Genomic DNA, 57,509 nt, shown 5'->3' with positions numbered 1-57,509 from the left:
AAAGCAGGAGGGCCGCGGTCGTGTCGCTCTCGGGTCGGTGCCGGACGACCGTCACGCTGTGGTCGCCGATCGACAGCAGCGATCCGACCCGGGCGCGCGCCGGGGTGTGAGCCTCGAGTTCGGTGACCTCGCCGGTGGTCGCCACGAGGGTCGTGCCGTTTCCCGAGCCGAGATCGGTGACCCAGACGGCCGCGTCGGTACCGATCACGATCGAGACGTGATGGCGAGACAGCGACCGGCCGGCGTCGTCGAGGGGCACGACATCGGCGTCGGGCGGCGGGGGCAGGGGGCGGTCGGTTCGACGCCCGACCACGATCGCGCGCCGTGTGACGGGGACGACGCTCTCGTCCGGCAGCCGCAGGCCGTAGTGCCGAGGGCGAAGCGTCGTCGCCTCGAGATCGGGAACGGGTGGCACCGCGTCACCGCCGGCCGGCTGATCGGGGGCTGACCGCCTCGGGGTGGTGGCGGCAAATCGCGGCGCGTGAGGGATCGGGGCAGCGCGGGGTGCGAAGGTCGCGAGGGGCGCGGAGGGTGCGGCGGCGGACGGTGGCGTGCTCTCCGGGATGACGGGAGCCTGCTGTGCCGGCCCGCTTCGGCGCTCCTCGACGACGAACCCAGAGGAGGCGCGGGTCGGCGGGGGAGGGGACGTCACGATCGGCGCGGGCGGCTGGAGGGGCAGGGTGGTGACGCGCGAGAGCAGCCCTTCGGCACGTTGCTCACGAATCGTCTCCGCGGTGATCACCGGAGGTGGCGTCGGGTGTTGCTCGCGCCTCCTGGGCTTGTCCTTCTTGCGACGCATGTCGACTCCGATCTGTGGAGAACCGTTACGCAAACTATCAGGCATGACATATTGGTCGAGTCCGACCGACCGGTCGGCACCACCAACGAGAGGGACCACCTCATGGCCAATGTCACCGTCACCTACGACGACCTGCGCACGCAGGCCACCCAGCTGCGCAACGGGCAGCGTGCGATCGAAGACCAGCTGGGTCAGATGAAGTCGCAGATCGACAACCTCGTCGGCTCGGGCTACGTGACCGACAAGTCGTCGAAGGCATTCGACGCGACGTACACCGAGTTCACGACCGGGGCGTCGAAGACGATCTCGGCGGTCGAGAGCATGGCGACGTTCCTCGAGAACGCGGCAAGCACCCTCGAGGGCGCCGACCAGCAGCTCGCCAGCAGCCTGGGCTGACCGACCACACACGGGGACGGCCGGGGCGGGTCGCGGTGAGACGCGACGCGCTCCGGCTTCCGGCACGAGGGGAGGACCTCATGGCTCGAACGAGCCTCAACATCGACGGTGCGGGTCTCGAGGCGTTGCTCGCCGACCTGGCCACCGTGAAGACCGAGTTCGAGTCGAACGACTCCTCGGTGTCGGCCACGGCCGAGGCTTGCGGGCACGTCCGGCTGGCGGCGAAGGTCACGTCGTTCGCGACGAACTGGAACGACCGGCGGGCGAAGCTCGCCGAGCAGATCACCGAGCTGGGCACGGCGTTGTCGACGATCGACGAGACCTTCACCGAGGTCGACGGAGAACTCGAGGGCGTCTTGGTCGGGGGCGACAGATGACGGCCGGCACGCTCGCCGGTGTGGCGGCCGATTCGCTGGTGGGGGTGTCGGGCGACCCGGTGCTGTTGAACTCCATGGCGAGCCATTACGAGTCGGTGGCGGCCTCGATCCGAGGTGCGGCAGCGAAGCTGCGATCGCTCGAGACGGGGTCGTCGTCCAGCGACGCCCTGGACGCGTTCGTGGTCAAGGCCGAGGAGGTCTCCGCGAGTCTCGGCAAGGCCGAGGGACGATACGGAGAAACGGGGGCTGCGCTCAAGGCGTACGCGTCCGAATTGTCGCTGGCCCAAGAGGCAGCTGCGCCGGCCCTGGCGAACCACCGAGACGCCGTCGACGACCTCGCCGCAGCCGAGAAGCTGGTCGAGCGGTACGAGCACTTCGCGCTGGTGGCCACCGACGAGGTGACGAAGCAGGAGCACCTCGACCAGGCCGCGGCGCAGCGCACGAAAGCCGAGGAGGCGCGGGGCCGGGTCACCCTCTACGCGCGCCGCCTCACCGATGCGCACACGTCCGTCGAGACCGCCGCGACGGCTGCCATCGCGAGGATCGACGACGCCACCGACGACGGCCTCGCCGACACCCTCTGGGACGACCTCGGAGGCGCGTGGGACGCCGGCTTCGCCGCCTTCCAGAAGTGGATGGAGGAGAACGACTCGTGGATCAGCACGTTGCTTGACGTCTTGTCCGTCGTCGGATTCGCGCTAGGTCTCGTCGCAATGTTCATTCCTGGACTCAATGTCATCGTGGTGATCGCCATGGTTGCCGTCGCAGCGATCTCCCTCGCCCGCGCAGCGGCGGGTACGGCGACGTGGACAGAATTTTGGCTCTCGACCGTTTCGCTCGTCACGTTCGGAGTCGGCGGACAACTGGTGTCTGGGGCGGCAAAGCTCACGCAAGGAGTCAAAGCCGCAAGAGTCGACGGTCTCGTCCGTTCGGGCATGAGTCGAAATTTCGCCTCGAACTACGTGAATCGGGTTTGGGAACGAGCTCGCCCGTCGAGGGGTGATTCTTTCCTGCTCAAGGCTTTCGGAGATGAGTCCATTGCGCAGATGATGCATTTCGTCAGGTCGTCAAGGGTGGGGGCCTTTGCGGATGACGCTGACACCATCGCGGCGATGACTGCTCGCCTGAACGGTGCACGAGCATTGAGCGCCGCCGATCAGACAGCGGCCGGCATCGAGAGCACGAGGATTATCAGCAATCGGATGCGTGGCGAGCCGGATGGTGCGATCCGGGTGACACAGGGCAGTTCATGGTGAGGGGTAGGCGTCGTGCTTCTTTCGAGGGGGGCAAGAGCGTCCGCAATCTTTCTTATGCCTTGTCTCCTGTTCCCGCGCTAGCCGTGCAAGGCACGTACCTCTTGTACTCCCTGAACACGCTCTTCACAATCGAGCCCGGGTCGGTCCCTGATGGCTTCGACTCTCGATTCGATGCTCCAGGCGGAATACCGTTTTACCTGCCCTGGACGGTCCTCATCCCTTCGGTGGCTTTCGCTGCTGTTGCGATCGTCGGCATGGTCCGCGAGGAACGGTCAAGAATTCGTGAACACCGGCCGTTTTTTCTCGGCTTCGTGTGGGGCCTGGGAGCCATCTACACATATGGCTATGGCATCGGGTTCGTCGTCATGACACCGACGGGCAACGGAATGCTTCTCGTCTCTGGCTGTCTCGGCGTCTGCAGCATCGTCTCGTTGGTTGTCGCTTTCGTGAAGCTAGCTATGCACCATCTATCTGGCCGTGCTACCTCCGCATCCGAGCACACGGCACCGACTGTCGCTGAAGGCACCCCCGGTCAGTATGGCCAGCTCGATAGCGGTGCCGCGAGAACTCAAGAGGCCGACATGGCTTGCGCGTCCGGGGACGAGTCGTGAGCGGCGTACATCTCGGAGATCAAACCAATGCTGAATTCTCAACGACGTGGTGGCGCGACCCTGCGGTGTCGGACGGTTCTTGTCCGAAAGCACGTGATCGGAACTCACGGTCCCCGGTGGCGAGCTATAGACGCCAGGTGGAGAGGGCCCGCTGTCTGGCTTCCTGTCGACTTGGCGTCCGGGGTCTGGCGGAGAGTCGCCGGTTCGAAGGGTTCGTCGTGAACGCGAGACGACGCGCGGGGGGCCGACGGAGGACTGAGCGAGGACCGTTTGGCGTCACTTTGAGCGCGCTCCTCCTGCTTTCGGCCATGGTCCCGTTCTGCACCGTTCAGGGAACGCGGATCACGCTGCAAGTACAGGGTGGCGGACGCGGCGACGCGCGTCGTTTGAACCCCGATGGGGGACCACTCTTCTACACGACAGACAATTGGCCACCGTTCGTTGGTTCGTCCCTGCCCTTTTGGGCCGCGGCTGCCTGCCTCGTCGCGGCGGTGATCATCCTGTCTCGATCACCGGGAGTCGATGGCCTGCATCCGCTCGACGTCCCGCTTGTGGCCTACACGGGGTTTGTCGGAGGCGTATGGGGCATCATCTTCGCTCTCCCGTTCCGCGATCTCGACACCTGGCCGCGGGACTCCGCGATCGCCGGTGTCATCCAGATCATCTGTGCCATCCGGGTGGTCGTCGAGGTCATTCGTGGTCGGCGTCGCCGTCGGAATCAGCGACGAGCGCACGACCATGCGACATTCGCGAAGAGCACGGATGGGAAGCGCTGGCACAGGTATCGTCCCGCCGGGGCTGGACTTCCCTCGGAGGGCGAGTCATGAGCGGCCCGGGGTACGTGGGGCGGACGGCCGGGACGGTGGCGGCGTCGTATTCGATCGTCGTGCCTCCGGGGTTCGTCCGGGTGCCGGGTGGAATGGACGCGCCTGACGCAGCGGCGTTCGTCGCCGAGCAGCTGGGAGACCAGCCCGCACCCGGAACCGGAACGGCCCCCGACGACTGGCGGATGCGGTTCGGGTCGGCACTCGGGCGTGCGCTCGCGGCCGACGTCAACGGCCGTGTGCTCGACTCGTACCTCAGTGCGGGCCCGCTGCCCGGCACCGACATCGTGTGCTCGATCGTCGTCGCGTCCGTGCCCGTCACCCGGACTCCGCATGCCGACCTCGACCGGCTGCTGCTGCGACGCGTCGCCACCCACGGGGCGGCTCCGATCGTCCTCGCCGGCGACCCGGCGGTGGTCTGGACCGACCCCGCAGCTGAAGCCCCGGCGCAGGACGACCGTGCCGCACCCGACGAGGTCGCCGACCTGACGCCCCTCCGCCGTCGGACCGTCCTCACGCGAGTCGCCGGTCATGACGACCGACTGCTCACCCTCGTCCTCACCATCGGCTCAGCGACCGATGCGTCGGCCGCGCCGGGCGACGCCGACGCCGACACCGGGTCCGACATCGACGCACGAACCCGCATCGTCGACGCCGTCACCGACGTCTTCGACGCCATGCTCAGCACCTTCCGCTGGCGTGACGCCGAAGGGCGCCTCGTCACCGACCGGCCCCTCGCCTGAACCCCCTCGACTGCCACAGAAAGCGACCTGCACCGTGACCGAAACCGACACCGACGCCACCACTGACTTCGACATCCTCATCGGGCACGACCCCGAGACCTGGGTGGCCCTTCCGACCTCCTGGCCGCATGACGGTCACCGCGCGCCGCGGTCGTGGATCAAGGCGACCGTGCGCGCCGTGGCCGAGCGGTCCGAGGTGTCGACCCGCGCCTCCCGGTCCTGGCTGACGGAGGTGCTCTCGGCCCTCGCGCGCTGGTCGCCCGAGGACGAACGCCGGTACCTCTACCTGCCGGACATCGCGACCCCTCCGTCGCTGCTGCGCGTCCAGTACGGGTTCGTCGAAGGCGATCGTGATGTCGCCCTCCGGGCCATGGTTTTCGACAGCGACGTGGCCGCGGTCGAGCCTCCCGTCGTCGAGCAGGTCGAGGCGAGCGGTCTCGGGCAGGGGCTCCGAGGCGTGCGGTACGCGGCCGTCGACGGCGACGCCGGCCTCCACGCCACGCTCGTCTACGCCTTCCGGGCCGAGCCGTACGACCTCCGCGTCACCTGCCAGGTCGGCGGGCCGGAGGGCGTCCTCGGCATGATCGACGAAGTCGACGCGTTCGTGGACGACATCAGCGTGGTGCCCGCCACGTGAGGCTGAGCGTCACCGTCCTGCACGTCCCGACGGGCCACCGGGCGGACCGCTCGGTCCTGGTCGATCCGGACACCACCGTCGACGCCGTGGCGCGGCACCTCGCGTCGTCACTGGGTCACTCGGGTCACGCCCCGCCCGCTGAGCCCGGGAGCATCACGGTCGACGGGGTGCCGGTCGACCCGACCGCGCGCATGAGTTCGGGAATCCTGCTCGACGGCGCCGTCGTCGGCTTCGGCGGCCCGGCGACGCACCTCCGTTCGCCTGCCGATCTGCCCACCATCCGCATCATCGGAGGCCGCGGGGCAGGGACGATCCACGTCGTCGACGTCGGGCTCGTCCACCTCGGAAGCGGTCCCGACGCAGGCGTGAGGCTGGACGACGTGCGGGTGCCGCCGATCGTCGCGACGATCGAACTCGACGGCGCCGGGCGCTTCACGCTGACCCCCACGGTCGACGCCTTCCCCGAGTCCGACGACGAGGCTCGCGGGCCACTCGTGCTCGTCGACCGCGTTCCCGTCCGAGGTACGGCCGCCGTGGACGAACACTGCGTCATCACCATCGGCGACGTCCTCCTCGCCGTCGCGCCGGCCGGGCACCCGTCCGCCGCGATCACCGTGAGCGAGGGGGGAGGCACCCTCGACCACGCACGCCCACCGCGCCTCCTGCCGGAACCGCCGACCACGACGTTCCGGTTCCCCGCCGAACCCCAACAGGGTGCGAAGCGGCCCCTGCCGATCGTCGCGGCGCTGGCGCCGATGCTGATGGCCGTCGTCATGGTCAGCATGTTCGGGAACGTCGCCTTCCTCGCCTTCGGGCTCATGTCGCCGGTGGTCATGATGGGCAACCACCTCTACGACAAGCGCAACGGGAAGGTCTCGCACCGGCAACGCCTCGCCGACCATCAGGCCACGAAGGAGGCGGTGGCGGCGGATGCCGAGAGCGCCGTGCGGCAGCTGCAGCGCGAGTTGCGACACCTCAGTCCCGACGCCGCCACCGTGCTCGACATCGCCGCCCGGCGTCGCTCACGGTTGTGGGAACGCCGTCGTGACGATCCGGACCACCTGCGCGTCAGGATCGGCACGGCGGATCTGCCCTCGGGTGTCACCATCGAGGACCCGGCCGAACTCGAGCACCGTCGGACCGTCGCTCGCCCCGCGGTCGACGTGCCCGTCACCGTCGATCTGGCCGACCACGGGGTCGTCGGGGTGGCAGGCCGATCCGAACACGCCAGACCTCTCGTCGCGTGGATGCTGGCTCAGCTCGCCGTCGCACAGAGCCCCCGCGACGTGCGGTTGGTCGTCCTGACCGAACACGCTGCGGGCGACGACTGGTCCTGGCTGGCCCATGTCCCCCATGCCCGTCCCGAGAACGGTCGTCCAGCCGCCGCCTGGGTCGGCAACGACGCCGAGACCGTCGCCCGCCGCATCGCCGAGCTCGGGGCCGAGATCGACTCTCGCCGGCGGGCGGTGCGGGAGTCGCAGGGGGCCCTCCGTGCGGCCACCGACATCGTCCTCGTCGTCGACGGTGCGCGGCGGTTGCGGGCACTGCCCGGGCTCGTCCGCGTCCTGCGGGACGGGCCCTCCGTCGGCGTGTACGCCGTGTGCGTCGACGCCGAACGCCGATCCCTTCCCGAGGAGTGCGTCGCCGTCGTCACCTGCGGCCTCGCGCGGCATTCCCTCGACGTGCACCGCACCGCCGACGTGCGCGAGGTCAAGGCCGACCTGCTGCCCGCCGGCTGGTTCGAGGCCGTCGCCCGGGCCGTCGCCCCGGTGGTCGACGTCGACGACGGCGGCGGAACGGGCGGGCTCCCGGCGCGTTCCCGGCTGCTCGACGTGCTGCAGCTCGAACCCCCCACCGCCGAGGCCGTACTCGACCGATGGGCTCGCACGGGCCCCACGACCGAGGTCGTCATCGGAGAGAGCCTCGACGGCCCGTTCGCATTCGACCTCCGTAGGGACGGTCCGCACGGTCTCGTGGCAGGCACGACCGGCTCCGGCAAGTCCGAGTTGCTGCAGAGCATGGTCGCGTCGCTCGCCGCCGCGAACACCCCCGAGTCGATGACGTTCGTCCTCGTCGACTACAAGGGTGGTGCCGCGTTCCGGGACTTCGCGCCGCTGCCCCACACCGTCGGGATGGTCACCGACCTCGACACGCACCTCGTGGAGCGGGCGTTGCACTCGCTCGGGGCCGAGCTGCGACGCCGCGAGCACCTCCTCGCCGACGCCGGAGCGAAGGACCTCGAGGACTACGTGGAGGGCGCGGTCGGTGACGATGCGAGGCCTCCGTTGCCGCGCCTCCTGATCGTGATCGACGAGTTCGCCAGCATGGTCCGCGAGTTGCCGGACTTCGTGACCGGCCTCGTCAACATCGCCCAGCGCGGGCGTTCTCTCGGAATCCACCTCGTGCTCGCGACGCAGCGGCCGACGGGCGTCGTCACCGGCGACATCAGGGCGAACACGAACCTGAGGATCGCCCTTCGCGTGACCGATGCAGGTGAGAGCAGCGACGTCATCGACGCGGGTGACGCGGCCGGCATCTCCAAGTCGACACCGGGTCGCGCCTTCGTCCGATTGGGGGCCAGTGCACTCGTCCCGTTCCAGGCAGGCCGTGTCGGTGGCCGACGCCCCGGGGCGGTGGCCGAGGTCGTGCCCGAGGTATGGTCGAGTCCGCTCGACTGGCGGGACCTCGGGCGGGTCGTGGCCGAGCCGCCGCCACGGACGACGACCGAGTCCGTCGGTCGCACCGACCTGGCCGAGCTCGTCGACGCGCTCGCCGCGGCCTGCACCCGTCTCGGGATTCCTCGCCCGCATCGTCCGTGGCTCGACGCCTTGCCCGACAGGCTCGTGCTCGACGACCTGGCAGGGTCCCGGACGGGCTCGGACGTCGACGCGTGCGTCCCCGGCGACGTGGCCGTGCTGCCCTTCGGTCGGCAGGACTTCCCGGCCGAACAGCACCAGGCCCCGGCCGCGCTCGACCTGCAGACCCTGGGGCATCTCTTCGTCGTCGGCGCCCCGCGGACGGGACGCTCGCAGGTGCTCCGCACGGTCGCGGCCTCCCTCGCCGACCGGACGAGCTGCGCCGACGTGCACCTCTACGGCATCGACTGCGGCAGCGGTGCCCTGCTGCCGCTCGAGAGCCTTCCGCACGTCGGAGCCGTCGTCCAGCGGACCCAGCTCGACCGGGTCCGGCGCCTGCTGACGAAGCTCGTCGACGAGACCTACCGGCGGCAACAGATGTTCGCAGCGGGAGGTCATGCGGGCGTGGTCGAGCAGCGACGAGCCTCTCCCGAGGGGGACCGCCTGCCGCACCTGGTCGTCATGATCGACCGGTGGGAAGGGTTCACGGGCAGCTTCGCCGAGATCGAGCACGGCAAGCTCGTCGACCAGGTGGGGGTGCTCTTGCGTGAGGGTGCCGCGGTCGGGCTCCACGTGCTCGTCACGGGTGACCGGCAGCTCGTCGCGGGCCGGCTCGCCGCCCTGGTCGACGACAAGCTGCTCCTGCGCCTGACCGACCGGGCCGACTACGCCCTCGCCGGTCTGAACGCGCGGGCACTGCCCGACGTCCTGCCCCCAGGGCGGGGCTTCACCGCCGAGACCTCGATCGAGACGCAGGTCGCCTTGATCGATGCCGAGGCCACGGGGCAGGCGCAGGCCGAGGCGCTGAGACGGCGGGCGGCGTCGGCGGCTCACCGTGACCGTGATGTTCCTGCCGCCCGTCGGCCCTTCCGCGTCGACGAACTGGCGGGCCCCATCTCGTTCGACGACGCCTGGTCCCGCCGGGGAGCGGCTGACCCGGCGAGCGTCTTCGCCTTGATCGGCGTCGGTGGCGACGACCTCGTTCCGTGGGGTCCCGACCTCGCCGACGGCCCGGGCAGCTATGTCGTGACGGGCCCCCCGAAGAGCGGGCGCAGCACCGTCCTGGTAGCCGTCGTCCGGTCGCTCACGGCCCAGCGCATCGGAGTGGTCGTCGTCGCCCCACGGCGATCGCCGCTGCGGGCGCTCGAGGGGTTGCCCGGCGTGGTCGCGGTGATCACCACCCGGACCGTCGAGGAGGCCCTCCTCGCGCCCTTCTTCGCAGACGCCGACGGCCCTCGCGTGCTCGTCATCGACGACGGCGAACACCTCAAGGACTGCCCCGCGGGCGAGTGGCTCGCGGAGTTCCTCAGGTCGTGCCCCGACACCGGTCGCGCACTCGTCGTGGCCGGGACGACCGGCGAGGTGTTGTCCGGGTGGGCCGGCTGGCAGGTCGACGTGAGGAACAACCGGTGCGGCGCCGTGCTCAGCCCACAGCTGCCCAACGAAGGTGACCAGGTGGGGCTCCGGCTGACGAAGTCCGACCTCGCCGACCGGCCGACGCCCGGGTTCGCCCTCGTGGACGACGGCAGCGGTCGAGCCGTCCGGGTGCAGGTGCCGTTCGACCGGGCCGGTTGAGCCCGGGCCGCTTCGGGGCACCTGCACCCGGGGGCTCATCGCGCCTCGCCCAGGCCGAACGACGACAGGGCGTCGGTCTCGACCGCACGGCAGGCAGTCTCCGAGCCCCGGTCCGGGCGGCGCCTCCGAAGGTGCAGCGCACCTGCCGCCGTCACGAGCACCAAGCCGGTACCCATGATGCCGAGGGCGACGAGCAACGGTTGCCCTCCACCGGTCGAACCGGTGAAGGCCAGCCTCGCCCGAGGCGCGGGGGCATCGGCCGGCGCCGGTTGTCGGACGGTCGTCATCTCGCTCCGGTAGACGGTGGTGTCGGCGAAGGCCGGCACGATCCTGCTGCCGTCCTCGGCGGCCGCCGACCCCTCCGACGAGAACAGGAAGACGTACGTGCCGGGTCGCTCGAGCGTGACGCAGGGCGTGGCGTAGGTGCCGTCCTCGCTGGTGGCGACGGTCTCGCGGGCCACGATCAGGTCCGGGTCGAGGCGGCCGATCTGTCCGAGGTCGCTTCCCACCTCGGGGGCCTCGGCGAACGGTCCGACGAGCACCGACTCGACGTCGACCCCGCCGGGCACGTCGGGGTGGAGGTCGACGACGGTGAGTTCGTCGCTGACGCAGGCACCGGGGTCGATCTCGGCGTCGGACACCACGGTCGAGATGGTCGGCGTCCAGGGCACGAACGTCGTCTCGGTCGCCGTGCCGAAGGGAGAGCGCCAGGAACCCACCCGGTCACGCCCCGCTTCGACCGGAGTGTCCGCAGGATCGATGGTCTCGACCCACGTGTAGTAACCGCCGGCGGGCAGCTCGCAGCCCGGCGTCGAGTAGGTGCCCGGACCGTCGACTACCTCGAGGGCGACCTCGCAGACCAGCGGGGCGTCGTCCGGCCACGCGGCGGCCTCGACCACCGGAGCGAGGAAGGGCCCCAGCAGGCGGCTCCGCACCGTGACCGGTACGGGACGCCAGCTCCCCGCGTCGTCGTATCGACCCCACTCGGACAGGAGCCCGTCTCCGGGCCGCACGCCGAGCGTCACCTGGTCGGTGACGACCGTCCCGGTCTCGGCCACGGTGTCGCTGGTGACGGTCGACACCGTGGGCTGGAACGGCAGGGGCGACAGCTGCTCGACACTCGCGGCTTCGGAGGCGGAGGCCGCGACCCCGCCCGAGAAGAGGATCATCTGTGAGCCCGCGGGACTGTTCCCCACCGTGGTCACCCGTCCGTACGGCAGGTCGACGAACTCGACCGAGGCGTTCACGGTGACGTGGGCAGCGTCACCGGTGGCGACGACGGACACGCTCTCGCCGTTGCGGACGACGGCCGTGGTCGAGCCGTCCGCGAACACGGCGCCGTCCAGGGTGACCGTGCCTGCATGTGTCGGTTCGAGGCTCGTCGGCCCGCCCGCCACACGGTCGACCGTGAGGTCGGGGCGGATCAGCCCGGTGCCGTCGTCCGAGAGTTCGACGGTGATCGATGCCGCGACGGATTTCGACGCGGCCGACGAGGCCTCGGCGAGCATCTGGTTCGCGCGTTCGAGCACGATCGGCCACCGCTCGTTGGCACGGCCGGCGTAGTACCGCTGCGTGTGGCCGTTCAGGCCGGTGATGGTCCAGACCGCGAGCTGTCCCGCGGCGGCCGTGTCGGCGTCGGTCGTGCCGCCCCAGGTGCGGGCGATGTACGCGAGCCGCGCGTGGTCGTCGGTCGAGACGCCGATCACGTCACCACCCGTGGTCGTGTCGTAGTGGTTGCCGACGGGCGAGCTCTTGCCGGCTTCGAGGCAGAACGCCTGGGTGCCGTCGTCGAGTCGGTAGGTGCCGAGCCACGAGACGTCGTCGCCACGCCAGAGGTGGCCCGGGCCGAGTCCCGTGCCGGTCACGGCGGCGGCCGGAGCGTGGCCGAGCAGCCCGACGGCGACGGAGAACAACAGGGCGAGGGCGAGCGCGAGGCGCCGTCTGGGGGGCCCGAGGGCCTTCGTTGGTGATGTCATGCACCGACGATCGGGCAGCCACCCCGGCTGCCGAGGCCGGCACCGCGCCTCCTGTGCACGGTTCCCGCTGACGCAGGCCGGGGGAGGAGCCGTGACGCGACGACGCCCCCGCCGCGAGGTGCGGCGGGGGCGTCGTCAGACGGTGGTGACCGAGGTCACTCGGTCTCGTCGAGGTCGATCTCGTCGCCCTCGAGGTCGTTCGAGGCGTACTCGGGCGAGCCCTCGCGGGGCGCGCCACCGGTGGGGCCGTCGTTGCCCTCGCCGACGCCGGGGAAGACCGTCTCGCCGGCCACGGCGTCGTTCGTCGCGATCTGCTCGGACTCGGCGAACTCGTCGGCCTGGTCGTAGGGCTGCTCGCCCGATGCTGCGGGGGTGTTGGTGTCGCTCATGGTGTGTCCTCTCGAAGGCGGTGCGGGGTGGTGGGGGAGCGGCTCAGGCCAGACCGAGTTGCTGCTTCATGCCGGCCTCGTCGGTGGCGCCCCAGCGCTCGACGAGCAGGCCGTCCTCGTCGAACCGGCCGACCTGGATGCCGCGCACGGTGAACGACTTGCCCGTGGGCTCCGCGCCCTGGAACGTGCCGGTGTGCGTGCCCGAGATCGTGAAGACGGCGGTGACGTTCTCGTCGTCGGCGACGAGGGTCTCGACCGCGAGGTCGGCGTCGGGGAAGGCCGCGAAGAACTCGGTCCAGAAGGCCTGGATGCCGGCGAGACCGGCGGGTGCGTCGGGGGCCGGGTCGTGGTCGACGACGTCGGCGTGGAAACCTTCGCCGAGGCGGTCGATCTCACGGGCGGTCAGGATCTCGCCGAGGCGCTCCTGCGTGGCGAGGTTCTTCTCTTTCGACATGCGTGTCTCCGTCTTCTGGTTCTGTCGGGGTGTCTCTCGTCTACTCCCCAGGCGGCAGCGGGCCCCCGATGCTCACAGCAGACGCCACGCTCGGCGTACCCCTGGGGTCGCCCGCTAGGCTGACCGCGGCCCATATGTCTTCATGTCGAGATGGCTCGATGTCGAGACGGATCATGGTGAGACGACGCAGCGATGCGGATTGGAAGAACAGCGTGGATCTTTTCGAGTACCAGGCCAGAGACCTGTTCGAGCAGTACGGCGTGCCCGTGCTGCCGGGCATCGTGGCCGACACCCCCGAGGAGGCGCGAGCGGCGTCCGAGAAGCTGGGTGGCGTCACCGTCGTGAAGGCCCAGGTCAAGGTCGGCGGCCGCGGCAAGGCCGGCGGCGTCAAGGTGGCGAAGACCCCGGACGACGCCGAGGCCGCGGCGAAGGACATCCTCGGGCTCGACATCAAGGGCCACGTCGTCAAGCGCGTCATGATCGCCGGCGGCGCCCAGATCGCCCGCGAGTTCTACTTCTCGGTGCTGCTCGACCGTGCCAACCGTTCGTACCTGTCGCTCTGCAGCGTCGAGGGCGGCATGGAGATCGAGCAGCTCGCCGTCGAGAAGCCCGACGCGTTGGCGCGCATCGAGGTCGACCCCCGCGCGGGCATCGACCTCGCGAAGGCCACCGAGATCGCGAAGGCCGGCGGGTTCCCCGACGAGCTCGTCGAGAAGGTCGCCCCCGTCTTGGTCAAGCTCTACGCCGTCTACGAGGGCGAGGACGCGACCCTCGTCGAGGTCAACCCGCTCGTGCTCACCGAGCAGGGCGACATCGTCGCCCTCGACGGCAAGGTCTCCATCGACGAGAACGCCGAGTTCCGTCACCCCGGCCACGCCGAGCTCGAGGACGCCGACGCGGCCGACCCGCTCGAGGCGAAGGCCAAGGCCGCCGGCCTCAACTACGTGAAGCTCGACGGCGAGGTCGGCATCATCGGCAACGGTGCAGGTCTCGTCATGTCGACGCTGGACGTCGTCGCGTACGCCGGCGAGGCGCACGGCGGCGTCAAGCCCGCCAACTTCCTCGACATCGGCGGCGGAGCGAGCGCCGAGGTCATGGCGGCGGGGCTCGACGTGATCCTGGGCGACGCCCAGGTCAAGAGCGTCTTCGTCAACGTCTTCGGTGGCATCACCGCCTGTGACGCGGTCGCCAACGGCATCGTCGCCGCCCTCGGCATCCTCGGCGACGCGGCCACCAAGCCGCTCGTCGTGCGACTCGACGGAAACAACGTCGACGAGGGTCGACGCATCCTGGCGGAGGCGGCCCACCCGCTGGTCACCGTCGTCGCGACCATGGACGAGGCTGCCGACAAGGCCGCCGAGCTGGCTTCGAAGTAAGGACTGCACAGAACAATGTCGATCTTCCTCAACAAGGACAGCAAGGTCATCGTCCAGGGCATCACCGGCGGCGAGGGCACCAAGCACACCGCACTCATGCTCAAGGCGGGCACGAAGGTCGTGGGTGGCGTCAACGCCCGCAAGGCCGGCACGACCGTCACCCACGGTGACGTCGAGCTCCCCGTCTTCGGCACCGTGACCGAGGCCGTCGCCGAGACCGGCGCGGACGTCTCGATCGTCTTCGTGCCGCCGGCGTTCGCCAAGGACGCCGTCGTCGAGGCCATCGAGGCCGAGGTGCCGCTCGTCGTCGTCATCACCGAGGGCATCCCGGTGCAGGACAGCGCCGAGTTCTGGGCGCTCGCCAAGGCCAAGGGCGGAACGACCCGCATCATCGGCCCGAACTGCCCCGGCATCATCACGCCCGGCGAGTCGCTGGTGGGCATCACGCCCGCCTCGATCTCGGGCTCGGGGCCCATCGGCCTGGTCTCGAAGTCGGGCACCCTGACCTACCAGATGATGTTCGAGCTGCGCGACCTCGGCTTCTCGACCGCCATCGGCATCGGTGGCGACCCGGTCATCGGCACGACGCACATCGACGCCCTCGAGGCGTTCGAGGCCGACCCCGACACCAAGGCGATCGTCATGATCGGCGAGATCGGCGGCGACGCCGAAGAGCGTGCCGCCGACTACATCAAGGCACACGTCACCAAACCCGTCGTCGGCTACGTCGCGGGCTTCACCGCCCCCGAGGGCAAGACGATGGGTCACGCCGGTGCGATCGTGTCCGGCTCGGCCGGCACCGCCCAGGCGAAGAAAGAGGCGCTCGAAGCCGCTGGCGTCAAGGTCGGCAAGACGCCGAGCGAGACCGCGGCGCTGCTCCGCGAGGTCTACGCCTCCCTGTAGGGGCCGACCCGCGCCTCCTCGACGGGCGTGTTCGTCACGGCTGGTCGTCCTCGGACGCCGGCCACGACGGACACGCCCGTCGTCGTGCGGGCGGGCCGTCGGGTGCGGAGCGGCGTCGTCGTCGCGGGCGGCGGGGCAGCAGGCCGGCCCCGGTCGGCACCGGTACAGTCGCTCGCGATGAACCGCCCAGTCACCGCTCTCTTCTCCGCGCTCGAAGCCCTGCTCGTCGTGGCCATCGGCGTCGGCATCCCCCTCGTCGTGCTGACCTCGCTCTGGGCGTTCCAGTACGGCCTGCAGATCGACTGGGTCGTCTTCTGGCGCGCAGCCGTCGATTCGTGGCTCGTCGGGCACGGCGCCGACCTGACCGTCCAGCTCAGCGCCGACGCGGCCGCGGCGACCGGCATCCCCGGGGCGGACGCCCCCATCGTCATCTCGCTGGCCGCGCTCGGCTTCGCCCTGCTCACGGTGCTGATGGGCATCCGCGCCGGCCGCGCCGCGGCCGAGACCGCGCACCGCCTGACGGGCGTGCTCGTGACCATCGGCACCTTCGCCCTGCTGTCCCTCGCCCTGGCGGCCTCCGCGCAGCACGAGCTCGCACGCCCGTCGTTGTGGCAGGGCACGCTCCTGCCCGCGCTCGTGTACGCCGTGCCCGTCGTGGCCATGGCGGAGGTCACGCGCCGGCGTCGGGGTGAGGCCGCCGACCCCGTGACCGGTGCCGTGATCGGCCTCCTGTCGCGACTGCCCCGACAGGTGACCGGCATCGCGGCCGCCGGACTGCGGCTCGGGACCGTGGCCGCATCCGCCGTCCTGGCCGTGTCGGCCCTGATCGTCTCGGTGCTGATCGTGACGAACTACGCCCAGATCATCACCCTGTACGAAGGCGCGCACGGTGGGTTCCTCGGAGGGCTCGCGTTGACGCTCGGTCAACTCGCCCTGCTCCCCGACGTCGTCGTGTGGGCGGCGTCGTGGCTGGTCGGCCCCGGCTTCGCCATCGGCACCGGGTCGTCGATCTCGCCCCTGGGCACCGCCGTCGGCCCGATGCCCGCGATCCCCTTCCTCGGCGCGCTGCCCACCGCCGACCTGACGTTCGGTTTCGTCGGGCTGCTGGTCCCGGTCGTCGCCGCGTACGTCTGCGCGACCCTCCTGAGGCCGCGGCTGCAACGGATGCTCGCCGGGTACGGGGTCGACGACCTGGTCCGTCGCATCGTCGTCGCGGTCGTCGGCGGGGTCGTCGGGGGAGCGCTGCTCGGCCTGCTCGCCTGGGCGGCCTCCGGCTCGGCCGGGCCCGGACGCCTGACCGACGTCGGACCCGACCCGCTGCTGGTCGGCGGGTTCGCGGCGCTCGAGTTCGCCGTCGCCGGCGTGCTCGCGATGGTCGTGACGCCACCGAGGTTCGCGGGTGATCGAGCCGAGACGACGCCGGACGGCTCCGGTGCGAAGTGGCACGACGACCCGGTCGTCGACGACACCACGCCGACGGGCCCTGTGCCCGTGACCACCCTGCGGCGCGACGGCGACGACACCGAGCGCATCGAGGGCATCACGCGCTGACGCCGTCGTCCGACGGACCGCCGACCGCCCCCCCCCCGGTGCGCGTGCCCGGGCCGCTAGGCTTGCCGGGTGCTGAAGCTCGTGGTGCTCATCTCCGGTGGCGGCTCGAACCTCCGGGCTCTGCTCGAGGCCGCGAGCGACGCCGAGTACCCCGCCCGGGTGGTCGCCGTCGGCGCCGACCGCGAGGCCGACGGCTTCGAGCACGCCGAGCACTTCGGGGTGCCGACCTTCTCGGTCGCCTTCTCGAACTTCGCCGACCGTGCCGCCTGGGGTGACGAGCTGTTGGCCCAGATCGAGCAGTGGCAGCCCGACCTCGTGGTGCTCAGCGGTTTCATGCGGCTCGTGCCGCCACGGGTCGTCGCCGCCCTCGCGCCGAACCTCATCAACACGCACCCCGCCTACCTGCCCGAGTTCCCCGGCGCGCACGGCGTGCGCGACGCGCTCGCGGCGGGCGTCGAGCAGACGGGCGCGAGCGTCATCGTCGTCGACGAGGGCGTCGACAGCGGCCCGATCCTCGCCCAGCGTCGCATCCCCGTCCTGCCCGGCGACGACGAGTCGTCGCTGCACGACCGCATCAAGGTCGTCGAGCGCGAACTGCTCGTCCAGACCGTGCTCGACATCGCCAACGGAACGACCACACTCGAACAGGAGCCCACCGCATGAGCGGCCACGCCATCGACCCCAGCCTCTACCGCGACCGTGACGCCGTGACCGTGCGTCGTGCCCTGATCAGCGTCAGCGACAAGACCGGCCTGCTCGACCTGGCCGCCGCCCTCTCGGCCTCCGGCGTCGAGATCGTGTCGACCGGCTCGACGGCCCAGACCATCCGCGACGCCGGCCACGCCGTCACCGAGGTCAGCAGCGTCACCGGGTTCCCCGAGTCGCTGGACGGCCGCGTCAAGACGCTGCACCCCGCGGTGCACGCCGGCATCCTCGCCGACCTGCGGCTCGAGTCGCACGAGGCGCAGCTGGCCGAACTCGACATCGCCGCGTTCGAGCTCGTCGTCGTCAACCTCTACCCGTTCGTCGAGACCGTCGCCTCGGGTGCCGACGTGCCGACCGTCATCGAGAACGTCGACATCGGGGGCCCCGCGATGGTCCGGGCCGCCGCGAAGAACCACGCCAACGTCGCGATCGTCGTCTCGCCGACGAACTACCCGCAGATCGAGAAGGCGCTCACGCTGGGGGGCACGACCCTGGCCCAGCGTCAGCGCCTGGCCGGCGAGGCCTTCGCCCACACGGCCGCGTACGACACGGCAGTCGCGGCGTACTTCGCCGCACACGTGGGTGTGCGCGCCGAGGCCGACGCGTCCGCCGCGGCGACCGGCGCCTCCTCGTCCGTCGTCGACGAGCAAGAGGCGCGGGCCGGCTTCGAGCCCACGGTCACCGTCTCGGCCGAGCTGCAGGACACCCTCCGCTACGGCGAGAACTCCCACCAGGCCGCCGCGATCTACGCGACGCCCGGGGCGCACGGCATCGCGCAGGCGACGCAGCTGCACGGCAAGGCGATGTCGTACAACAACTACGTCGACGCGGACGCGGCCCTGCGCGCTGCCTACGACTTCGACGAGCCCGCCGTCGCGATCATCAAGCACGCGAACCCGTGCGGCATCGCCGTGGCCTCGCCCGACGCCGTCGACGCCATCGCCGACGCGCACCAGCGGGCGCACGCGTGCGACCCCGTCTCCGCGTTCGGCGGCGTCATCGCGGCCAACCGCCCGGTGACCCGCGCCATGGCCGAGACCGTCGCGGACATCTTCACCGAGGTCGTCATCGCCCCGGCGTTCGACCCCGAGGCCGTCGAGATCCTCAGCGCGAAGAAGAACATCCGCCTGCTGACCCTGCCCACCGACTTCACCCGCGAGGCGCGCGAGGTCAAGCAGATCTCGGGTGGTCTGCTCGTCCAGGACGCCGACCGGTTCGACGATTTCACGTCCGACGGCTGGACCCTCGTCGCCGGCGACGAGGCCGACGCCTCGACGAGAGCCGACCTCGAATTCGCCTGGAAGGCCTCGCGCGCCGTCAAGTCGAACGCGATCCTGCTCGCCTCGGGCGGCGCGTCCGTCGGGGTGGGCATGGGCCAGGTCAACCGCGTCGACTCGTGCCACCTCGCGGTCGACCGCGCCGGTGCGCGTGCCGCCGGGTCGGTCGCGGCGTCCGACGCGTTCTTCCCCTTCGCCGACGGCCTGCAGGTGCTGCTCGACGCCGGCGTGGCCGCGGTCGTCCAGCCCGGCGGGTCGATCCGCGACGACGAGGTCGTGGCCGCGGCGAAGGCCGCCGGCGTGACCATGTACTTCACGGGCGAGCGCCACTTCTTCCACTAGGTCGCCGTCGGCCGGGGCCCCGGAGGCGCGCGTCGCGTCGTCCACGATTCCGAACCGTTCCGTCTTGCGGCGGAGTCGACGGCACGCATATCCTGTAAGGCTGCTCACAGCCGGTCGGACACGACCGCACGGACGGATGACGACACTCAGGAGGACTTGATGACGACGACGACACTGACCACGGTGGGCACGGCCACCGACGGTGCTCGCGTGGGTCGCGCCTCCTCGGCGTCTCCGAGCCCGGCGCCGATCGTCTAGACGAGACGGTCCGCCGCCCACCGGCACCCCTCCGACACACCGCCCGCCGACGTCTCCGGGCGCGATCGCGGGACCGCGCGTCCTCCCCGGACGGTCGCCGCACCACCTTCTCCACCACGGGTCACCGCTCCGTTCGGTCGCCCGTGCCAGATCACGACACTTGGATCACCCATGTCTCAGAAGTCCTCGTCCGCACGCCCGCCCGACCCGGCGAAGCGCCCCTCGACGGTGCAGTCGCTCGTGCGGCTCCACCCCTACGTCAAGCCGGCCCTGCCCCGCATCGTGCTGGGCATGGTCGCGGCCCTGCTCGCCGCCGTCGTCGCCCTGCTGATCCCCCTCGTCCTGCAACTGCTCGTCGACGGCCCCCTGTCGAGCGGTGACCGATCGCAGGTCTGGCCCGCGTTCGCCGTCGTGCTGGGCCTCGGAGTGGCCGAGGCGATCCTCATCGGTGCCCGCCGTCGCCTGGTGCTCACACCGAGCACACACGTCGAGGCGACCATGCGCAACGCCCTCTACGCCAAGCTGCAAGACCTGCCGGTGGCGTTCCACGACCGTTGGCAGAGCGGTCAGCTGCTCAGCCGGTCGGTCAGCGACCTGAGCCTCATCCGCCGCTGGCTCGCGTTCGGTGTCGTCCTGCTCGTCGTCAACGTGCTCACGATCGTCGTCGGCTTCGTCGTCCTGTTCTCGTACAGCTGGGTGCTCGGCCTCGTCTTCCTCGTGGCGTCGCTGCCCGTCTTCTTCGTCAGCTTCGCGTTCGAGAAGCGCTACTCGGTCGTCGCCCGCCGCAGCCAGGATCAGGTCGGTGACCTGGCGACCAGCGTCGAGGAGAGCGTCCACGGCATCCGCGTGCTCAAGGCCTTCGGTCGCGGCAAGCACTCGCTGCGCGAGTTCGCCAAGCAGGCCGAGGACCTCTGCGGGACCGAGATCGAGAAGGCGAAGGCCATCTCGAAGCTGTGGCTCTGGCTGCTGCTCGTCCCCGACGTCGCCTTCGCGCTCTGTCTGCTCGGCGGCGTCTGGTTGGCCGCCGACGGCCAGCTGACCGTCGGCCAGCTCTTCGCCTTCTTCGCGACGGCGACCGTGCTGCGCTGGCCGGTCGAGTCGATCGGCTTCCTCCTCTCGATGACCTTCGACACCCGCACGGCCGTCGACCGCTACTTCGAGGTGATGGACAGCGAGAACACGGTGACCGACCCCGAGGACCCGGCGACGATCGCCGAACCCCACGGTCGACTCGAGTTCAAGGGCACGCACTTCCGCTACCAGGACTCGCCGGCCCAGTTCTCCGACCTCGTCAACGGGGTCGACCTCGTCGTCGAGCCCGGCGAGACGATGGCCCTCGTCGGTCTCACCGGTTCGGGCAAGACGACGCTCCTGTCGCTCGTGTCCCGGCTCTACGACGTCACCGGCGGGCAGGTCCTGATCGACGGTGTCGACGTCCGCGACCTCAGCCGTGAAGAGCTCCGCCGTCACATCGGCATGGCGTTCGAGGACGCGACGCTGTTCAGTGCGTCCGTCCGTGACAACGTCCTGCTCGGTCGCCCCGACCTCGCCGACGACGCCGACGAGGCCGACCGGGTGATGCGCGAGGCACTCGAGATCGCGCAGGCCGACTTCGTCGAGCGGCTGCCCGAGGGCGTCGACACCCGCGTGGGTGAAGAGGGCCTCAGCCTGTCCGGCGGCCAGCGTCAGCGCCTCGCGCTGGCACGCGCCATCGCTGCGCGCCCGGCCGTGCTGGTGCTCGACGACCCGTTGTCGGCCCTCGACGTCGACACCGAGGCGCGGGTCGAGGCCGGTCTGCGACGCGTGCTCGCGTCCACGACCTCCCTGATCGTCGCGCACCGGCCGTCGACGGTCACCCTGGCCGACCGGGTCGCGCTGCTCCAGAACGGCACGGTCACCGCGGTGGGCCGGCACTCCGACCTCATCGCGAGCAACGAGCACTACCGCTACGTCATCTCGTCGCTCGACGACGACTCCACCACCACCCGAGAGGAGGTGCTCGCATGACCGACACGACACTCGAGGACGACCGTCCCGATCGTCCGGCGGTCGCCGACGGCCCCGTCGAGCGCGAGGCGTTGGACGGCCGCACGCCGGCCGAGAAGCGCGCCGAGCAGGGTTCGACGACGCAGGGCGTCCGCGGCGAGGAGCGCGAGAACTTCACCAAGGACGAAAGCAAGAGGCTCCGCCGTCGGTCGCTGCGCCTCCTCGGCTCGCTCGTGCACCCGCTGCGCTGGCGACTCGCGTTGATGGGCGTCGTCGTCGTGATCAGCACGGCCTCGCAGGTCGCGGGGCCGGCCCTGATCGCGATCGGCATCGACACCGCCCTGCCGGCCCTGATGGACGACCAGGACTGGGCACCGGCGATCCTCGTCGTGGTCGCCTACCTGGTGACCGGCGTGATCGGTGCGGTGCTGATGGCGCAGTACACGGTGCTGTCGGCGCGCATCAGCCAGGCGATCCTGTTCGACCTGCGCAAGCGGCTGTTCCTGCACACGCAGCGGCTCAGCCTCGAGTTCCACGAGACGTACACGTCGGGCCGCATCATCTCGCGCCAGACGAGCGACCTGGACTCGATCCGCGAGCTGCTCGACTCGGGCATCAACCAGCTCGTGTCGGGCCTGCTGTACATGGTCTTCACCGCCGTCGCCCTGGTCGCGCTCGACCCGCAGAGCGGCCTCGTCCTCGCCGTCGCCCTCGTGCCGCTCGTGGCGTTGACCCGGTGGTTCCAGGTGCGCTCGCAGAAGCTGTTCCGGGCGACGCGCGTCACGAGCGCCCGCGTCATCGTGCACTTCGTCGAGACGATGACGGGCATGCGTGCCGTGCAGGCCTTCCGCAAGGAGGCGCGCAACGAGAAGGAGTACGCCGGTCACGTCGAGGACTACCGGCAGGCCAACTCGAAGGTGTTCACGTTGTTCGGCACCTTCGACCCGGGCCTGGTGCTCATCGGCAACGCGACCCTTGCGGCGGTCGTGCTGTTCGGCGGCTTCCGGGTGATCGACGGCTCGCTCGAGATCGGTGCCCTGCTGGCGGTGGCGCTCTACGCGAAGCGGTTCTTCGACCCGGCCGAAGAGATGGCCATGTTCTACAACGGCTACCAGTCGGCGTCCGCCGCGCTCGAGAAGATCTCGGGCGTGCTCGAGGAGCAGCCGAGCGTGCCCGACCCGACGCGCCCGGTCGACCTGTGGGACGCCAAGGGGCAGGTGCACTTCGACGACGTCGAGTTCGCCTACAACGCCGACACGGTCGTGCTGCCCGGCTTCGACCTCCATGTGCCGGCGGGGCAGACCATCGCCCTCGTCGGGTCGACGGGGGCCGGCAAGTCGACGTTGGCGAAGCTCATCTCGCGCTTCTACGACCCGACGCGCGGTGCCGTGACGCTCGACGGCGTCGACCTGCGCGACCTGCACCCGAAGGACCTCCGCCGCGCCATCGTCATGGTGACGCAGGAGGCGTACCTCTTCTCGGGTTCGGTGGCCGACAACATCTCGCTCGGCAAGCCCGACGCGACGCGCGACGAGATCGTGCGGGCGGCGAAGGCGGTCGGGGCGCACGAGTTCATCGAGGCCCTGCCCGACGGGTACGACACCGACGTGAACAAGCGCGGCGGCCGGGTGTCGGCCGGGCAACGCCAGTTGCTGTCGTTCGCCCGGGCGTTCATCGCGAACCCGAGCGTGCTGATCCTCGACGAGGCGACCGCGTCGCTCGACATCCCGTCCGAGCGCATGGTGCAAGAGGCCCTGCAGACGCTGCTCGCCGACCGCACCGCGGTCATCATCGCGCACCGCCTGTCGACGGTCGCGATCGCCGACCGGGTGCTCGTGATGGAGCACGGCAAGATCGTCGAGGACGGCACCCCCGACGACCTGATCGCGGGCACCGGCCGCTTCGCGCAGCTCCACGCCGCGTGGCGCGACTCGCTCGTGTGAGGCGGGGCCCGGACGGCGGGCCCCGCCTGCCGTCCGGGCTCGGCTAGCGTGGCCTCGATGACCGACGCGACGAGCTACCTGCAGGCCTACGACGAGCAACTCCGCACCGACGCCGAGACGCCGAGCGCGATCGCGGTCACCCGCCACGGTCCGTTGCGGCTCGTCACCTTCGCCGGTGGTCGCGGGTTCGTCACCTACCGCGACCTCGGCGACGCGGACGCCGACGCGGTCCGCGCGCTGGTGGTGGCCGCCGTCGAGCACTTCGACGCCGACGACGAGATCACCCGGGTCGAGTGGAAGACCCGCGGGCACGACCGTGCCCCCGGGCTCCACGACGCGCTCGTGGCCTCGGGCTTCGAAGCCGGCGAGCCCGAGTCGATCATGATCGGGCCGCTCGCCGCGCTCGCGGACCTCGGCGAGGTGCCCGAGGGCGTGACGGTGCGTCGGGTAACCACCGAGGCGGACGTGCGGGCGATGAGTGCGATGGTCGACGAGGCGTTCGGCGAGGCGGTCGACGCGCGGATGGCCGACGCGCTGCTGTCCCGGTTGGGCCGTGGCGACGGCATGGAGCTCTGGGTCGCCGAGGTCGACGGCCGGATGGTCAGCGGAGGCCGGCTCGAACCCGTCCCCGGCACGGACTTCGTCGGCATCTGGGGCGGCGCCACGCTCGAGGCGTACCGCCACCGGGGCATCTACCGGGCGTTGACCGCGGCGCGCGCGCGTTCCGCCCTCGCGCAGGGCAAGACCCTCGTGCACAGCGACTCGACCGACGACTCGCGTCCGATCCTCGAGCGGTCGGGTCTGGTCGCCGTGTCGACGACGACCCCCTACGACCGGACGCGCTGAGGCGACCCGGGCGACGGCGGGCGGCGCCGGGGGAGGCGGGCGGCCGTGGACGACCGTCGTCGTCGAACTCGCCCGTTCCGGCCACGAGCCGTCGGCCCGGCCCTGAGTCTCGGCCCGGTCAGGGGCGGTGGGAGGCGCGCTCCAGATCGACGCGGAAGGTGCCCGACCGGCTCCACAGCAGAGGCGTGCCCTCGACCCGGTACTGCTCGAGGGCGCGCTGCTCGTGGTCGCGCGGGGCGTGGCCCGAGGCGCGGATCACCCGCCACCAGGGCAGGTCGGCCCCGGCGTAGGCCATCACCTGGCCGACGGCACGGGAGGCCCGCGACCCGAGGGCGGCGGCGACCGACCCGTAGGTCATCACATGGCCCGGCGGGATCGACTCGACGACGGCGACGACCTGCGAGACGAAGTCGTCGGGGGCGGGCGCGGGGCCGGGGTCGGGGCCGGGGTGCGGCGCGGGCTCGCCGCCGCGGGCGGAGGCGCCCGGGGTCACGACGTCGACCTCACGCGGTGCCGGCTCAGACCTGCGACGACGCCAGGGTCAGGCCCGCGACGTGCTCGCCGTAGGGCGTCTCGCCGATGACCTCGAAGCCGATGTGGTGGAAGAAGTCCTCGGGCCCGTCGTCACCCGGCTCGTAGATGACGGTGACCCGGTCGAAGCCGCGGCTGCGGGCCTCGTCGGCGAGGGCGTGCACGGCGAACCGGCCGATGCCCCGACCCTGGGCGTCGGCCTCGACGTTGATGCGCCAGATGCAGCTGCGCAGCGCCTCGTCGTCGGCCTCGGCGTCGAAGTTGCCCATGATGAAGCCGACCACCGTGTCGTCGTCGTCGACCACGACGCGGGGCCAGGCGGTGGTCGGGTTGACGTACGCCTCGGCGATCGAGTGCGAGACGGGGGCGACGAACTGCTCTTGCCCCGGCTTGAGGGTGAGGTTGTTGGCCGCGACGACGGTGGCGGCGGACAGTTCTTCGAGGCGCAGTCCAGACATGCGTTCAGGGTAACGGGGCGTCCCGACGGGCACCACCGTCGGGCGGATGACCGGCGGTGGTGCGCGCGCGACCCCCCGACGTCGTGGATGATGACGAGAATGAACCGCGGGACGAACCTGCCGGCGATCGGCGGCTACAATCGGTCGGTCGTGCTCGACGCCATCCGGCGGGAGAGCGCGGGCCTCAGCCGGACCGAGATCGCCGGGCGCACCGGACTCAGTCCCCAGGCCGTGACGAACGTCTCGCGCAGATTGATCGAGGCGGGGCTCATCCGCGAGAGCGGCACCGTCATCAGCGGTCCCGGCAAGCCCCGCACCATGCTGCAGCTCGAGTCCCGCGGGCGCTTCGCCGTGGGCGTGCACATCGACCCCGCCGTGCTGACGTTCGTCCTGCTCGACCTCGTCGGCACGGTCGTCGCCCACGCCCGAGAGTTGACGCCCTCCGCCAGCGAACCCGACGAGGTGGTGGCCCTCATGGCACGGGCCATCGACGGACTGGTCGTCACGAGCGGCGTCGACCGCGACCTGCTGCTGGGGGTCGGCATCGCCTCGCCCGGCCCGGTCGACATCGGGCCCGGCCTCGTGCTCGACCCCCCGATGATGCCCCTCTGGCGGCACGTGCCGTTGCGTCGGGCGCTCAGCGAGGCGACCGGTCTGCCGGTGCTGCTCGAGAAGGACGTCACGGCCTGCGCGGTCGCCGAGCTCTGGCTCAGCGACGGAGGCGCGGGTGAGCGCAGCGACTTCGCCTTCGTCTACTACGGCACCGGTTACGGCACCGGGCTCGTGCTCGGCGGCGACGTGCTGCGCGGGGCCAGCGCGAACGCGGGGGACTCGGGGCACGTGATGGTCGACGACCACGGCCACCGATGCACCTGCGGGCGCATCGGCTGCGTCGGGGAGCTCATCACGCCGCACGCCCTCGTGCGGGTAGCCGCGGCCACGGGAGTGCTGCTCGAGGGGGACGTCTCGGACGAGGCGCTCGCCGAGGCGGCTCGCAGCGGGGACGACGTCGACATGCGCCGCATCGACGAGGCGTTCGGCGCCCTGGTCGGCAAGGCCGACCTGGGAGACGCCGGCGCCCTCGGGGTGCTGCACGGCGCGGGCCGACACCTCGCGCGCGCCCTCGTGACCATCGTCAACCTGCTCGACCTCGACGAGGTCGTCTTCGGCGGCCCGTTCTGGGCGCCGCTGTCGCGGCACGTCCTCGCGGTGCTGCCGGCCGCGCTCCGCGACGACCCGGCGCTGATCCCGAAGCACCCGATCCGGCTCGTCGAGTCGTCGATCGGCATCGACGTCGCGGCCGTCGGAGCCGCCTGCCTCGTGCTCGACCAGACGTTCTCGCCGCGACCCTCCGCCCTGCTGATCCGCGCCTGACGGGGCCGACCCGCGCCTCCTCGGGTCCCGACCCGCGCCTCCTGCGGTCGTGACCCGCGCCTCGCGGGGGCCCGACCCGCGCCTCCTCGGCTCGGGCGCCGTTACCGGACCGATGCGGGCCGACGTCTTGACACGAGTTACTCCATACGATGTAGTAATCGCATCGCGGTCGGGCAGAGCAGCCCGGCGCCGACGCGACTGGAGCAAAGGAGCACCATGTCACGCACGTTCACCTCGGTCCGGGGGCGCAAGCGCGCACTGGCCGTCGCCGCCGCAGCGGTCGCCACGGCCCTGCTGGCCTCGGGTTGCTCGGGGGGCGCCGGCAGCGGCGACTCCGACACCATCAAGGTCGCGTACCAGAAGTTCGGGACGTTCACGCAGATGGACGCCCACATGAAGGAGACCGCGAAGACCTTCGAGGCGGCCAACCCCGGCATGAAGGTCGAGTTCGTGCCCATCGCGGCGCAGAACGACGACTACTTCACCAAACTCGCGCTGATGAACCGGTCGGCGGCCACCGCGCCCGACGTCATGTACGAGGACACCTTCAAGGTCAAGAGCGACGCAGCCGCCGGCTACCTGCTGCCGCTCGACGAGTACACCGACGCGTGGGAGGACTGGGACGCGTTCTACGACAACGCCAAGGAGGCCGGCGTCGGCGAGGACGGCAAGACCTACGGCATCCCGATGGGCACCGACACCCGGGCGCTCTGGTACAACAAGGACCTCTTCGCGCAGGCCGGCCTGCCCGTGCCGTGGGAGCCGAAGACCTGGCAGGACGTGCTCGACGCGGCCGAGACGGTCAAGGCGAAGGTGCCCGACGTGGTCCCGCTCAACGTGTACTCGGGCAAGCCGCAGGGCGAGGGCGCGACCATGCAGGGCTTCGAGATGCTGCTGTACGGCACGCCGACCGGCACCCTGTACGACGACGAGACCGGCAAGTGGCTCACCGACTCGCAGGGCTTCGTCGACTCGCTCGGCTTCATCGAGGACGTCTACCAGGGCGGCATCGGACCGAAACCCGAGGAGGCGCTGGACACCAACATCGCCACCATCGTCGGTGGGGAATGGCTCCCGCAGGGCAAGCTCGCCATCGCCCTCGACGGCTCGTGGATGAGCGGCACCTGGCTCGAGACCGGGACCAACCCGTGGCCCGAGTGGAACGACGTGATGGGCCAGGCGCCCATGCCCACCCAGGACGGTGCGAAGCCGGGTGCGACGAGCATGTCGGGCGGCTGGACGCTGGCCGTCGGCTCGAAGACCAAGAACCCCGACAAGGCGTTCGAGTTCATCGCCGACGCCCTCGACAAGGACGGTTCGCAGAGCTACGACATCGCCGCCAGCCAGATCGCGGTGCGCAGCGACGTCGCCGAGGACCCCGAGTACGTCGGTAGCAACCCGACCTTCGAGTTCTTCTCGTCGATCGTGCCGGTGACGCACTTCCGTCCGGCGACCACCGACTACAGCCGCATCTCGAACGAGATCACCGTCGCGATGGAGGCCGTCATGACGGGCCAGCAGAGCCCCGAGGAGGCGGCCGCCGCCTTCGACGACCAGCTGGTCGGCATCGTCGGTGAGGACCAGACGCAGAAGGCGGGGGACTAGCCACATGGCGACCATCGCCCCCACCCCGGTCGGCCGTGAGGGCGGCCGACCGGGGGCCTCCGGGCCCGGCCCCGGGCCCCACGGCGAGAAGCCGGGTCGCCGGGCGGGGGCCTCGAAGGCGCGCGCCCTGCGCACCGGCGCCCGCACCCTGCCGCTCGTCCCGGCCTTCGTCCTGCTGGCCCTGTTCCTGTTGGGGCCCGTCATCTCGAGCTTCTACGGCTCGTTCACCGACGCCTCGCTGACCGGCTACGCCGCCGGCGGCTCGGAGTTCATCGGGTTCCGCAACTACACCGAGCTGTTCGCCGACCCGGACTTCCCGAAGTCGGTGCTGCTGACGCTCGCCTTCGTCTTCTTCTCGGCCGTGGTGGGCCAGAACGTCGTCGGCCTGGGGCTCGCGCTACTGATGCGGAACGGCCACAAGGTCGTGCGCTCGATCGTCGGCACGTTCGTCATCGCCGCGTGGGTGCTGCCCGAGATCGTCGCCGCCTTCGCGGCGTACGCGTTCTTCAACGACGCGGGCACGCTCAACACGGTCCTGTCGTGGTTCGGCATCACGGGCGCCAACTGGCTCTACGCGATGCCGATGCTCTCGGTGATCCTCGCCAACGTCTGGCGCGGTGCCGCGTTCTCGATGCTCGTCTACTCGGCGGCGGTGCAGGAGGTGCCCCCCGAGATCACCGAGTCGGCGGAGGTCGACGGCGCCACCGGTTGGCAACGCCTGGTCTTCATCACGCTGCCGGTCATCCGACGCAGCATCTCGACCAACCTCATGCTGACCACGTTGCAGACGCTCTCGGTCTTCACCCTGATCTACGTGATGACGGGCGGCGGACCCGGCGTGAACAGCACGACCCTGCCGATCCTGGCCTACCAAGAGGCCTTCCAGTTCTCGCAGCTCGGCTTCGGGACCGCCATCGCCACGATCATGCTGCTGGTCGGCGCGGTCTTCTCGATCATCTACATCAGGGCCCTCAAACCGGAGGTCGACTGACCATGGCCATGACCTCACCCAGCGGCCGCAGCATGAAGGCCGTCTCGAACGCCGTGCTGATCGTCATCGCGATCTGCTTCGCCGTCCCGCTCGCCTGGCTGCTGCTGGCATCGTTCGACCCGTCGGCCACGCTGTCGGCGAAGGTGCCGTCACAGTTCACGCTCGACAACTTCACCGCCGTGCTGACGCCCGAGATCTCGTTCGTCCCGCTCGCCAACAGCCTCATCGTGTCGGGCGGCTGCGCCCTGGTGACCGTCGTCGTGGCGATCCTCGCGGCGTACCCGCTCTCGCGGTACCGGATGCGCATCAACAAGCCGTTCCTCTACGGCATCCTCTTCGGCACCGGCCTGCCCATCACCGCGATGATGGTGCCCGTCTACAGCCTGTTCGTCTCGCTCAACCTGATCGACTCGATCGGCGGCACGGTGTTCTTCCTGGCCGCGACCAGCCTGCCGATGGCGATCTGGATGGCGAAGAACTTCATGGACTCGGTGCCGATCTCGCTCGAGGAGGCCGCGTGGACCGACGGGGCCTCGATGTTCTCGACCCTGACGCGCATCGTGGTGCCGCTCATGCGGCCGGGCATCGCCGTGGTGTTCATCTTCGTGTTCATCCAGGCGTGGGGGAACTTCTTCGTGCCGTTCGTGCTGCTGCTCAGCCCCGACAAGCAGCCGGCGGCCGTGAGCATCTTCAACTTCTTCGGGCAGTACGGCTCGGTGGCGTACGGCCAGCTGGCGGCGTTCTCGATCGTCTACTCGGTACCCGTCATCGCGTTGTACGTCCTCGTCTCGCGGACCCTCGGCGGCTCGAACGCGCTGGCCGGCGCCGTGAAGGGGTGAGGCGCCTCCCCACCAGTGCCCCCGCCGCCCTCCCGGTCCACAGAACGACCCGCCCCACCGTGCGCCCCGGCGCGCCCGTCAGGAGACTGATCCCATGCACGACAACACCGTCCTCGTCGAGGCCCGCATCGACCGCTTCGTCCGCGACCGCATCACCCCGGCGGTCTACCGTCGGGCCGTCCCGCTGACGATCACGGCCTGGGAGGCGCCGGGTGAGCCGGTCCCCTTCGCCGAGGCCGTCTCGCAGACGTTCGAGCCGTTCGCCGTCGGTTCGCCGTGGAGCAGGCCGTGGGGCACGACGTGGTTCCACGTCACGGGGACGGTCCCCGACGACCTCGGCACCGACCCGGCGACCGCCCTCGAACTCGTCGTCGACCTGGGCTTCAGCATCAGGCAGCCCGGGTTCCAGGCCGAGGGCCTCGTCTGGCGACCCGACGGCACGATCGTCAAGGCCATCGAGCCGTACAACGGCTACGTGCCCCTGACGGCGATCGGCGCGGGCGTCACCCCGGGCAGCACGATCGACGTCTACGTCGAGGCCGCGTCGAACCCCGACATCGGTGGCGACGACTTCCACGGCGAGACACCGCTCGGCGACCCCGAGACCGCGGGCGACGCCCCGATCTACGCCCTGCGCAGCATCGTGCTGGCCGAACGCGACGAGGTGGTCGCCGAACTCGACCGCGACGTCTGGACCCTCGTCGGGCTGATGCGCACCCTCGAGCTCACGTCACCTCGACGGCACGAGATCCTGCGGGCGCTCGACCGGATGTGCGACGTCGTCGACCACGCGGACGTCGCGGGGACCGCGGCAGCCGGGCGTGCCGCGCTCGCCGACGTGCTCGCGGCACCGGCGAACGCGAGCGCGCACCGGGTCGTCGCGACCGGCCACGCGCACATCGACTCGGCCTGGCTCTGGCCCGTCCGCGAGACCCAGCGCAAGGTCGCCCGCACCTTCTCGAACGTCGTCGCCCTGATGGACGACGACCCCGACTTCGTGTTCGCCGCCTCGAGCGCGCAGCAGTACGCCTGGTTGAAGGAGCGCTACCCCGAGCTCTACGCGCGGGTGCGCGAGAAGGTCGCCGAGGGGCGGTTCGTGCCGGTCGGCGGCATGTGGGTCGAGTCCGACACGAACATGCCCGGCGGCGAGGCCCTCGCCCGGCAGTTCGTCGCGGGCAAGGGGTTCTTCCTCCGGGAGTTCGGCATCGACAACGACGAGGTGTGGCTGCCCGACTCATTCGGCTACACCGGGGCGATGCCTCAGATCGCCCGAGCGGCCGGCGCCAGCTCGTTCTTCACGCAGAAGGAGTCCTGGAACGAGACGAACCGCATGCCGCACCACACCTTCCTGTGGGAGGGCATCGACGGCAGTCGCGTGTTCACGCACTTCCCGCCCGTCGACACGTACAACTCCGACCTCTCGCCGGCCGAGCTCGCCCACGCCGAGAGCGGCTACGCCGAGAAGGGGTTCTCGAACGTCTCGATCGTCCCGTTCGGCTGGGGTGACGGCGGCGGCGGCCCGACCCGCGAGATGATGGCGGCCGCGCGCCGGGCCGGCGACCTCGAGGGCTCGCCCCGCGTGACCGTCGGCACCCCCGCCTCCTTCTTCGCGCAGGCACGGGCCGAGCTGGCCGACCCGGCCGTGTGGTCGGGCGAGATGTACCTCGAGTTCCACCGCGGCACGTACACGTCGCAGGCTCGCACCAAGCAGGGCAACCGTCGCAGCGAACACCTGCTGCGCGAGGCCGAGCTGTGGAGCGCCACGGCGACCGCACGCGGCCTGCTCGACTACCCCTACGACGAGCTCGAAGAGATCTGGCACGTCGTGCTGCTCCAGCAGTTCCACGACATCCTGCCCGGGTCGTCGATCGCGTGGGTGCACCACGAGGCCGAGCGGCACTACGCGCGGGTCGCCGAGCAGCTCGAGGCGATCATCGGCTCGGCCCAGCGGGCGCTGGCGGGGACGGGGTCGGCGACGACCACGTTCAACGCCGGGCCGGTCCCGTCGGCCGGGGTCGACGCCGCGGCCGGGTCGGCCGCGGGACGGGCCCAGGAGGCGGGGGTCGGGTCGGTGGCACCGGTCACCTCCGACGGCGGCTGGGTGCTCGACAACGGGTTGGTGCGTGCGGTGTTCGACGGTGACGGCCTGGTCGCCTCGCTCGTCGACGCCACGTCGGGACGCGACCTCGTCGCCCCGGGGGCCCGGCTCGGGCTGCTGCAGCTCTTCCGCGACACCCCCAACCAGTGGGACGCCTGGGACGTCGACCAGGCCTACAAGAACGTCCGCACCGACCTGGTCGAGGCCGAGTCGGTCGTCGTCGACGGCGGGGCGCTCGTCGTGACCCGCCGCGTCGGCGACTCGACCATCGTGCAGCGCTGGTGGCTCGACGACGGCGAGGGCGAACTGCACGTGCAGACCGAGGTCGACTGGCACGAGCGGCAGAAGCTGCTCAAGCTGGCGTTCCCGCTCGACGTGCACGCCGACCGGGCGGCCTCCGAGGTGCAGTTCGGTCACGTGCAGCGCCCGACCCACCAGAACACGTCGTGGGACTTCGCCCGGTTCGAGACGGTCGCGCACCGCTGGGTGCACGTCGCCGAGCCCGGCTTCGGCGTGGCCGTGGCGAACGACGCCACCTACGGCCACGACATCACGCGGAGCACCCGCGACACGGCCGAGGGCGGCGACGGCGGCACGACGACGCTCGTGCGCCAGTCGCTGCTGCGGGCACCGACGTTCCCCGACCCGCACGCCGACCAGGGGCGGCACGTGCTGCGTTCGTCCGTGCGGGTCGCGCCCGACGTGCTCGACGCCGCGACCGCGGGCTACCGCATGAACCTGCCCGTCCGACGGGTCGAGGGGTCGTCGGGCGCCGCGGTCGCTCCGCTGGTGTCGTCGTCGTCGCCGGCCGTGCTGGTCGAGGCGGTCAAGCTGGCCGAGGATCGGTCGGGCGACCTGATCGTGCGGCTCTACGAGGCTCGCGGTGCTCGGGCGGCCACCACCGTCACGGTCGACGCCGACAGCGGGTTCGGCGAGGCGTGGCGCACCGACCTCATCGAGCGCGAGCTGGCGTCGGGCACGGCCGGGGCCGGTCGGTGGGCGTCGGGCTCCGCGGTCGAGTTGACGCTGCGCCCGTTCGAGATCGTGACGCTGCGGGTGGCCCGGGCGTAGCGCCGCACCGGCGGACACCGCACCGCGAGATGGTCACAGCACCAGGTTTTCTCCTGGTGCTGTGACCATCTCGTGGCGGTGTGGCGGTGTGGCGGTGTGGCGGTGTGGCGACGTGGCGACGTGGGGGCAGGCCGTGGTGGCGGTCAGAGGGCGGCGGCGACGGCCGTCGCGGGTCCGCGGGCGCCGATCGTCGCGGCACCGACGGCCGCCACGGGGAACCCCGGCGGCAGCAGCTCGATGCGCGACGACAGCTCGAGCGAGGCGAGGAAGGGCGACCCCGCCGCCCACCGGTCGAGCACCCCGGCGACGTCGTCGAGCAGGGGGCGACCCAGGTTGCTGAGCCCGCCGCCGATCACGACGGAGTCCACGTCGGTCGTCAGGACGAGGAGGCGCACCGCGGCCGCCACCCCCGCCGCGAGGTCGGCACGCACGCGGACGGCCTCGGGGTCGCCGGCGTCGGCCGCCGCGAACAGCGCCACGGCCGGGTACGCCCCCTCCGTCGGCCAGTGACGGGACACCGCGGCACCGGCCGCGACGGTCTCGAGGCAACCGCGCTGCCCGCAGGGGCAGAGCTCGCCCCCGGGGTCGACGGGGACGTGACCGATCTCGCCCGAGACGCCCCGCGAGCCGCGCCAGAGTTCGCCGTCGACGACGAGGCCGGCAGCGAGGCCGGTGCCGAGGTTGAGGTAGCCGACGGACCCCGACAGCGACATGGCGAGGTACGCGCCGAGCGCGGCCGCGTTGACGTCGTTCTCGACCCGGACCGGGACCCGGAGCCGGGCGCTCAGCGTCGGCCCCACGGCGACGTCGTCGAAGCCGATGTTCACGGCGTGCCGCACGCGACCCGTCGTGCCGTCGACGAGGCCGGGGATGCCGACGCCGACCGACTCGAAGGCCTCGACGGTGACGCCGGAGCGGCCCGCCAACGAGGCGACCGCCGTGGCCGCGTTCGTCAGCACGGCATCGGGGCCGAACCCCGTGGGCAGGCGGAGGCGATGGACGGGGGCTCCGGACCCGTCGACGACGACCGCGTCGATCTTGGTGCCGCCGATGTCGAGGCCGACCCTCACGGCCACTCCGTCGACCCGGCTGCGGACGGTCCCGCCGGCGCACCGCCGACGGCGCCGTGAGGCGCGGCGACGGACACGGTGGCGAGCGTGGACATGTTTGTTAGTAAAGCTTACGAACCTGGTCGCGGCAAGGGGTCGCGGCCCGTGGGTCGCCGTGTTTCGGGTGTTGACCGCCGGTGTTTCGTGTGCGTAAACTCGCCGCCACGCACCTTGACACGTGTTTGTAAGGCCCATTTACTAACGGCACGCCACCACGGCGACGCCACCCGGCACCGCTGCCGACGGGCCCTCTCACCGGGTCCGAGGTCGGCGACGATGCCGAGACGAGAGGACGCGCCCGTGACCAGCACGACGATCACCCGGCAGCAGCAGCCGCCGGTCCGCGCCCACAACCGGTCCCTCCTCCTGCAGGCCCTGTACCGCGACGGCTCCATGAGTAGAGCCGACCTCGCGCGTCGCTCGGGTCTGACGCGCCCCACCGTCTCCGCCCTCGTCGCCGAACTCATCGACGACGGCATCGCCCGCGAGCTCGGCGTCCGCGACGACGCGCGGGTCGGCAAGCCGGCGACGCTCGTCGGAATCGAGTCGGACGCCTTCCACATCGTCACGGTCGACCTGTCGAGCGCCGAGCGTTTCGTCGGGGCCGTCGTCGACCTGCGGGGCGGGGTCGTCGAGCGCGCCGGGGTCGAACTCGACGGGGCCGTCGGCGAGGCCGCCGTGAGCCTGGTCGAGCGGCTCGTCGACGACCTCGCCTCGCGGACGTCCCGCCGGCTGCTCGGGGTCGGCGTCGCGACCCCCGGCATCGTCGACCACGACGGCGTCGTGCGCACGGCCGTCCACCTCGGTTGGTACGACCTCCCGCTGCGGTCCCGACTGTCGGCCCGCACCGGTCTGCCCGTCCACGTGGGCAACGACTCCAACGCCGCGGCGATGGGAATCCGCACCTTCGGCGAAGAGGTCGGGAACGATGCGACCGGGCGGGGCGCGACCGGACCGGGCGCGACCGGACCGGCTGCAGCCGGGCAGAGCGGCGACGGGCGGTCCCCGGCGGGCCAGGGCCTCATCGTCGTCACGATCGACCACGGTGTCGGGGTCGGGCTGATCGTCGCCGGTGCGCTCGTCGAGGGCGACCAGTTCTCGGCCGGCGAGATCGGGCACGTGACGGTCGACGAGAACGGCGACGTGTGCGCGTGCGGTCGACGCGGCTGCCTCGAGGAGGCCATCGCCGCCCCGCAGCTGAGGGCGCGCCTCCGACAGCACGACGAGGGATCGCGCGGCGCCGTCCTCCACGAGGCCGGTCGCGCGCTCGGCCTGGTGCTCGCCCCCATCGTCAGCGCGCTCAACATCGACGAGGTCGTGCTGTCGGGCCCGGCCGACCTGGTCGAGGGCGCGATGCTGCGCGCAGCCCGCGAGACCGTCCGGCAGCGCACGCTGTCCGCCGTCAGCAACGGCCTGACGATGCGGATCGCGGGCAGCGGCACCGACCTCGCCCTGCGAGGCGCCGCGTCGTTCGTGCTGCAGGCCGAACTGGGGTTGACGTGAGCCCGGCGTCGGCACGCCCGGCGTCGGCACGCCCGGTGCCCGGCTCGCCCGGGGCGACCGCCCCACCACAGACCTCGGGGGTCCACCCCCGGAGGCGGCGAGGGCCTCGGCCCGTGCCGCATTCCCGACCCGACGCTTGTGCGAGCGCGGGCCGGGACCACAGCGATGCGGCATCCCCGCTTCGAGAACGAGGAGATGAAATTGCGAATCCAACGCTACACGGCGGTCGGGGCCCTGGGCCTGGCCGCGGCACTCGCCCTGTCCGCCTGCTCGAGCTCGGGCACGGGCGGCAGCTCGTCCGACGAACCCCAGGCCGTGCCCACCACCAAGGGTGACGGCAAGACCCTGACGGTCTGGGTGATGACGGGCGACTACACGCCCGAGACCATCGATGCCGTCAACGAGGAGTTCACGAAGCAGACGGGCGCCGACGTCGACGTCCAGATCCAGCAGTGGGACGGCATCACCACCAAGATCAGCACGGCACTCGCCACGAGCACCCCACCCGACGTGCTCGACCTCGGCAACACGCAGGTCGCCAGCTACGCGGCCAACGGTGCACTCCTCGACCTGACGGCGTACCGCGACGACCTCGAGCAGGGTCAGACCTGGTTGACGGGCCTCGAGGAGCCCGCGACCGTCGACGACTCGCTCTACGCCGTGCCCGGCTTCGCCGGTGCCCGCGCCGTCATCTACAACAAGACGATGTGGGCCGAGGCCGGCGTGACCGAGGCGCCCACCACCTACGACGAGCTCACCGCCGACCTCGACAAGGTGAAGGCCGCGAACACGGCGTCCGACTTCTCGGCGTTCTACCTGCCCGGCCAGTACTGGTACGCGGGCATGCAGTTCGTCTGGGACGCCGGCGGAGAGATCGCCACGTCGAGCGACGGCACCTGGAAGGCGGGCCTGGCGAGCGACGAGGCGCAGCAGGGACTGGCCGACTTCACCGAGTTCCAGAACGCCTACTCGACGCCCGCCTCGCAGACCCTCGACACCGACGCCCCCGACCAGACGCAGGTCTTCGCGGACGGCAAGACGGCGACGATCCTGCACACCAACGGCTCGATCGACCTGATCCAGAAGGCCAACCCCGCCCTGACCGACGACGACTTCGGAACGTTCCCGATGCCGGGCAAGTCGGGCGAGACGCAGCCGGTCATGCTCGGCGGCTCGGACTGGGGAATCGCGGCCAAGAGCCAGAACTCCGACCTGGCCCTGCAGTGGACCAAGATCGCCACGAGCCCGGACATCCAGAGCGAGTGGGTCGTGGGCAACGACGGCTGGATCCCGAACAGCGAAGAGGGCATCGAGGCGGCCGGCAGCGTGGTGACGCCGATCCAGAAGGGCTTCTTCGACGCCGCCCTCAACTCGAAGGCCACCCCCGCCAGCGCGAACTGGGCGGCCCTCGAGGGCGACAAGAGCATCAACCAGCTCTTCTCCTCGGTGGTCTCGGGCTCGAAGTCGCCCGAGGCGGCCGCGAAGTCCTTCGACGAGGCCACCGACGAGGCGCTGAACGACTAGCACCGAGCCCTCGGCAGCACCCCGGGGGCGTCACGCGACCACCTGATCGCGTGACGCTCCCGCCCCCTCGACCCGCACCTCCTGGACTCGAACCGAAAGAGGAACCGTGGCCCTCTCGATCGCCCCCGGTCTCACCGAGACCCCGCCCGGCGCGGCACCCGACCAGAAGGGCGGCCGGCGTCCGAAGGCCGAACGGAAGGCCCCGGTGCGCCCCGGCGGGAAGCGCCAGCTCGCCCCGCTCTGGCTGCTGTCGCCCGCGGGCATCGTGCTGCTCGCCGTGACCGTCGCGCCCATCGTGTTCCTGGTCTTCACGTCGTTCACCGACTACGACCAGCGCTCGCTCTTCACCGGCGCGTACGACTCGGTCGGCGTGCAGCAGTACGCGACCCTGCTGGCCGACACCGACTTCTGGTGGTCGCTCGTCCGCACGCTGGTCTTCACGGCCGCGATGGTCGGCGGCAGCGTCCTGATCGGCACGGGCGTCTCGCACCTGCTCACCCGGCTCGGCACGCCGATGCGCTACACGGTGACCGTCGTGCTGATCCTCGCCTGGGCGATGCCGAACGTGGCGTCGTCGATCGTCTGGAAGTGGCTGTTCCAGCCCGGCTACGGCGTCGTGAACTGGCTGTTGACCCGGACCGGCCTGGTGGGTGACATGACCAACGTCGACTGGTCGAACGACGCGGCCCTCGCCTACACGAGCATCTGGCTGCTGATCGTGTGGCAGGCGGTGCCCTTCATCGCGCTGACCATGTACGCCGCCGAGACGCAGATCCCGCTCGAGTACAAAGAGGCCGCGCGGCTCGACGGGGCGAGCGAGTGGCGCGTGTACCGGACCGTCACCCTGGTCTTCCTCAAGCCGACGCTGCTGATGATCACGATCCTGTCGATCATCTGGGACTTCAACGTCTTCAACCAGATCTGGCTCGTCTCGGCCGGCGGCCCTGACGACGCCACCTCGACCCTCGGCGTCTTCACCTACGTCACCGCGTTCGTCGGCTTCGACATCGGGCAGGGCGCCGCCATCTCGGTCGTCACCACCCTGCTGCTCGTCGTGTTGACCGCGTTCTACGTCCGCAACCTCGTCCGATCCGGAGAAGACCTGTGACCACGACCGCACCCGCCGGCGTCGGCACCACGACGACCGAGACCGTCGCGCGCGACGAGAGAAGCAAGGAGGCGCGCTCGGGCCACGGCACCGGCCGCCCGTCGCCCGCCCGCCCGACCCGTCGCCGCCGGAAGCCCCGCTGGGTCAGCAACGCGATCGCGATCGTCTTCAGCCTCGTGTGGCTGTTCCCCGTCTACTGGATGGTCAACACGGCGTTCAAGCCGCGCCCCGAGGTGATGACGGCCACCCCGCTGTTCTGGCCGCAGAACCCGACCCTCGACAACTTCGTCGTCGCGGTGACGCAGTCCGACTTCTTCACGAACCTGCGCAACAGCGTGATCGTCGTGGTCGGGGCCGTCGTCTTCTCGATCGTGCTCGGACTGTTCGCCTCGGCCGCCCTGTCGCGGTTCCGGTTCCGGGGGCGGCGCACGATCATGGTGTTCATCCTGATCGTGCAGATGCTGCCGGCGACGGCCCTGTTGATCCCGCAGTTCCTGATCTTCAACAGCCTCGGGCTGCTCGGCACCTACGGCGGGCTCATCCTGGCGTACGTGGCGTCGACGCTGCCGTTCTCGATCTGGGTGATGCGCGGGTTCTTCCTGGCGATCCCGGTCGAGGTCGAGGAGGCCGCGCAACTCGACGGCGCGAGCACCTGGCAGGTGCTGACGCGGATCATGTTCCCGCTCGTGCTGCCCGGCATGATCGCGACGAGCATCTTCGCCTTCATCGCCGCGTGGAACGACTACCTCGTGGCCTACACGTTCATGAAGGATCAGTCGATGTACACGCTGCCGGTCTGGCTGGCCTCGTTCAGCACGCCGACCAGCGGCACCGACTTCGGCGGACAGATGGCGGCCTCGGTGCTGTTCTCCCTGCCGGTCGTCGTCTTCTTCATGATCATCCAACGCAACCTGGTGACCGGCATGTCCGCCGGCGCCGTGAAGGGCTGACCCCGTGACGACCGACTCCTCGACCCCCTCGACCACCAGGCGGGCCGGCACCGCGACCCCCGAGACCGCACTGGTCGCGATCGTGCCGCGTCCTGCCCGGCTGACCCGCGCCTCCGGGGCGTTCCGGCTCGACTCGGCGACACGCGTCTCGGCGCCCGACGAGCTGGCCGGCGTCGTCGCCTGGCTGCAGCAGGCGCTGCGCCCCGCGACCGGCCTGCCGCTCCGCGAGGGCAGCGCCGACGGGACCGGCATCTCCTTCGACCTGGACGCCTCGCTCGGCGCCGAGGCCTACCGGCTGGAGGCGCGACCCGCGGGGGTGCGCATCACCGGTGGCGACGCGGCCGGCGCGTTCCACGGGGCGCAGGTGCTGCGACAGCTGCTGCCCGCGGCCGCGTACCGGACGGCCCTCGTGCCCGGGGTCGACTGGGTCGTGCCCGCCGTCGACGTCGAGGACCGACCACGCTTCGGCTGGCGCGGCACGCACCTCGACGTCGCCCGGCACTTCCTGCCCAAGCGCGACGTCCTGCGGTTCGTCGACCTCATGGCCCTGCACCGGCTCAACACGCTGCACTGGCACCTCACCGAGGACCAGGGCTGGCGCATCGAGATCACGAAGTACCCGCGCCTGACCTCGGTCGGCGCGTGGCGGGGGTCGTCGCAGGTGGGGGCGGGGCCGGACGCGACCCAGGACGGCCGACCGCACGGCGGTTTCTACTCGCAGGACGACATCCGCGAGGTGGTCGCCTACGCCGCGGCCCGCCACATCACGGTCGTGCCCGAGGTCGACGTGCCCGGCCACTCGATGGCGGCGATCACGGCGTACCCGCACCTCGGCGTCGGCGCCGTCGAGGTCGGCGGGACGCCCGTGGCGGCGCCCCGGCAGATCGCCGTGGGGACCGAGTGGGGCATCTTCGAGGACGTCCTCAACACCGAGCAGACGACCGTCGACTTCTACACCGACGTGCTCGACGAGGTGATGGAGCTCTTCCCGGGCACCTGGATCGGCATCGGCGGCGACGAGTGCCCCAAGGCGCAGTGGCGGGCCGACCCGCGCACGCAGGAGCTCATGCGGGACCGCGGCCTCGCCGACGAGGAGGAACTGCAGGCGTGGTTCATCGGGCGGCTCGACGCGCACCTCACCGCGGCCGGGCGCCGCACCTTCGGGTGGGACGAGATCCTCGAGGGGAACGCCACGATGTCACCCGGCGCGACGGTCGCGTCGTGGCGGGGCATGACCGGCGCGATCACGGCGGCACGACGCGGCTACGACGTCGTGGCGTGTCCCGACGACCAGGTCTACCTCGACTACCGGCAGTCGGACGGGCCCGACGAGCCGATCCCGGTGTCGATCCCGCTCACCCTGGCCGACGTGTTCGCGTTCGAACCGGTGCCCGCGCAGCTCACCGAGGACGAGGCCCGTCACGTGCTCGGAGGCCAGGCCAACATCTGGACCGAGCACATGGACTCGCCCCGCACCGTCGACTTCTTCGCGTTCCCCCGGTTGTGCGCCGTCGCCGAGGCGCTGTGGACGACCGAACCGCGGGACTTCGACGACTTCTCCACACGGCTGGCCGTGCACCTCGGACGCCTCGACGCCCTCGGCGTCGAGTACCGGCGGGAGTCGGGGCCGCTACCGTGGCAGCAGCGTCCGGGCGTGCCCGGGCGGCCGGCCTCACGCGAAGAACGCGAGGCGTACATCGCGTCGGTCGTGGCCAACATCGTCTGACGCCTCGGCAGCAAGGAGCCCCATGGAGATCGTCATCGTCCGCGACGCCGACGAGGTCGGCCGTGTCGCCGCCCTCAAGATCGCGTCCGTCGTCCAGCGCGACCCCGAGGCCGTGCTGGGCCTCGCGACCGGGTCGTCGCCCACCGGCATCTACGCGTCGCTCGCGGCCCGGGTCGCGGCGGGCGAACTCGACTTCGGCCGCGCCTCCGGGTTCGCGCTCGACGAGTACGTCGGCATCCCGCTCGAGCACCCCGAGAGCTACGCCTCGGTGATCGAGCGCGACGTCGTCGTACCCCTGGGCATGGACGCGTCGAAGGTCCACGTGCCCGACGGGCGGGCCTCCGACGTCGAGGCCGCGGTCGTCGAGTACGAGCGGGCCATCGCCGACGCGGGCGGCATCGACATCCAGATCCTCGGCATCGGGGCGAACGGGCACATCGGCTTCAACGAGCCCACCTCGTCCTTCGCGTCGCGCACCCGCATCAAGACGCTCGCCCCGCAGACCCGGGCCGACAACGCCCGGTTCTTCGACGACCCGTCGCAGGTGCCCACGCACTGCCTGACGCAGGGGCTCGGCACCATCCTCGACGCGCACGAGGTCGTGCTCGTGGCGCAGGGGTCGTCGAAGGCGTCGGCGGTCGCGGGCATGATCGAGGGGCCGCTCGGCGCGATGTGCCCCGGCAGCGCGTTGCAGTTGCACCGGCACGCCACGATCGTCGTCGACGAAGCCGCGGCGTCGCAGCTGCAGCTGGCGGACTACTACCGCTACACCTACGCGAACAAGCCCGTGTGGCAGCGCTTCGAGTAGCGCACCCGTCCTGGCGACGACCGCGGTGCTCCCGTGACGGCGGCGGCGTCCGCGTAACGGCGGCGTCCTCGTGACGACGCTGGTGCTCGCGGGCGGGACGGTCTGGGACGGGTCCGGAGGCGCGGGTCGCGTCGCGGACGTCGTCGTGCGCGACGGCGTGGTCGCGGCCGTGGGGCCCGGGGCCGCGGCGTCCGTGGGTGACGGTCGCCGCGCCTCCTCGTCCGGGGTCGAGGTGGTCGACGCGAGCGGACTCGACGTGCTGCCGGGCTTCGTCGACGTGCACGCGCACGACGACGCCGCGTTGTTCCGCCCGGGAGGGGTCGCCCCCAAGACCGGGCAGGGCGTGACGACCACGATCGTCGGCAACTGCGGCCAGGGTGTCGCGCCGTCGCCGACCGATCCTGACGACCGTTCGCTCGAGGACTACTCGCGGCCGGTGCTCGGCGGGTTCCCTGCGCGACGATGGGCGACGTTCGCCGACTACGTGCGGACGCTGGCCGAGGGCGACGCCGACGGCACCTTCGGCCTGCACGCCGCGACCCTCGTCCCGCACGCCCCCCTGCGGGCGGGCGTGCTCGGCTTCGACCGCCGACCGGCCGACGGCGTCGAGCGGTCGCTCATCGCGGCGTCGGTGGGCGAGGCGCTCGACGCCGGGGCGCTCGGCGTCTCACTCGGCCTCATGTACGCACCCGGCGACGCCGCCGACCGGCCCGAACTCGTCGCCCTGGCCCGGGAGTGCGCGGTGCGGGGCAAGCTGCTGGTCGCCCACGTCCGCAACGAGGCCGACGGACTCCGCGACTCGATCGACGAGCTGGCGTCGCTGGGGCGTGAGACCGGGGCCGCCGTCCACGTCAGCCACCTGAAGGTGACCGGGCCGCGGAACGTCGGCGGCATGCCCGCGATCGTGGAGCACCTCGACGCCCTGCGCGACGACGGTGTCGACGTCAGCGCGGACGTCTACCCCTACGACGCGGGCAGCACGACGGTCGCGTCGCTGTTCCCGCCGGCCACGGCCGACCACGGGGTCGAGAGCCTGCTCGAGGCGCTCCGACCCGGCACGCGCTCGCGGCGGCAGGTGCTCGACGGGTTGCTCGAGCCCTGGGCCGGATCGACGCTCGAGAACCAGTACGCCGCGATCGGCCCCGAGCGGATCTCGGCGGCGGGGTTCACGCGACCCGAGCACGCGGGCTTCGAGGGCCGGCCGCTCGCCGAGATCGCCGAGGCGGTCGGTGCCGACCCGCGCGAGGTGCTCGCCGACCTCGTCCTCGCCGAACGGGGCGCCTTGACCGTCATCGTGTTCCATACCGACCTCGAGGGCATGCGGACGGCCCTGGCGTGGCCGCACACCCTGGTCGGCTCGGACGGGCTGCCGCGCGAGACCGGCACCGTGCATCCCCGCCTGTACGGGACGTTCTCGCGCGTGCTCGACGAGTACGCCGGGTCGGGACCGCAGGCCGTGCTGTCGCGGGGCGAGGCGATCGCGCGCATGTCGACCCGCGCCTCCTCGCGGTTCGGGCTGAGAGGCACGCGTGCCAGTGCGGGTGCCGGTGCGGGCGGCATCGGTGGTGGCGGCGGCGACGGCGGTGTGGGCGGTGGCCGGGCAGGAGGCGCGCTCGGCATCGCCGCCGGGGCCGTCGCCGACCTCCAGCTGGTCGACCCGGGGGCGTACGCCGACCGGGCCACCTACGCGACGCCCCGCCTCGGCCCCTCGGGGCTGGTCGGTCTCTGGGCTGCGGGCCTTCGCCTCCGCTGAGCGTGCCTCCGGTGACCCCGTCTCGTTGACCTGTCTCGGCTGGCCCGATCCGCCCTGCCGCGACCCTGCGCAGGCGTTCTCGGCCCGCTCTTGGTCGGACGGTGTTCGCTTCGATGAACGACAGGAGGCGCGATGAAGGTTCTGGTGTTGGGAGCGACAGGGGGCACGGGCTCCCACGTCCTGCGGGTCGCCCTGTCGGCGGGGCACGACGTGACGGTGCTCGTCCGCGACGCCTCGTCCCTCGACGTGACGGAGGGCGTCCGGGTGCTCACCGGGGACGCGACCTCGGCCGAGGACGTCCGCGCCGCCGTCGCCGGCCAGGACGCCGTGCTGAACGCGATCGGCTCGCGGAACATGCGGCACCCGGTCGAGGTCGAGGTCGGGCGAGCCCTGCTGCCGGCGATGCACGACGCGGGCGTCGACCGACTCGTCGTCTGTTCGGCCTTCGGCGTCGGCGAGAGTCAGACCGATGCGAACACCTTCCAGAAGATGTTCTTCCACACCGTGCTCGGCAAGGTCTACGCCGCCAAGGACGTCGCCGACGCCGAGGTGCGCGAGAGCGGACTCGACTGGACGCTCGTCTACCCGACGCGCCTCACCGACGACCCGGCGACCGGGTCGCTCGCCACGGGGGAGCGGTTGCCCCAGGGGGCGGGCAGCCACGTGACCCGTGCCGACGTGGCGCGCTTCATGCTCGCCCAGCTGACCGACGCGACGTGGTCACGGAAGATCGTGGTCGTGACGGGCGCGACCGACTGACCTGCGCCTCCTGTGGTCGCGCCGCCTGGACGCCGCGCCACCCCGAACACGGGCGTGTCCGGGGTGGGCGGGCGATCGTGCCGACCAGGAAAGTGCGAACTCGCCCGCTGTCGACGAGCGGCAGGGCGGCAGAGCCGCAGGCCGCAGGCCCGGAGAGCCGCAGCGCGTCAGCTGAGGATGGCGAGCGCGTCGATCTCGACGAGCATGGCCTCGTTCGGCAGCTCGACGAAGACCGTCGTGCGGGTGGGGAACACCCCGCTCGGGACGTTCTGCAGCAGGTAGGTCTCGTACGCGGCGTTCATCTCGGCGAAGTCGTCGCGCGTGGTGAGGAACACGCGCAGCGACACGACGTCGTCGAACGTCCCGCCGGCGCCCTCGACGATCGCCTTGACGTTGTCGAGCGTGCGGACGGTCTGCGACGTCAGGTCGCCGGGGTGCAGGTACTCGCTCGTGGCGGGGTCTTGCGGGCCCTGGCCCGACACGCTGAGGAACCCGTTCTTGAGCACGCCCTGCGAGAAGGTCGAGATGGGGGTGGGGGCGCCGCCGGTGCGGACTTCGGTCTTCTCGCTCACAGGTCTGCTCTTCTCTGGTGGATGGTCGGTGGGCCCGACGTGAGGTGTCGCCCGTCGGGGGTGGCTGCAAAACTACCGTCAGGTACCGACACACGGCCTGACCGCAGCACCACTCCGCCCACCCCCGAACCGCACCCGTCGGAAGGCACCATGACCACGTCGTCCTCGACCCCGTCCGCCCCCGTCCCCACCAAGGTGGGCTTCGGCCGCGAGCCCCGGCCGGTCCCGCTGATCGACCTCGCGACCCCGCTGCTCACGATCGACCTCGACGCCCTCACCCACAACGTCGAGACCATGGCCGCCTGGTGTCGCGAGGGCGGGGTCGACCTGGCGCCGCACGGCAAGACGACGATGGCGCCCGAGATCTGGCGCCGGCAGCTCGACGCCGGCGCGTGGGGCATCACGCTCGCGACGGCGTTCCAGGTCGCCGTCGCGCGCGAGGCCGGGGTGCCGAACGTCGTCCTGGCGGGCACCGCGTTCGCGCCCGCGACCCTCGCGGCGCTCGCCGCGCCCGGCGTCGACGTGCTCATGTGGGTCGACTCGGTCGAGACGGTGCGCCTCGTCGACGCCGCCCTGGCGCGGGCCGAGGGCGAGCGTCCGCTCGCCGTGCTGGTCGAGTTCGGGTCGCCGCTCGGCCGGACCGGCGCGCGCTCGGTGCGCGAGGCGCTGCTCGTCGCCGAGGCCGTGGCGGCGGCACCGCACCTCGTCCTGGCCGGGGTGGCCGGGTACGAGGGCGCCCTCACGCACGACGTCGACGCGGCCGGCATCGCCGTGGTCGACGACTACCTGCGGGGGCTCCTCGAGGTGCTCGACGGCATCGGTGCGCCGGCCTTCGACCCGTGGCTGTCGAAAGGTCACGACGTGGTGGTGACGGCCGGCGGCAGCGTCTACTTCGACCGTGTCGTCGCCGTGCTCGGCGACCGGCACGACCCCTCGGGTCTGCAGGGGCCGCGCACGCGCGTCGTGCTGCGGTCGGGTTCGTACGTCGCCCACGACCACGACCTCTATCGCCGGCTGACCCCGTTCGCCCGCGACACGATGCCGTCGACCCGCCACGCCGTGCCGTCGACCGCAGGAGGCGCGGCCGGCGTCGACGCCGACGTCACGGTCGTCGTCGGCGACGGTTCGGCGGGGTCGCAGGCCGACCGCGAGATGGGCGGGCCGACCGACGGCGAACTCACCGGATTCGACGGCGCGGCCGAGGGGTTCGACGCCGAGCGGGCCGAGGGGTTCGACGCCGAACAGGTCGAGGGGCCGACGATCGAGCCCTCGTTCCTGCCGACCCTCGAGCTCTGGGCGTCCGTGGTGTCCCGTCCCGAGCCCGGGCTCGCCCTGCTCAACGTCGGACGGCGCGACACGTCGGACGACGAGGGGTTCCCGGTGCCGCTCGAGGCGTGGCGTCCGCAGGCGGCCGACCGGCGCCTCCCGGGGGTGCTCGACGGGTCGCACGTGTCGGCCCTCAACGACCAGCACGCCTTCCTGCGGCTGGACCCGGCGTCGGGGCTGCAGGTCGGCGACCTGGTGCGGCTCGGCGTCTCGCACCCCTGCACCACGATCGACAAGTGGAACGAGATCGCCACGGTGCGGGGCTCGGCCGACCGCCGCGGTGTGCCACCCGTCGTCGAGGGCAGCATCACCACGCGGTTCTGACGGAGCCTGCTGTTCTGACGAAGCCTGCTGTGCTGACCGGTGCCGGCGCTTCCGAGCGGCCGGCGCCCTGACGGCCGGTGCGGCCGGCGGCCTACGAGCCCGAGCCCTCGTCGGTGCCGGGGGTGGGGGTCGGCGCGTCCGTGGGAGGGGCGGGCGCGTCCGTCGGCGGGGTGGGGCGGTCGGAGTCGTCCTCGGTGTCGCCGGAGTCCGTCTTCGGGCCGCCCTTCTCGCCGGGGCCGTGGCCCGGGCCGCGCTTCTCTCCCGGGCCCTGCGGTCCGCCAGCCATCGGGCCGCCGGCGGCGGGGCCGCCCTCCGGTGCCTCGGGCAGAGCCTTCCCGTCGGGGCCGGTGCCGGGGGCCGGCAGGGCTTTGCCGTCGGGCCCGGTGCCCTCGGCCGGAGTGCTCTCGTCCGAGTCGTCACCCGCAGCAGGCGGGGTCGGTGCGTCGGTGGGTGCACCGGCGGCGTCGTCGGAGCCTCGTCCTCCCGGCCCCTGGCGTGAGCCGTCGGCCTGGTCCGTCGCGTCGTCCCGGCCCGGCGTCGCGCTCGAGGAGGCGCTGGTCGAGCTCCCGGCGTTCGACACCGCGACGGCGGTGCTGGTCCCGACCAGGGCGAGGCCGGCCGCCGCGATGCCGATGCCGACGAGCAGGCCCTTCCTCGGGCGCCGTCGCGGGGTCGACTCGGCTCGGAACGCGCTGCCGTCCGTGGGCAGTTCGCGGGTGCGCTGGTCGTCGGCGACGATCGGGGTGGTCGGGGCCGTGGGCTGGCCCGACGGCCGGGCCGGCAGCTCGGTCGTCGCACGGGCGTCCTGGTCCTCGTCCTCACGACGCAGTCGCTCGGCCCACGCATCGTCCTGCGCGGGGGTGTTCTCGTCGCGACGGTCGTCGTCGCGGCCGTCGGGGGTGGTGTCCTTCGCCATGGTGTCTCCAGATGTCGGGTGCCGGGCGAGCCGCGGTGCGGCTGGCGGTCGGGGCGTTCCCTCCGGCAGACACCACTCTCGGAACCGAATCTGAAGCGGGGCTTAAGTCGCGTCGACACCGACTGCTACCGTCACGGCATGTCCGAGCAACGCGTCCTGGCACCCGAACCGCCCGCCGACGGCCAGACCGTCAAAGGGCCGGCGTCGTACTTCCCGAGCATCGAGCGCACCTACGGGCGGCCGGTCCAGGAGTGGCTCGACCTGGTCGACGAGCGTCTCGACGAGCACGCGCACATGCAGGTGGTGTCGTGGCTGAAGTCCGAACACGGCCTGGGCCACGGGCACGCCAACGCGATCGTCGCGTACGTGCGCCACGCCCGCGGCTGACGCGTCGTCGAGACGCGGTCAGCGGCCCCCGGCCGACTGGCGTCCCCTGAGCTCGACGACGACCTGGTCCAGGAAGTCGTCGACCTCGTCCTGGTCGTAGCCTTCCCTGAACCTCGTCGGTCGGAACCGGGCGGCCACGACGTCGACGTCTGCCAGGAGGCCGACGGTGGTCCCCTGCTCGTAGGCCGCGAGGGTGGCCCGGATGCGCTCGAGGAACGGGTCAACGTCCTCCATCGCGTAGCCGTCGCGGAAGCGGGTCGGGGTGAATCTCTTCTCGGTCACGTCTAGTGCGAGCACGTCGCTCCTCGGGTCGGGTGTCGACAGGTCTGTCCTGATCTTTCCACGCCCGTGGTCGCCCGGACGTCCGGAGGTGCGACGATGAGCCCATGCCCGTCGTCGAGTCCCGTTGTGTCGTTCCTGTCGACCTCCACGTCGCCTTCGCGGTGTCGCAGACCCAGGGGGAGGCGCGAAAGCGGTGGGACCCGTTCATCCGGCGGCAGTACCTGGTGGGCGGGGCGACCCGGGCCGCCAAGGGGGTCCGGACGTTCACCGTGCAGCGTTTCGGGTTCCGGATGGAGAGCGAGTACGTCTCGTACAACCCACCGACGAACGTCGGCATGAAGATGACGAAGGGGTCGTGGTTCTTCGCGCGCATGGGCGGGGGATGGCGGTTCAGCGAGGTCGACGGCGACCCGAGCTCGACCGAGGCCGTCTGGCGCTACAACTTCTCGTGCAAGCCGGCGTGGCTGGCGCCCGTGGCCGAGCGCATCGGCGCCGTCCTCCTGCAGCGCGACATCGACCGACGCATCCGCGGTTTCGCCCGGGGCTGCGTCGACCCGTTCGTCCTCGCCCACCTCGACCCCGACCTCGGCGGCGGCCACGCGACCCACACCGCACCCCCAGCCCGTCCATAGCCTCCGCCCACCGACCGGCCCTACCGTTCGGAGGATGCTCAGCCCCGCCCGTGTCCTCGTGATCGACGACGACGAGACCATCCGCACCGCCGTCGTCACCGCGCTGGGCGCCGAGGGCTTCGCCGTGCACGGTCTCGCGGACGGCTCCGACCTGTCCGAACAGCTGAAGGCGTTCGTGCCCGACCTCGTCGTGCTCGACTGGATGCTCCCCGGGGCGAGCGGCATCCGGCTCGCGGGCACGATCCGCACCTCGTCCGACGCGGCGGTCGTCATGCTGACCGCCCGCGACGAGGTCGACGACCGGCTGCGCGGCTTCTCCGAGGGCGTCGACGACTACGTGGTCAAGCCCTTCGCCGTCGCCGAACTGATCGCGCGCGTCACGGCCGTCCTCCGCCGCCGCGGCCGCATCCCGTCGGTGATCGAGATCGGCGACCTCGTCGTCGACCCCGAGGCGGCCCGCATCACGCGGGGCGGCGAACCGCTCGACCTCACCGCGACCGAGTTCCGCCTGCTCGGCTTCCTCGCCGAGAGCCGCGGACGCACCGTCTCGAAGACCCAGATCCTCACCCAGGTCTGGGGCTACGACGACTACGACCCCAACCTCGTCGAGGTGCACCTCAGTGCCCTGCGCCGCAAGATGGAGACCCGGGGCCCCCGCCTCATCCACACCGTCCGCGGCCTCGGCTACCGGATGAGCGCGTGAGGCGCCCCCGCCGTCCCGCGGCGCTCTCGACGGGACACCACCCCCGAGGAGGCGCGGTGCCGGCCCCCGAGACCGCCACCCCCGGGCTGCGTACCGGCTCGTTGCGCGTCCGCACGGTCGTCGCCGTGCTGCTGCTGCTGGCCGTCCTGCTGGCGGCGCTCGCCGTGACGGTCGAGCTCACGCTCGGCCAGCGACTCCGCGCCCAGGTCGTGGACCGGCTCTCGGACCGCGCCGCGGCCGCCGCGGCCCTGGTCGGCACGGTGGACGGCGACGAGCTCGCCGACCGGCTCTCGGCCCAGGGGCTCTCGGTCGTCATCCGTGACGCCGACGGCGACGCCATCGTCGCCGGCCCGAGCCCCGACCAGCTGCGCGAGGGCCCGCCCTCGCTCGGCGACGGCCCCGGACGCGGCGGCCCGGCCTCGGGGCTCGACGACGGACCAGGAGGCGCGGGCGCCGGCAGCCCGGACGGCACCGGCACCGGCACCGGCACCGATGAGACCGGCACCGACTCCCCGAGCGGCACCGACGCCGGGGACGCGACCGGCACCTCCTCGTCCGACGCGGTCACGGTCACCTCGTCCGAGGTGCGGAGCGACGACGAGGTGACCACGCTCGTCTCGCAGCTCAGCGACGGGTCGACGATCACCCTGACCACGGACTCGCGGTCGGTGGGCGAGACCCTGGTGCAGCTGCGCTGGGTGATGATCGGCGCCTCCGCGGCGTTCCTGCTGATCGCCGCGATCGGTCTCGCCCTCGTGGTGCGGGCCACCCTGCGGCCGCTCGACCGGATGACCGGCGTCGCCCGGTCGATCGCACACGGCGACCGGGGACGACGCCTGCGGCCGGCCCGACGCGACACCGAGATCGGCCGGGTCGCCGTCGCCTTCGACGAGATGCTCGACGGTGTCGAAGGGGCCGAGCGGGCCGCGCTCGACGCCGAGACGCGGGTGCGCGCGTTCGTGTCGGACGCCGCCCACGAGCTGCGCACCCCCGTCGCCGGGATGCGCGCCGCGGCCGACACCCTCGTGCGGTCACCCGGCACGGCCGACGAACGCGAGCGGCTGGCGACGCACGTGGTGCGCGAGGCCGAGCGCGCCTCCCGGTTGATCGACGACATGCTGCTGATGGCCCGCGTCGACCAGGGCATCTCGCTGGACGTCGCACCCGTCGACCTCGGGGCGTCGCTGCTCGCCGACGTCGAGCGTCAGCGGCTGCGACGGCCGTCGCTCGACCTGCGCGTCCTGCTGCCCGACGGCCCGGTCGTGGTGGCGGCCGACGCGGGTCGGGTCTCGCAGATCGTCGGCAACCTGGTCGACAACGCCGCCCGGGCGACGGGGGGCACGGGGCGGGTGACGCTCTGGCTCGACGCATCGCGTACCGACGAGGTCGCGGTGCTCGTGTCCGACGACGGCCCGGGCGTGCCCGAGCGCGACCGCGAGCGGGTGTTCGACCGGCTGGTGCGGCTGGACGAGGCCCGACGGTCCGGGGACGGAGGCGCGGGCCTGGGGCTGCCCATCGCCCGCGGTCTGGCCCGCGCCCACGGCGGCGATCTGGTCTGCGAGCCTCCCGGGGTCGGCCGGCCCGGCGCGGTGTTCCGGCTGACGCTGCCCGTCGCCGTGCGTGCGGTCCGGGCCGGATCGGAGGCGGCTGCGGCTGGTGCGGCGGCTGCGGCGGCTGGCGCCCCGACGGCCGCAGCCGCGCCCGCGCCCGCGCTGCGTCGCACCGCCCACTGAACATCGCGCCGCCCACATCGGCGGTGCGACGTTCAGCCGGCGGTGCGCCGGCGGCCCGGCCCGGCGGCCCGGCCCGGCGGCCCGGCCCGGCGGCCCGGCCCGGCGGCCCGGCCCGGCGGCCCGGCCCGGCGGCCCGGCCCGGCCCGGGGCCGAGGTCGCACCACGCCCGTGTCGTGGAACTACGCCCCCGGGTGGTTCGAGGACGCGACGGTGGTGCGGCGTCCAGCTGGCGGTGCGTCGGCGGGTCGGTGGCCCGGCCCGGCCCGGGGCCGAGGTCGCACCACGCCCGTGTCGTGGAACCACGCCCCCGGGTGGTTCGAGGACGCGACGGTGGTGCGACGTCGAGCTGGCGGTGCGTCGGCGGGTCGGTGGCCGGGCCCGGGGCCGAGGTCGCACCACGCCCGTGTCGTGGAACCACGCCCCCGGGTGGTTCGACGACGCGACGGTGGTGCGACGTCGACCCGAAGCTCCAACGGGCCGGGGCCGGGGCCGGGGGCCGGGCCGGGGGCCGGGACCCGAGCCCGGGCTAGAGCGCGACGAGCCGCTCGTAGGCGTCGTCGACCCAGGGGTCGACCGTGCGACGGGAGGCGTCGGCGTCGTGCCACGCGACGATCTGGCGGGCTCCCTCGGCGAAGGGGACCCGCGCCTCCCACCCGGGCACCAGCGCGCGGATCTTCGACGTGTCGAACACGGCGGGGTGGCTGCGGTCGCCGCAGAGGTCGGCCGTCCACTCGGGCACCTCGTCGGTCAGGACCTGCGTCGTGCGGTGGACGACGTGCAGCGACGCCCCCGCGGCGTCGGCGAGGTCGCGCGCGATCATGTTCCAGGTGAGCAGCTCGGGCGACATGATGTGGAACGCCTCGCCCAGGGCGCCGGGGTGCCCGAGCAATCCGACGAACGCGCGGGCGAAGTCGCTCGAGTGGGTCAGCGCCCAGAGCGAGGTGCCGTCGCCGTGCAGCACGACCGCGTCCCCGCGGCGCATGCGCTCGATCGGGGTCCAGCCGCCGAGCAACGGCACGTGCGTCTCGTCGTAGGTGTGCGACGGCCGGACCACGGTCGCCTGCACCCGCCCGGCGAGGTGCTCGTCGCGCAGCAGGCGCTCGCAGGCGATCTTGTCGCGCGAGTACGACCACCACGGGTTGAAGAGCGGCGTCGCCTCGGTGATCGGCAGCGTCACCGGGGGCTTCTGGTAGGCCGACGCCGAACCGATGAAGACGTACTGGTCGGTGAGCGGGGCCACCACGCGCAGCATCGAGGCGAGCTGGTCGGGCGTGAAGGTCAGGAAGTCGGCCACCGAGTCGAAGCGACGCCCGTCCAGGGCGGCGACCAGCGCCTCCTCGTCCCGGACGTCGGCGACGAGCTGCTCGACGCCCGCCGGCACGGGCCGGATCGTGGTGCTTCCGCGGTTGAGCACGGTCACGGCCAGACCGTCGCGCAGGGCCTGCCGCACCACCGAGGCGCTGATCTGCCCGGTGCCGCCGATCACGAGGAGGGACGTCGATGTCATCGCTCCACTGTGCACCCCCGCGACCGGGGGCGGTCGCCGAGGTGGGCAGGAGTCGGGCAGGAGGCGCGGGTCGGGACCCTGGGGAGGAGGCGCGGTCGGGACCCCGGGACGGGTCGCGTCGCCGGGCCCCGTCGGCGTCGCGGCGGCCGCGGGATCAGGCCTGGTCGAGGGCGTGACGGGCGGCGCGGACCAGGTCGTGGTCGGTCTCGAACCACGAGTCGGTCGACGCCTCGGTGCCGAGCGACACGGTCGTCCCCGACCGGGACGAGGAGGCGCGCACGGCCCGCGCCCGCTTCGCCGAGAGGTGGACGGCGTCGACCCCCGCGGCCACGAGCGCCGGGACGTCGCCGAGCTGAACGCCGCCCCCGGCCATCACCTGCACGTCGCCCGCGACCTCGACCAGGCGCGGCAGCACCCCCGACGCCAGACCCGCCCCGACCGTGGAGGAGCCGCCCGACGTCAGCACGCGCGTGACGCCCAGCCCCGCCAGGGCCGTCACCGCCGCGACCGGGTCCGCCGCACGGTCCACGGCCCGGTGGACGGTGATCTCCAGTGGGCGCGGCTCGAGCGTGCGCGGCTCGAGCGGTGAGGCCCCGGGAACCCGCGCAGACCCCACGCCGCGCGGAGGGGTCTCGGCGAGGTCCTGGGGTCCGGCGACCCGGTGCCGAGGTGCGGCGGCGTCGAGCGCGGCTTCGACGAACCAGCGGAGGGCGTCGACGTCCAGCGAGCCGTCCTCGCGCAGCGCGCCCACGACGACGCCGGCCACGCCCGAGCGCACCAGCGCCCGGATCTCGCGCACCATCACGTCGAGCTCGTCCGCGTCGTACGCGAACCCGCCGGGCCGGCACCGCACCAGCGCGTGCACGGGCACGCCCGTCGCGACGGCCGCCTCGACGAGGCCCTGCGACGGGGTGACGCCCCCGAGCTCGAGGGCGCTGCAGAGTTCCACCCGGTCAGCTCCGCCGTCGCGGGCCGTGACGGCCCCGGCGGCGCTCGTCACCGCGATCTCGAGGGCGGGCCGCCGGCGGGCGGACGGGTCGGCGGATGAGGAGGCGCGGGTCGCGTCGTTCGTCATGTCACGACCCTAGGCGAGCGGCTCGACGGGCCCATGCCGGGCCGGGCATGGGGCGGGGTGCATGATGGCGGGATGTCCGACGCACCCGCATCCGCACCCGCCGAGGCCCCGGCCACCGCCGCCTACCGGGCGGCCCGCGACCACCTGCTGGGGCTCGGGCACGACCTCGACCGGGCGAGCGACGAGTTCCGCTGGCCGGACGTCGGCGACCGCTTCAACTGGGCGACCGACTGGTTCGACGTGGTCGCCGAGGGCAACGACCGCACGGCGCTCTGGATCGTCGAGGAGGACGGCTCCGAGCAGCGGGTGTCGTTCGACGCCATGCGTCGGCGCAGCGACCAGGTCGCCGCGTGGTTGCACGACCTCGGCGTCGCCAAGGGCGACCACGTCATGCTCATGCTCGGCAACCAGGTCGAGCTGTGGGAGGCCATGCTCGCCGTGATGAAGGTGGGCGCGGTCATCCTGCCGACGTCGACCGTGCTCGGCAGCGCCGACCTCGCCGACCGCATCGACCGCGGGCTCGTCCGGCACGTGATCGCCAACGCGGCCGACGCCCCGGCGTTCGCGGGGGTCGACGGGGTCGAGGCCGTCACGCGGATCGCGGTCGTCCCCGAGGGCGACCCGACCCCCGCGGGCTGGACGTCCTTCGGGGACTCGCACCGCGCCTCCTGGGACCGCCCCGACGTCGCCACCGCGACGGAGGACGCCTGCCTCGTCTACTTCACGTCGGGCACGACGAGCAAGCCGAAGATGGTCGTGCACTCGCACGCCTCGTACCCCGTCGGGCACCTGACCACGACGTACTGGCTCGGCGTGCAGCCGGGCGACGTGCACATGACGATCTCGTCGCCGGGCTGGGGCAAGCACGCCTGGAGCTGCTTCTTCGCGCCGTGGACCGCCGAGGCCACCGTCTTCGTCTACAACTACGGGCGCTTCCGCCCGGCCGAGCTCCGCGACCAGCTCGAGCGCGCCCGGGTGACCTCGTTCTGTGCGCCGCCGACCGTGTGGCGGATGCTGATCCAGTCTTCCCTGGGTCCGCGGCCGAGCGCCCTTCGCGAGGCGCTCTCGGCCGGCGAACCGCTCAACCCCGAGGTGATCGGGCGGGTGCAGCAGGGTTGGGGCCTGGACATCCGCGACGGGTACGGGCAGACCGAGACGACCGCCATCGTCGCGAACGCGCCCGGCGGCACGATCAAGGCCGGCTCGATGGGGCGCGCCCTGCCCGGCGTCGAGGTCGTGCTGGTCGACCCCGTCACGGGTGTCGTCGGCGACGAGGGCGAGGTCTGCCTCGACCTCACCACGCGGCCCGTCAACCTGATGACCGGCTACCTCGGCGACGCCGCCCGCACCGAGTCGTCGATGCGCGACGGGCTGTTCCACACCGGCGACGTGGCGGTGCGTGACGCCAACGGCATGATCACCTTCGTCGGCCGCACCGACGACGTCTTCAAGTCGTCGGACTACAAGGTCTCGCCGTTCGAGGTCGAGAGCATGCTGATCGAGCACCCGGCCGTCGCCGAGTCCGCGGTCGTGCCGGCACCCGACGACACCCGGCTGAACATCGTCAAGGCGTACGTGACCCTGGCCGAGGGGTGGGCACCCGACGCCGAGACCGCGCGGGCCGTCCTGGCTCACGCCCGGGTGTCGTTGCCCGCCTACGAGCGGGTCCGGCGGGTCGAGTTCGCCGAGCTGCCGAAGACGATCTCGGGCAAGATCCGACGCGTCGAGCTGCGTGACCGCGAGGAGGCGCTGGCCCGGTCGGGCGAGCGGGCCGCGGCCGAGTGGCGCGACGCGGACTTCCCCGACCTGAAGGGGTAGGGCCGCTCCGCGAGCCCGACGCCCCACGGCTCCGACTCACGGCACCGCGTGTCGTGCACGGCACCGCAACTCGTCGCGGTGCCGTGCACGAAACGCGGAGCGGGGCGGGGCGGGGTGGGGCGGGGCCGGCTGTCGGGGATCAGCCGGTGCGCAGTTCGCGCCCGGCGGCCCAGACCCGGGCGACCGTCCAGTCGTCGTGCCACGCGACGGCGTCGGCCACGTGACCGGGGGCCAGACGCCCGAGTGGCGGCCGGGCCCCGGCGGCCGGCGCCGTGCGCGGCGCCATGCCCAGCCCAGCGCCCAGCGCACGGTCCTGCGCCGTGCGCGCGACGCCGGCCTGCGCTCCGGACGTGCCCGCTCGCCGGCCCCCGGCGTCGAGGCCGAGCACGCGGGCCGGCACGAGCGTCAGCGCCGCGACGGCGTCGACGGCCGAGAGTCCGGTCCGGAGGACGGCGATGCGCAGGGCGGCGTCCTGCGTCAGGGTCGAACCCGCGATGGTCGACGTGCCCGTGAGCACGGCGACGCCGTGCTCGACCGTCACCGCGAGTTCGCCGATGCGGTAGTCGCCGTCGGCGGCTCCGGCCGCGGCCATCGCGTCGGTGATGAGGGCGACCCGCCGGGGCGCCGAGCGCAGCACGAGGTCCGCCACGGCCGGATGCACGTGCACGCCGTCGAGGATCAACTCGATCGTCACGCGTTCGTCGCCGACCGCCGCGACGAGCGGCCCCGGGTCGCGGTGGTGGATGCCGGCCATGGCGTTGAACGCGTGGGTCACGAGGCTCGCGCCGCGATCGAACGCCGCGCGGGCGAGGTCGAAGTCGGCCCCGGTGTGCCCGACGGCGGCGACCACGCCCGAGCTGACGAGCCGGTCGATCGCGTCGAGCCCGCCGGGCAGCTCGGGGGCGAGGGTGACCTGACGGACGACGCCGTCGCCGGCCTCGAGGAGGCTCTCGACCGTGGCGGCGTCCGGTTCGAGCAGGAAGTGCGGGGCGTGCGCTCCCCGCCGGTCGGGCGCCAGGAACGGTCCTTCGAGGTGTGCCCCGAGCACGAGCGGATCACGACGCATCAGGTCACCGACCAGCCCGAGCGACCGGGACAGCACCGGCACCGGGTTCGCGACGAGGCTGACCAACGAGCGCGTCGTGCCGTGCCGGCGGTGCAGCGCGAGTCCCGCGTCGAGGTCGTCCGGCCCGCCGTCGAAGGCGTGCCCGCCGCCTCCGTGCGTGTGCAGGTCGATCAGCCCCGGGGTGAGCGTGGCGCCCGCGAGGTCGACCGTGACGTCCGCGGGGGGCGGCACCGCGCCTCCTGCGGTCGGGTCGTCGGGTGCACCCGACGCCGCCGAGGAGGCGCGGGTCGCATCGACCCCGTGCCTCGCCCCGGCCGCCGCGCGCGACCCCGGCACCGTGGCGCCGGTGGCGACGATCACGTCGCCGTCGACGCGCATCCAGAAGCCCTCGACCACGCCGTCGGCGTCGACCTTGCGGGCGTCGGAGAACAGGGTGGTCGTCACCGGCGGGCCCCCCGGCCGTTCTCGCGACGGAAGGCCAGGACGCCCGTGACGCCGGCCAGGACGGCGAACGCCACGGCGACGACCGGGTAGCCGAGCATGGCCCAGGCGGCGACCACGGCACCCATGATCGCGATCTCGACCAGGGCCTTGCCGACGGCGTCGGTCGGGATCGGGGCGCGTGGCGAACGGAACAGGCCCCACACGACGATCGCGAAGAGCGGCGCGCCGATCATGAACGCCAGCGACGGGAACGGGAACGGCCAGGCGAGGTAGCCCCAGAAGCCGAGGCTCAGGAAGGCGAGGATCAGCGTGACGAACCGCACCACGTCGAGGGGGCCGACCGGGCCGCCGCGGGCCGGGACGGGGGAGGGGGCGGGGTCGGTCGGGGTCACGCGTCCAGCGTACGGCCGGTGTGCCCGGGCGGGGCTAGCGGAAGAC

General features: G+C 72.1%; 49 protein-coding genes and 2 pseudogenes (2 of these 51 cut by a window edge). 34 read left to right on the top strand and 17 right to left on the bottom strand.

The window, feature by feature from the left end:
- Positions 1–799, bottom strand: partial view of an FHA domain-containing protein gene (locus tag EDF21_RS17160; protein WP_255416439.1) — the 5' portion only. The gene continues 47 nt to the left of window position 1, outside the view; only the first 799 of its 846 coding nucleotides appear in the window; it begins with the start codon at positions 797–799; the stop codon falls past the left edge of the window.
- 102 nt (positions 800–901) lie between these two features.
- Here EDF21_RS17160 and EDF21_RS10035 point away from each other — a divergent pair, with 102 nt between their 5' ends.
- From EDF21_RS10035 to EDF21_RS10020, 4 genes are all read left to right on the top strand, one after another.
- The gene (locus EDF21_RS10035) at positions 902–1,195 is read left to right on the top strand and encodes a WXG100 family type VII secretion target (RefSeq protein ID WP_043594286.1); all 294 of its coding nucleotides are present in this window, start codon (positions 902–904) and stop codon (positions 1,193–1,195) included.
- Between the two features lie 80 nt (positions 1,196–1,275).
- On the top strand, positions 1,276–1,572 hold the full coding sequence (locus tag EDF21_RS10030) for a hypothetical protein (RefSeq protein WP_056043422.1): 297 nt from the start codon (positions 1,276–1,278) through the stop codon (positions 1,570–1,572).
- Positions 1,569–2,828 (top strand): putative T7SS-secreted protein, encoded by a 1,260-nt coding sequence (locus tag EDF21_RS10025; protein ID WP_123571255.1) that lies wholly within the window; start codon positions 1,569–1,571, stop codon positions 2,826–2,828. The genes EDF21_RS10030 and EDF21_RS10025 overlap by 4 nt, the downstream gene beginning before the upstream one ends.
- A gap of 101 nt (positions 2,829–2,929) precedes the next feature.
- Positions 2,930–3,439 (top strand): hypothetical protein, encoded by a 510-nt coding sequence (locus EDF21_RS10020; protein WP_148053682.1) that lies wholly within the window; start codon positions 2,930–2,932, stop codon positions 3,437–3,439.
- 509 nt (positions 3,440–3,948) lie between these two features.
- On the opposite strand, the gene EDF21_RS10015 is transcribed toward EDF21_RS10020, so the two are convergent.
- On the bottom strand, positions 3,949–4,179 hold the full coding sequence (locus EDF21_RS10015) for a hypothetical protein (RefSeq protein ID WP_123571253.1): 231 nt from the start codon (positions 4,177–4,179) through the stop codon (positions 3,949–3,951).
- 83 nt (positions 4,180–4,262) lie between these two features.
- Here EDF21_RS10015 and EDF21_RS10010 point away from each other — a divergent pair, with 83 nt between their 5' ends.
- Genes EDF21_RS10010 through EDF21_RS10000 form a run of 3 tightly spaced genes read left to right on the top strand, consistent with a single transcriptional unit; the run spans position 4,263 to position 10,073 of the window.
- On the top strand, positions 4,263–5,006 hold the full coding sequence (locus tag EDF21_RS10010) for a hypothetical protein (RefSeq protein WP_148053681.1): 744 nt from the start codon (positions 4,263–4,265) through the stop codon (positions 5,004–5,006).
- Positions 5,007–5,040: 34 nt separating this feature from the next.
- Positions 5,041–5,643, top strand: a complete 603-nt coding sequence (locus tag EDF21_RS10005; protein ID WP_123571251.1) for a hypothetical protein — start codon at positions 5,041–5,043, stop codon at positions 5,641–5,643.
- Complete coding sequence (locus tag EDF21_RS10000) at positions 5,640–10,073, top strand: FtsK/SpoIIIE domain-containing protein (protein ID WP_123571250.1); 4,434 nt, start codon at positions 5,640–5,642, stop codon at positions 10,071–10,073. The genes EDF21_RS10005 and EDF21_RS10000 overlap by 4 nt, the downstream gene beginning before the upstream one ends.
- 35 nt (positions 10,074–10,108) lie before the next feature.
- Here the strand turns inward: EDF21_RS10000 and EDF21_RS09990 are convergent, their stop codons facing one another.
- The 3 genes from EDF21_RS09990 to EDF21_RS09980 all read right to left on the bottom strand — a co-directional run bounded on the left by EDF21_RS09990 (position 10,109) and on the right by EDF21_RS09980 (position 12,892).
- A complete protein-coding gene (locus EDF21_RS09990; protein ID WP_123571249.1) occupies positions 10,109–12,049 on the bottom strand; it encodes a thioester domain-containing protein in 1,941 nt (646 codons plus the stop codon).
- Between the two features lie 155 nt (positions 12,050–12,204).
- Entirely contained in the window at positions 12,205–12,438 is a 234-nt protein-coding gene (locus EDF21_RS09985) for a hypothetical protein (protein ID WP_056043406.1), read from the bottom strand.
- Between the two features lie 43 nt (positions 12,439–12,481).
- On the bottom strand, positions 12,482–12,892 hold the full coding sequence (locus tag EDF21_RS09980; RefSeq protein WP_056043403.1) for an ester cyclase: 411 nt from the start codon (positions 12,890–12,892) through the stop codon (positions 12,482–12,484).
- A 212-nt stretch (positions 12,893–13,104) separates the two neighbouring features.
- On the opposite strand from EDF21_RS09980, the gene sucC reads away from it, so the two are divergent.
- The 8 genes from sucC (at position 13,105) to EDF21_RS09940 (ending at position 24,079) form a co-directional block, all read left to right on the top strand.
- Positions 13,105–14,268 carry an ADP-forming succinate--CoA ligase subunit beta gene (gene sucC, locus EDF21_RS09975; RefSeq protein ID WP_056043401.1) on the top strand — a complete coding sequence of 388 codons (1,164 nt, stop codon included), beginning with the start codon at positions 13,105–13,107 and terminating at the stop codon, positions 14,266–14,268.
- 15 nt (positions 14,269–14,283) lie between these two features.
- Positions 14,284–15,171: a succinate--CoA ligase subunit alpha gene (gene sucD, locus EDF21_RS09970; protein WP_056043398.1), complete on the top strand. Its 888-nt coding sequence runs from the start codon at positions 14,284–14,286 to the stop codon at positions 15,169–15,171.
- A 177-nt stretch (positions 15,172–15,348) separates the two neighbouring features.
- Positions 15,349–16,722, top strand: a complete 1,374-nt coding sequence (locus EDF21_RS09965; RefSeq protein WP_233568454.1) for a DUF6350 family protein — start codon at positions 15,349–15,351, stop codon at positions 16,720–16,722.
- A 69-nt stretch (positions 16,723–16,791) separates the two neighbouring features.
- Positions 16,792–17,385, top strand: coding sequence for a phosphoribosylglycinamide formyltransferase (gene purN, locus EDF21_RS09960; protein ID WP_054147430.1), 594 nt, complete (start codon positions 16,792–16,794; stop codon positions 17,383–17,385).
- The gene (gene purH, locus EDF21_RS09955) at positions 17,382–19,046 is read left to right on the top strand and encodes a bifunctional phosphoribosylaminoimidazolecarboxamide formyltransferase/IMP cyclohydrolase (RefSeq protein ID WP_123571248.1); all 1,665 of its coding nucleotides are present in this window, start codon (positions 17,382–17,384) and stop codon (positions 19,044–19,046) included. Before purN ends, purH begins: the two co-directional genes overlap by 4 nt.
- Positions 19,047–19,475: 429 nt before the next feature.
- Positions 19,476–21,311, top strand: coding sequence for an ABC transporter ATP-binding protein (locus EDF21_RS09950; protein WP_123571247.1), 1,836 nt, complete (start codon positions 19,476–19,478; stop codon positions 21,309–21,311).
- Positions 21,308–23,233 (top strand): ABC transporter ATP-binding protein, encoded by a 1,926-nt coding sequence (locus EDF21_RS09945; protein WP_082460047.1) that lies wholly within the window; start codon positions 21,308–21,310, stop codon positions 23,231–23,233. Before EDF21_RS09950 ends, EDF21_RS09945 begins: the two co-directional genes overlap by 4 nt.
- Before the next feature lie 57 nt (positions 23,234–23,290).
- Positions 23,291–24,079 (top strand): GNAT family N-acetyltransferase, encoded by a 789-nt coding sequence (locus EDF21_RS09940; RefSeq protein WP_123571473.1) that lies wholly within the window; start codon positions 23,291–23,293, stop codon positions 24,077–24,079.
- A gap of 118 nt (positions 24,080–24,197) precedes the next feature.
- On the opposite strand, the gene EDF21_RS09935 is transcribed toward EDF21_RS09940, so the two are convergent.
- The gene (locus tag EDF21_RS09935) at positions 24,198–24,572 is read right to left on the bottom strand and encodes an MGMT family protein (protein WP_123571246.1); all 375 of its coding nucleotides are present in this window, start codon (positions 24,570–24,572) and stop codon (positions 24,198–24,200) included.
- A 25-nt stretch (positions 24,573–24,597) separates the two neighbouring features.
- Positions 24,598–25,068: an N-acetyltransferase gene (locus EDF21_RS09930; protein WP_043594266.1), complete on the bottom strand. Its 471-nt coding sequence runs from the start codon at positions 25,066–25,068 to the stop codon at positions 24,598–24,600.
- Positions 25,069–25,167: 99 nt separating this feature from the next.
- Between EDF21_RS09930 and EDF21_RS09925 the strand changes: the two genes are divergently transcribed.
- The 5 genes from EDF21_RS09925 (at position 25,168) to EDF21_RS09905 (ending at position 33,046) form a co-directional block, all read left to right on the top strand.
- Complete coding sequence (locus EDF21_RS09925) at positions 25,168–26,442, top strand: ROK family transcriptional regulator (RefSeq protein ID WP_123571245.1); 1,275 nt, start codon at positions 25,168–25,170, stop codon at positions 26,440–26,442.
- A gap of 216 nt (positions 26,443–26,658) precedes the next feature.
- Positions 26,659–28,047, top strand: coding sequence for an extracellular solute-binding protein (locus EDF21_RS09920; RefSeq protein ID WP_056043385.1), 1,389 nt, complete (start codon positions 26,659–26,661; stop codon positions 28,045–28,047).
- A 4-nt stretch (positions 28,048–28,051) separates the two neighbouring features.
- Positions 28,052–29,038 carry a carbohydrate ABC transporter permease gene (locus EDF21_RS09915; RefSeq protein ID WP_123571244.1) on the top strand — a complete coding sequence of 329 codons (987 nt, stop codon included), beginning with the start codon at positions 28,052–28,054 and terminating at the stop codon, positions 29,036–29,038.
- Positions 29,039–29,040: 2 nt separating this feature from the next.
- A complete protein-coding gene (locus EDF21_RS09910; RefSeq protein ID WP_043594260.1) occupies positions 29,041–29,877 on the top strand; it encodes a carbohydrate ABC transporter permease in 837 nt (278 codons plus the stop codon).
- 94 nt (positions 29,878–29,971) lie between these two features.
- A complete protein-coding gene (locus EDF21_RS09905) occupies positions 29,972–33,046 on the top strand; it encodes a glycoside hydrolase family 38 C-terminal domain-containing protein (protein WP_123571243.1) in 3,075 nt (1,024 codons plus the stop codon).
- Between the two features lie 143 nt (positions 33,047–33,189).
- On the opposite strand, the gene EDF21_RS09900 is transcribed toward EDF21_RS09905, so the two are convergent.
- Entirely contained in the window at positions 33,190–34,116 is a 927-nt protein-coding gene (locus EDF21_RS09900) for an ROK family protein (RefSeq protein WP_123571472.1), read from the bottom strand.
- Between the two features lie 339 nt (positions 34,117–34,455).
- Here EDF21_RS09900 and EDF21_RS09895 point away from each other — a divergent pair, with 339 nt between their 5' ends.
- From EDF21_RS09895 to EDF21_RS09860, 8 genes are all read left to right on the top strand, one after another.
- Positions 34,456–35,658 (top strand): ROK family transcriptional regulator, encoded by a 1,203-nt coding sequence (locus EDF21_RS09895; RefSeq protein WP_199736332.1) that lies wholly within the window; start codon positions 34,456–34,458, stop codon positions 35,656–35,658.
- 201 nt (positions 35,659–35,859) lie between these two features.
- Positions 35,860–37,182 carry an extracellular solute-binding protein gene (locus EDF21_RS09890; RefSeq protein ID WP_123571471.1) on the top strand — a complete coding sequence of 441 codons (1,323 nt, stop codon included), beginning with the start codon at positions 35,860–35,862 and terminating at the stop codon, positions 37,180–37,182.
- Positions 37,183–37,288: 106 nt separating this feature from the next.
- Entirely contained in the window at positions 37,289–38,290 is a 1,002-nt protein-coding gene (locus EDF21_RS09885) for a carbohydrate ABC transporter permease (protein ID WP_199736330.1), read from the top strand.
- Positions 38,287–39,240, top strand: coding sequence for a carbohydrate ABC transporter permease (locus EDF21_RS09880; protein ID WP_199736328.1), 954 nt, complete (start codon positions 38,287–38,289; stop codon positions 39,238–39,240). The genes EDF21_RS09885 and EDF21_RS09880 overlap by 4 nt, the downstream gene beginning before the upstream one ends.
- Positions 39,241–39,244: 4 nt before the next feature.
- Positions 39,245–40,966 (top strand): beta-N-acetylhexosaminidase, encoded by a 1,722-nt coding sequence (locus tag EDF21_RS09875; RefSeq protein ID WP_199736326.1) that lies wholly within the window; start codon positions 39,245–39,247, stop codon positions 40,964–40,966.
- A gap of 22 nt (positions 40,967–40,988) precedes the next feature.
- Positions 40,989–41,774 (top strand): glucosamine-6-phosphate deaminase, encoded by a 786-nt coding sequence (gene nagB, locus EDF21_RS09870; RefSeq protein ID WP_123571241.1) that lies wholly within the window; start codon positions 40,989–40,991, stop codon positions 41,772–41,774.
- Positions 41,775–41,844: 70 nt separating this feature from the next.
- Positions 41,845–43,527 (top strand): amidohydrolase family protein, encoded by a 1,683-nt coding sequence (locus EDF21_RS09865; protein WP_123571240.1) that lies wholly within the window; start codon positions 41,845–41,847, stop codon positions 43,525–43,527.
- A gap of 132 nt (positions 43,528–43,659) precedes the next feature.
- Positions 43,660–44,286, top strand: coding sequence for an NAD(P)-dependent oxidoreductase (locus EDF21_RS09860; RefSeq protein WP_123571239.1), 627 nt, complete (start codon positions 43,660–43,662; stop codon positions 44,284–44,286).
- Positions 44,287–44,453: 167 nt separating this feature from the next.
- On the opposite strand, the gene EDF21_RS09855 is transcribed toward EDF21_RS09860, so the two are convergent.
- Positions 44,454–44,858 (bottom strand): RidA family protein, encoded by a 405-nt coding sequence (locus tag EDF21_RS09855; protein ID WP_056043363.1) that lies wholly within the window; start codon positions 44,856–44,858, stop codon positions 44,454–44,456.
- 150 nt (positions 44,859–45,008) lie between these two features.
- Between EDF21_RS09855 and EDF21_RS09850 the strand changes: the two genes are divergently transcribed.
- Positions 45,009–46,508 carry an alanine racemase gene (locus tag EDF21_RS09850; protein WP_158612902.1) on the top strand — a complete coding sequence of 500 codons (1,500 nt, stop codon included), beginning with the start codon at positions 45,009–45,011 and terminating at the stop codon, positions 46,506–46,508.
- 91 nt (positions 46,509–46,599) lie between these two features.
- Here EDF21_RS09850 and EDF21_RS09845 read toward each other — a convergent pair whose 3' ends face one another.
- Entirely contained in the window at positions 46,600–47,424 is an 825-nt protein-coding gene (locus tag EDF21_RS09845) for a hypothetical protein (RefSeq protein WP_123571237.1), read from the bottom strand.
- Between the two features lie 138 nt (positions 47,425–47,562).
- On the opposite strand from EDF21_RS09845, the gene EDF21_RS09840 reads away from it, so the two are divergent.
- Positions 47,563–47,811, top strand: coding sequence for a DUF4287 domain-containing protein (locus EDF21_RS09840; RefSeq protein ID WP_123571236.1), 249 nt, complete (start codon positions 47,563–47,565; stop codon positions 47,809–47,811).
- Positions 47,812–47,856: 45 nt separating this feature from the next.
- Here the strand turns inward: EDF21_RS09840 and EDF21_RS17090 are convergent.
- Positions 47,857–47,967 (bottom strand): annotated as a pseudogene (locus tag EDF21_RS17090) (DivIVA domain-containing protein); the annotation flags it as partial.
- Between the two features lie 45 nt (positions 47,968–48,012).
- Positions 48,013–48,093, bottom strand: a pseudogene (locus tag EDF21_RS17155) (DivIVA domain-containing protein); the annotation flags it as partial.
- Positions 48,094–48,197: 104 nt separating this feature from the next.
- Here EDF21_RS17155 and EDF21_RS09830 point away from each other — a divergent pair.
- The 3 genes from EDF21_RS09830 to EDF21_RS09820 are packed head-to-tail and all read left to right on the top strand — an operon-like array spanning position 48,198 to position 51,161.
- Positions 48,198–48,725, top strand: coding sequence for an SRPBCC family protein (locus EDF21_RS09830; protein ID WP_123571234.1), 528 nt, complete (start codon positions 48,198–48,200; stop codon positions 48,723–48,725).
- A gap of 34 nt (positions 48,726–48,759) precedes the next feature.
- A complete protein-coding gene (locus EDF21_RS09825) occupies positions 48,760–49,428 on the top strand; it encodes a response regulator transcription factor (RefSeq protein ID WP_123571233.1) in 669 nt (222 codons plus the stop codon).
- The gene (locus tag EDF21_RS09820; protein ID WP_233568453.1) at positions 49,425–51,161 is read left to right on the top strand and encodes a HAMP domain-containing sensor histidine kinase; all 1,737 of its coding nucleotides are present in this window, start codon (positions 49,425–49,427) and stop codon (positions 51,159–51,161) included. Before EDF21_RS09825 ends, EDF21_RS09820 begins: the two co-directional genes overlap by 4 nt.
- 526 nt (positions 51,162–51,687) lie before the next feature.
- Here EDF21_RS09820 and EDF21_RS09815 read toward each other — a convergent pair.
- Both EDF21_RS09815 and EDF21_RS09810 read right to left on the bottom strand, forming a co-directional pair.
- The gene (locus EDF21_RS09815) at positions 51,688–52,668 is read right to left on the bottom strand and encodes an NAD-dependent epimerase/dehydratase family protein (RefSeq protein ID WP_056043339.1); all 981 of its coding nucleotides are present in this window, start codon (positions 52,666–52,668) and stop codon (positions 51,688–51,690) included.
- Between the two features lie 154 nt (positions 52,669–52,822).
- On the bottom strand, positions 52,823–53,743 hold the full coding sequence (locus EDF21_RS09810; RefSeq protein WP_123571231.1) for a copper homeostasis protein CutC: 921 nt from the start codon (positions 53,741–53,743) through the stop codon (positions 52,823–52,825).
- A gap of 72 nt (positions 53,744–53,815) precedes the next feature.
- Between EDF21_RS09810 and EDF21_RS09805 the strand changes: the two genes are divergently transcribed.
- A complete protein-coding gene (locus EDF21_RS09805; protein WP_123571230.1) occupies positions 53,816–55,561 on the top strand; it encodes an AMP-binding protein in 1,746 nt (581 codons plus the stop codon).
- A gap of 139 nt (positions 55,562–55,700) precedes the next feature.
- Here EDF21_RS09805 and EDF21_RS09800 read toward each other — a convergent pair whose 3' ends face one another.
- The 3 genes in view from EDF21_RS09800 to purU are tightly spaced (at most 34 nt apart) and all read right to left on the bottom strand, a layout consistent with a single transcriptional unit that may run on beyond the window.
- Entirely contained in the window at positions 55,701–57,071 is a 1,371-nt protein-coding gene (locus tag EDF21_RS09800) for an N-acetylglucosamine-6-phosphate deacetylase (protein ID WP_233568452.1), read from the bottom strand.
- The gene (locus tag EDF21_RS09795; RefSeq protein ID WP_056043326.1) at positions 57,068–57,463 is read right to left on the bottom strand and encodes a YrdB family protein; all 396 of its coding nucleotides are present in this window, start codon (positions 57,461–57,463) and stop codon (positions 57,068–57,070) included. Before EDF21_RS09795 ends, EDF21_RS09800 begins: the two co-directional genes overlap by 4 nt.
- Before the next feature lie 34 nt (positions 57,464–57,497).
- Positions 57,498–57,509: the 3' end of a formyltetrahydrofolate deformylase gene (purU, locus tag EDF21_RS09790; protein WP_123571467.1), read on the bottom strand. 819 nt of this gene lie beyond the right edge of the window; 12 of the gene's 831 nt are visible here — the last part of the coding sequence; the start codon falls outside the window, past its right edge — the gene reads right to left on this strand; its stop codon occupies positions 57,498–57,500.

Source organism: Frigoribacterium sp. PhB118, assembly GCF_003751725.1.
Taxonomy (GTDB): Bacteria; Actinomycetota; Actinomycetes; order Actinomycetales; family Microbacteriaceae; genus Frigoribacterium.
This window is presented reverse-complemented; position numbering and strand designations above follow the sequence as displayed.

What these genes read in the sequence shown, in the direction of transcription:
- EDF21_RS10035 (WP_043594286.1), top strand. Translation starts at nt 902, where the DNA reads ATGGCCAATGTCACCGTCACCTACGACGACCTGCGCACGCAGGCCACC.
- EDF21_RS10030 (WP_056043422.1), top strand. Translation starts at nt 1,276, where the DNA reads ATGGCTCGAACGAGCCTCAACATCGACGGTGCGGGTCTCGAGGCGTTG.
- EDF21_RS10025 (WP_123571255.1), top strand. Translation starts at nt 1,569, where the DNA reads ATGACGGCCGGCACGCTCGCCGGTGTGGCGGCCGATTCGCTGGTGGGG.
- EDF21_RS10015 (WP_123571253.1), bottom strand. Translation starts at nt 4,179, where the DNA reads ATGGTCGTGCGCTCGTCGCTGATTCCGACGGCGACGCCGACCACGAAT.
- EDF21_RS10010 (WP_148053681.1), top strand. Translation starts at nt 4,263, where the DNA reads ATGAGCGGCCCGGGGTACGTGGGGCGGACGGCCGGGACGGTGGCGGCG.
- EDF21_RS09990 (WP_123571249.1), bottom strand. Translation starts at nt 12,049, where the DNA reads ATGACATCACCAACGAAGGCCCTCGGGCCCCCCAGACGGCGCCTCGCG.
- EDF21_RS09985 (WP_056043406.1), bottom strand. Translation starts at nt 12,438, where the DNA reads ATGAGCGACACCAACACCCCCGCAGCATCGGGCGAGCAGCCCTACGAC.
- EDF21_RS09980 (WP_056043403.1), bottom strand. Translation starts at nt 12,892, where the DNA reads ATGTCGAAAGAGAAGAACCTCGCCACGCAGGAGCGCCTCGGCGAGATC.
- sucD (WP_056043398.1), top strand. Translation starts at nt 14,284, where the DNA reads ATGTCGATCTTCCTCAACAAGGACAGCAAGGTCATCGTCCAGGGCATC.
- EDF21_RS09965 (WP_233568454.1), top strand. Translation starts at nt 15,349, where the DNA reads ATGAACCGCCCAGTCACCGCTCTCTTCTCCGCGCTCGAAGCCCTGCTC.
- purH (WP_123571248.1), top strand. Translation starts at nt 17,382, where the DNA reads ATGAGCGGCCACGCCATCGACCCCAGCCTCTACCGCGACCGTGACGCC.
- EDF21_RS09950 (WP_123571247.1), top strand. Translation starts at nt 19,476, where the DNA reads ATGTCTCAGAAGTCCTCGTCCGCACGCCCGCCCGACCCGGCGAAGCGC.
- EDF21_RS09945 (WP_082460047.1), top strand. Translation starts at nt 21,308, where the DNA reads ATGACCGACACGACACTCGAGGACGACCGTCCCGATCGTCCGGCGGTC.
- EDF21_RS09940 (WP_123571473.1), top strand. Translation starts at nt 23,291, where the DNA reads ATGACCGACGCGACGAGCTACCTGCAGGCCTACGACGAGCAACTCCGC.
- EDF21_RS09930 (WP_043594266.1), bottom strand. Translation starts at nt 25,068, where the DNA reads ATGTCTGGACTGCGCCTCGAAGAACTGTCCGCCGCCACCGTCGTCGCG.
- EDF21_RS09925 (WP_123571245.1), top strand. Translation starts at nt 25,168, where the DNA reads ATGAACCGCGGGACGAACCTGCCGGCGATCGGCGGCTACAATCGGTCG.
- EDF21_RS09920 (WP_056043385.1), top strand. Translation starts at nt 26,659, where the DNA reads ATGTCACGCACGTTCACCTCGGTCCGGGGGCGCAAGCGCGCACTGGCC.
- EDF21_RS09915 (WP_123571244.1), top strand. Translation starts at nt 28,052, where the DNA reads ATGGCGACCATCGCCCCCACCCCGGTCGGCCGTGAGGGCGGCCGACCG.
- EDF21_RS09910 (WP_043594260.1), top strand. Translation starts at nt 29,041, where the DNA reads ATGGCCATGACCTCACCCAGCGGCCGCAGCATGAAGGCCGTCTCGAAC.
- EDF21_RS09905 (WP_123571243.1), top strand. Translation starts at nt 29,972, where the DNA reads ATGCACGACAACACCGTCCTCGTCGAGGCCCGCATCGACCGCTTCGTC.
- nagB (WP_123571241.1), top strand. Translation starts at nt 40,989, where the DNA reads ATGGAGATCGTCATCGTCCGCGACGCCGACGAGGTCGGCCGTGTCGCC.
- EDF21_RS09860 (WP_123571239.1), top strand. Translation starts at nt 43,660, where the DNA reads ATGAAGGTTCTGGTGTTGGGAGCGACAGGGGGCACGGGCTCCCACGTC.
- EDF21_RS09850 (WP_158612902.1), top strand. Translation starts at nt 45,009, where the DNA reads ATGACCACGTCGTCCTCGACCCCGTCCGCCCCCGTCCCCACCAAGGTG.
- EDF21_RS09845 (WP_123571237.1), bottom strand. Translation starts at nt 47,424, where the DNA reads ATGGCGAAGGACACCACCCCCGACGGCCGCGACGACGACCGTCGCGAC.
- EDF21_RS09840 (WP_123571236.1), top strand. Translation starts at nt 47,563, where the DNA reads ATGTCCGAGCAACGCGTCCTGGCACCCGAACCGCCCGCCGACGGCCAG.
- EDF21_RS09830 (WP_123571234.1), top strand. Translation starts at nt 48,198, where the DNA reads ATGCCCGTCGTCGAGTCCCGTTGTGTCGTTCCTGTCGACCTCCACGTC.
- EDF21_RS09825 (WP_123571233.1), top strand. Translation starts at nt 48,760, where the DNA reads ATGCTCAGCCCCGCCCGTGTCCTCGTGATCGACGACGACGAGACCATC.
- EDF21_RS09815 (WP_056043339.1), bottom strand. Translation starts at nt 52,668, where the DNA reads ATGACATCGACGTCCCTCCTCGTGATCGGCGGCACCGGGCAGATCAGC.
- EDF21_RS09810 (WP_123571231.1), bottom strand. Translation starts at nt 53,743, where the DNA reads ATGACGAACGACGCGACCCGCGCCTCCTCATCCGCCGACCCGTCCGCC.
- EDF21_RS09805 (WP_123571230.1), top strand. Translation starts at nt 53,816, where the DNA reads ATGTCCGACGCACCCGCATCCGCACCCGCCGAGGCCCCGGCCACCGCC.